Origin of the sequence: Aquisphaera insulae (assembly GCF_011064615.1) — a bacterium.
Lineage (GTDB): Bacteria > Planctomycetota > Planctomycetia > Isosphaerales > Isosphaeraceae > Aquisphaera > Aquisphaera insulae.
On record NZ_JAALJH010000002.1, the window covers coordinates 57,672 to 115,342 of the forward strand.

The following is a 57,671-nucleotide window of genomic DNA, read 5'->3' on the forward strand; positions in this document are numbered from 1 at the left end:
GAGGATCTCGGTGGGGCGGAACCGGCTGCTCACCGTGGTCAGGTCGGGACCGAGGCCCGCCCCCTGGTCGCCCAGCTTGTGGCAGTCCAGGCAGCGGGCCTTGAGGATGATCTGCCGGCCCCGATCCGCGGATGCCGTCTTCATTACGGGCGCCTGGAGGACGTTGTCGATCAGGTTCGTCAGGTCGTAGGACTGAACGCCAGCCGTCTCGGCGCCGAGAGCCGGGCCGCCGGGGAACTTCTTGCGGTAGACGTCCTCCCAGGCGGACAGGGCGGCCTCGAAGGGGGTGGCGTCCGGCTTCGCCGGGACACCCGTCCAGCGAGACGCCAGCTCATCGAGCACCTGGCGGCTCGAGGGGCCGGTTCGCTTCGCCAGGCCGAGCAGGTGGGCGAGCCCTTCGGGCCCCTGCGGGCTCTCCTTGATCTTCTTCAGGGCGCCCAGAGCAAGGCTGGTCGTGTTGCCGTCGCGCGAGGCGAGGGCCGAGGCGAGGATCGGCAGATCGGCCGCCGACGGATGCCCCACCAGCGCCCGCACGATCGAGTCCCGACGAGCCGGCTCGGCGACGTAGGTCTCGCGGAGGGCCACCCGGGCCGCGGGCAGGCTGCTGCGGCCGAGCTTCTCCAGGATCAGGGACCGCAGGTCGTTCCCCTGGCTCCCCGGGACCGGAGTGGTCCGGAGCTTGCCGTCGAGGGCGATGAGGGCTGGGATTCGCGCGGGGTCGCGATCGAGTTCGAGCTCCCGGATCAGGACCCGGGTCGGGAAAGGATACCTGTCCCCCTCCACGATCAGGGCCTCTCGCTCGCCCGGTTCAAGGCGGTCCACGAGCTCCTGGATCATGTCGTCGAGATAGCCGAGGAAGCTGTACCCCCCCTCCCAGCGCGACGCGGTCTCGTACCAGGCCCAGAGCCGGCGCCTGGACTCGGGGGTCCAGCCGCGCTTCATCGCCCGGAGGCAGTAGGCGTCATGGATCTGGGTGGCATGGTCGGCGACATCGGCCTGGTGATCGAGGATCATCGAGACCGCTCGGGGATCGTCCAGGAAGGCGAGCAGCCGGGCGAGCTCGCGATTCTCCGGCGATTGCTCCCGCGGACGGAACATCGTCACCAGCAGGTCGGCGAGCTCGCCGGAGCCTGCCAGCTCCAACTTGCCGGGGCCCTGGAGATACGTCAGGCCGATTAGCCTGAGTACGTCGAGCTTCACCGACGGCTCGGCGTTCCGCTTCAGGAGGGCGACCTCGCGGCGGAGCAGGTCCTCCTGGGCCGCCTGGTCGAGGCTCGTCGTCCGCACGATGGCGAGTAACGCCTCCACGGCGGCCCGAGGGTCGGCGATGGCGATCAGCTCCTCACGGTGCGCGGCCGGCCCGGCGTGCTCGATGGCCGTCCTCGCGGCAAACCGCACAAGCCGATCTGGATCCGAGAGCAGGGGGATCAGCTCCGGGACCGGGATCTTCGCCGCCTCGGCCTGCATGAGCGACTCGCACGCATGCCGGCGGACGGCCGCCTCGGGGTCCTTGAGGCAGAGGGTCAGCTCGTCCCGGACGGCGGGGTAGCTCGCGAAGCGGTCGAGCAGCGAAATGGCCCGGCCGCGGACTTCCGGCATCGGATCACTCGCGAGCGACGTGAGGAGGTGCCTGTCGGCCGATCGTCCCCCCTCGAAGAGCAGGTCCAGGGCTCGCACTCGGTCCCCGGGCGGACGCTTGCCCTCTGCGCCGCGGGCGATCGCCTGGATCTCGGCGTCGAACCTCGAGGGGTCGCGGCCCCTCAGGGTCTCGACCTTCTTTCGGGAGAAGCTGGAGAGCGGGCTGTCGATGGCGATCGCCTGATCCCAGGCCGTTGTCAGGGTCGCGGCCTTGTGGCCCTCGCCCTTGACGCCGACGCGGAAGAGGCCCCCCTGGGTGCCGCGGCCTCCCGTGGTGAAGTAGACCGCGCCGTCGGGTCCGACCTCGATGTCCGTGCAATTGAGCGGCTGGCCCGTCACCAGGTCGCTGGACGAGGCCCGGTAGCCGGCGCCTTCACGATCGAGCTTGACGGCGAGGATCCGACCCTGGGACCAGTCGCAAATCAGGAACTGGTCGCGGTAGTCGGCCGGCAGCAGGCCGGCCTGGTAGAAGGTCACCCCCGTGGGCGATCCGCGGCCGACGTCGAGGATGGCCGGCAGGCTGTCGAAGTGGGAGGCGGGCCACTTGCCGGAGCCGTTTCGCCAGCCGAACTCCGCGCCGATGGGGCAATGGCAGACGCGGACGGGCCGATACCAGGGGAGGCCGACGTCCCACTCCATGTCGCTGTCGAAGGTGAAGATCTCGCCGGCGGCGTTGAAGGCGAAGTCGTATTCGTTGCGGAAGCCGGCGACGACCCGCTTCCACGACCTGCCCATGTCGTCGCTGCGGTAGATCTCGCCGCCCGGGGCCATGACGCCCGCCGCGTGGCCACGCGGGTCGTCGTAGTGCGGCAGCAGCTCGCCCTCGTAGGCGACGTTCACCGGGCTGGACGCGTCGATCGGCGGCTTCAGGTGAGCATGATTGCCGTTGTTGTAATAAAGGCGGCCGTCGGGGCCCAGGGTCACGGCGTGCGGCCCGTGCTCGCCCATCCCCCCGGCCGTGTCGCGGATGAGGTCGGTCGCCTCGAAGATCCCGTCGCGATCGGGGTCCGTGAGCCGGTAGAGCCCGGCTCCCTTCGGCCCCTGCCCGACGGCAAACAGGGCATCGCCGATGAATGAGAGACCCTGGCAGTTCTTCATGGTTGGGGTGATGTCCACCCGGCGCTCGTACTTCCCGTCGTGGTCGTCGTCGTGCAGGCGGGCGATCGGGCCCATCTCGATCGAGACGCACGGGAGCCCCTCGGGATCGAAGGTGAAGGCGACCACGGAGCCCGTGACAGTCGGCTGTGCGACGGTGTTGATGGTGAATCCGGCGGGGACGCGGAATCGCTCCGAGGCGACTGCCAGGCGGGTGGGCTCTCCCCAGGGGGGGATGCCCAGGGCCCCGAGGTCTCGGGCCCGCGACCACGGCCGGTCGTCGAAGTCGACCCCCTTCCAGTCGTCGCCGTCGGGGACCTTGTCGGTCGACTTCCACGAGGAGTCGGACTGGACCGGCACCCCCTGGCCCAGGGGCAGGACGCCGCCGCGGATGAGGAAGCCGGCCGCGCCCTCGGACTCGTTCGTGGCCTTCGCCGCCAGGACGTGGGTGCCGGTCGCGAGCTTCGCCTCCACGGCCTGGACCGTCTTCCAGTCGCTCCCCTCGGCCACGAGCTTGCCGTCGAGGTAGAGCGCGAAGGCGTTGTCCGCGGTCACGTCCACGGCCAGCGTCGAGGGCTCCTTCACGCGGAGGACCTTGCGGAGATAGATCGACCCCGCCGGGAAGCCGCCCCCGGGGGCCTTGCCGTGCCAGATCCATCGCGGCGCGCCCGCCTCGCGCTGGGCCGCTCCGACGCGGGGCATCAGGGCGACGGCCAGGCCGAGCGCGCCGATCGCCATCGCGAGCGCTCGCCGCGGACGGCGTCGGGATGGTCGGGCCTCATGGTCGCGAGGGGCGTCGATCATGCGCAGTCTCTCCCGGTGCATGGCGTGGCGATCTCTCGGTTCCGTTCACTGGGCGGGCTTGTTCCGGGCGGCCTTCTCGTCGATCCCGCTGATGCCGAAGCGTCGAGCGAGCTCGTCCTCCACGTCGTCCCAGCCAAGGTCGCGATGGGCGAGCATCACGAGGGAGTGGAAGACGAGATCCGCGACCTCCTTGACCAGGTGGACGCGGCCCTCCTCGCCGGGCTCGTCGCCGGCCTCGACGACCTCCGCCGCCTCCTCGGTGATCTTGGCGCCGATCTTCGGGACGCCCCCCCGCAGGAGGCCGGCGACGTACGACTTCTCCGTCTCGGTCCTCGTCTTGCGGTCCTGAATCACCGCCATCAGGTCCGTCATCAGGGACGACCGCGTCATCTCGCCGGAACCTCCGCGACCTCGGCGATCATTCCCGGAAGTCCCGATGAGCCCGGGACGGGATGATCTGGATCGGTTAGAATGGGTCCAAGATTACCCGCCCGACGCAGGCAAGGGAACAGCCCTCGCGAGGGCGTCCCGGCAATTCTCGCGAGGCCCCCATGCAGCCCGGCGACACCGAGACGGAACTGGGCGTCCCCATCCCCGGCCGGATCCTTGAGGAAGCTGATTGGGCGCGGACCGCCGTGAAGCGGCTGCCCGCACCGGGGCCGCTCGACTGGTCCGCGATCTTCGGACGGTCCGCCCCCCTGGTCCTGGACCTCGGCTGCGGCAACGGCCGGTTCACGCTGGGCAGCGCGATCGCCCGCCCGGAGATGGACCACTTCGCGATCGACGTCCTCCCGGTGGTGATCCGCTACGCGACCCGTCGGGCCAACCAGCGCGGGCTGCACCACGTCCGGTTCGCGGTCAAGGACGCGCAGACGTTCCTCCGCACCTACGTCGGCGACGGCGCCGCGTCCGAGATGCACCTGTACCATCCCCAGCCCTATCACGACCCCCGCCAGGCCCATAAACGGGTGCTCACGCCGGCCTTCGTGAGCGACGTCCATCGCGGCCTCTCGGCCGGCGGCCTGTTCGTCGTCCAGACTGACAACCCGGACTACTGGCACTACATGACCCGGATCCTGCCGTATTTCTTCGTGTTCGAGGAGCACGAGGGGACCTGGCCGGATGCCCCCGAGGGGCGATCTCGCCGCGAGATCGTCGCCCGTCAGCGCGGCCTGCACATCTTCCGCGGCGCCGGCGTCCGCCGCGATGATCTCGACCTCCGCGAGGCGCTCGATCTGGCCGCATCGCTGCCACCGCCGAGGTTCCGGAGCCACGGGCCCTGGATCGAGCTCGATCGGTGGGAGGAGAGCCATCGCTGAGGATCGGATCGCCCCGCGGGACGACGACTCAGTGCTCGATCTCCAGGCGGTTCCGGTACGTCCCCGCCGCGTGCCCCACGCAATCCCAGCCCCGGCCCACCGAGGTCGCCGCCAGCGTCACGAAGATCGAGGCCGGAGAGTTGGGCTCCGTCGATTGCAGGCTGAACTCGATCGCGTTGGCCGGCGCACCCCAGCCCGCGGTCGGGGAGGGCGTCACGTCGAGCTGGGCCGACCAGTCGCGGAGCGTCAGCCGGCCTGCGGCCCGATCCTCGTCGTGGAGCGTGATCGTGAGAGGATCGCCCGGCTCGAGCCGGCCTTCGGCCAGCGTTCGGAACGGGCCCTTCTCGCCGCTGGAGGCCTCGACCACCGCGAACCGCCGGGTCGCGTCCACGAACGCGAATCGGAGCGGCCGCCCGGAGGGATAGCCGAAGGGGAGGACCTCGACCCGGACGCCCTGACAGGGTGAGAACTCCAGGAAGAGGCGGCGGTGCCCCCGCACCTCCACGCCGCAGAACGAGTTCAGGTGGGAATCCACGGGGCGGTCGATCGTCGTCGCCGCGTCGATCCGGGCCTGCCCTTCCGCCGGCCCGACGGCGACCTCCAGCCGGGCTGAGCCGAGCCCCGGGAATCGGTAGCGAAGGTCCCGAGTGCCGTCCGGTCTCTCGCTCATGCCCTCGAATCGCGGCTCAGGACCCTCGCGGTCGCTCTCGCGATTGAAGACAACCCAGCAACCATCCGGCGAGACGCTGAGGAACCGCAGGAGCGGCTGGACCTCGACCTTCAGCGCCCCGAACTGTGCGAGGATGGAGCCCTCCGAGGCGTAGACCGACGTCCCCGGGGCGACGCGAATCAGGCCGGACGCCTGCCGCGAGGAGCCCCACGGCGGGGCGGACTCGGCGAGCCCGGCTGCCGCCTCGAGCGGACGCGTCCCGGGCGGTCCGGGTCGGATCGACCAGGGGATGGCCGCGCCGACGAGGGCCCACGCCAGGGCGCTTAGGATCGCGAGCCGCCGCAACTTCCGTCCCTCGGCCGAGGCCGCGAGGAGAGAGAACGCCACGCCCAGGGCCGCCGCGATCAGCATCGGCGCCAGCCAGAGCACGCGAAAGGTCACCGGGAAGGAGGCTCTCGCGGAGATCGCGCCGGCCGCCCACGCGGCCGGGTAGGCCGGTAGAAGCCGAAGCAGCAGGTCCCTCCGTTCCCGATGCAGGGCGACGAGGCCGGCGAGGCTCCAGCCGAGCCCGAAGATCGGGACGACTCGGTCGAACCAGAATCGGGGATGACCGACCGGGAACCCGCCGGCCCTCAGCCACCACCACGAACCGGCCGCCATGACGTGCGCCACGAGCGCCGCGAGCCAGAAGGTCCCCTCCAGTCGCGCCCTCAGGGCTCTGTTCATCACGACCGCTCCCGGGTTCCGCGTGCGACGGATCTCCGGGGCCAATCCTACCATGCTCCGCGCATGGCCGAGGCCATCGACACGCTCCGATGAGAGGTGCGGATGGCCCCGATGCCGGCCGGTCTTGTGTCGGCGTCAAGCCGCCTGGCGGATCAATACTGGTCGGCGCTGATGACCTCGCCGGCGCTCCGGGTGATCAGTTGTGCGAAGGTCTGGATGGCGATCGACTGCTTGATGAAGCGGACCGAGCCGTCGCCCAGCAGGAAGTTGGCGCCGCCGGGGTGGAAGGCGAAGGCCTCGCTCGTCCCCTCAGAGCCATAGTAGGGATACGGGAAGGTCTGCCCGCCGATGTCGTCGCCGTTGGTGCAGTTCAGCGGGCAACGGCCGGGGATCACCGAGCCGTCGTCGCTGGAACCATCGATGCTGAAGTCGCTCGCGGGGCGGGCCCAGCCGCCGGCGTTGAGACGGTGGTTGAGCAGGTCGGAGGAGAATTGCCTGCCACCCCTGCGGATCACGTATGGACGCCCGGCGGACTCGGCGAAGGCAACGGTGTTCGAGAGGCCGTCGGTCACGTTCGCGATCTTCGACTTGATGTTCTTCGGGAGCATGCCCGTCCACGCGCCGACGGTGGTGGTGTCGCCGGCCGCCACTGGCAGATTGAGGCCGGTCGCGCCCAGCCGCTGGTCGATGCCGATCGTTGGCGAGTAGTCCGTCGGGGCGTTCACGTTCGCGGCCCAGGTCATCGGCGGATTCGGATCGCCGTCGAGGACGTCCTGGTAGGCCGAGGAGGGGCAAAGCAACGTATTGATCTTGCCGAGCACGGACGTGGAGTTGGCCGGGCCGCTCCAGTTAAACGACTGGTTGTAGGCGTTGAAGACGTTGTTCTGCTCCAGGTAGGGGAGCATGAACGTCAGGGCCGCGATCCGGGGGAGCGAGGTGGCGCCGGCCGGCCGGGTGCTCGAGGGGAGCTGGTTGTTCACGTCGTGGAAGTTGTGGACTGCGATGCCGAGTTGCTTCAGGTTGTTGACGCACTGCGCCCGGCGAGCGGCCTCTCGGGCCGACTGGACCGCCGGCAGGAGCAGCGAGATCAGGACGGCGATGATGGCAATGACGACGAGCAGCTCGATGAGCGTGAAACCCCGGCGGCGTACCGAAATCATGAGATCCTCCTAGACAGGAATGTTTCGCGGACGGTTCATCGTCCCCGTTGTTCGCTTATTGCTTGATTTCCAGGGGCGGCAGCTCGTTCGGCTTCGCCTCCACCGTGATCTTCCAGGGGGAGCTTTCCTTCTTCCCGTATTCGCCGGAGATGGCGTTCGGGCCCGTCACGTAGTCGTTCCCCTTCTTGAGCACCTTGTTCCACTGGATGGTGGCGACGTACTGGCCCGCGGGGGCGCCGTCGTCCGCGTCGTAGGTCGTCAGGCTGAAGGAGCCGTCCTTGCGAACCTTGCCCGAGGGCGAATGCTCCGTGCTCCCCTTGCTGCCGGTCGGATTGAGGACCACCAGCGCCCCTTCGGGCACCTCGCCTCCCACGGTGACCTTGCCCGTCACCGGGTAAACCGCCACCCGGCCTTCATTCGCGGAACACCCCGTCAGCACGAGGGCCGTTAACAACAGGCCGGCTTTCCAGCCCACCCTCGCGGAACGACCCGACGCTTCGCCCGAACGACCGTATCGCTCGATGCCCCTCTCGCTAATGGCTGAATCCGCCATGAAACCAATCCCCTCGGCGTGCCTCGACGACCCTCACCAGCCCCTTCGTCTGGCCGGTTTACCTCTTGGCCGGGCTTTCCTGTCCCGGCCCCGCTCGTACTCCGAAAGCAGAGGTCCACGAGCGTTGAGGTGTTATACTTGCCATTCCTATCGACTTGGTCAAGATCGATCTCTAGTAAATCGATCGGAATTTCCGGAAGGTCGCGTCGCTCAGGAAGAGCTTTCTGGATTTAGCCGTGTGAATGGCTGTTATGATTCATAAGTCCTTTTGGAACTGATGTTTGAGGGTCGCATGGTTGGCCCGATCGCCGTTTCTTAACAATGTGGATGCATGTGTGTTTGTTGCTGGTGCGAGTCCGTGAAACGAGCGGGTCGGCGGCCTTATCTTTAATCTTTTTATATGAATATATTTAAAACAATTTGGTCTATGCTGCGATTCGGCTCAGGGCACGACGAAGGTTCCGACGGCGCCGGCAGGGAGGGATGTGTTGATGGATCGTCGCCCCTCATGGACCTGGAAGGAGGACGTGGATTTGCCGTCATTGAGGATGATGACGATCCGGCGGCCGTCCGGAGATCGGAAGGCGACATTGGGCAGGCCCGGAGGCTCGTTGCTGTGGACCCGGACGGAGCCGGGGCGGACGAACTTGGAGGCGTGGGCCACGGTGTAGTACGCCGGATTTCGGGTCACGGTGTTGCCGTCGATGGTGATGGCACCCAGGCATCGCGTGCAGCCGCCGGGCGTGTGCGGCCGGTAGCGGGGGTCGGCGGCGAGGTTCCACTGGAGCATGGTCCGGCTCCAGTTCCGCGTCGCGCCGATGGTCAATTCGCGGGTGTGCCAGGCGAGGTCTCCGGCGAGGTCGCCGGGCCCGCCGACCCATTGTTCCGTGAAGTAGAGATTCTTGTCCGGATGGGCCTCGTGGACGCGTGACATCGCCGCGATCTTGCCGGCGTAGAGGTGGAACGCGGAGCCGTCGATGTATCGTCGCGCCTCAGGATCGGCGAGGATCGCGAGAGGGTATTCCGGCCTGTCGCAATTGTGGTCGTAGACGACGATCTTCGTGTCGATGCCCGACTTGCGGAAGGCCGGGCCGAGGTGGTCGCGGACGAACGCGGCCTGTTCCTCCGCCTTCATCAGCAGGCTGGGGTTGTTCCCCGGGTGGAGCGGCTCGTTCTGGACGGTGATCGCGTCGATCCGGATCCCCTCCGCCCGCATGGCGAGGATGTACTTCACGAGATACGCGGCGTAGGCGCCGCGGAACTCCGGCCTGAGGCTGCCGCCCATGGTCTTCCCGTTGGACTTCATCCAGGCCGGCGGGGACCACGGCGAGCCCATCAGCTTGATCTCCGGAGCGATCTCGAGGATCTCCTTCAGGGTCGGGATCACGTCCAGGCGGTCGGGGCCGAGGTCGAATCGCTTCAGCTCGGGATCGGCATCTCCCGCGGGGGCGTCGTCGTAGGAGAAGACCCGGTCGTTCAGGTCCGAGGCCCCGATCGAGAGCCTGAGGTAGCTGATGCCGAGCCCCACGCCCTCGGTGGAGAACAGCTCCTTCAGGAGGGCCGCGCGGGCCGTCGGCGACATCCGCCGCATGAGGCCCGCGCTCCCCCCGGTGAGCGTGTACCCGAAGCCGTCGATGGTCTGATACGTCCTGGCCGGGTCGACCTGAATGATCGGCCCCGGGCCGGGGGCCGTCGCCGCGTCGGCCCCGAGAGGACGCCTCTCGAACCGCGCGGTCCCGGCCGGGTCGGTGAGCCAGAGCTCCACCTGGGCCGGGGCCGCGGTGTGCGGCAGGACGCCCAGGAGGATCGCCATCGTCGGGAGCCATCGGCGAGTCCGGCCGCGGCGATGGCCGCCGTTCGCAACGTCGATCCGACGAAGCAGCATGTTGCAGGTCCTCTGCGGTGGTCGGGAAGGGCAATCAGGAAGCCAGTTCGGTCTCCCGCGGCTGGCCTCGGAGGTCGTCGAGCCGCTGCTGCATCATCGTCAGGTGCATCCGGAGCTGGTAGAACTCCTCCATGTAGCTGAGGGGGACGTCCACCCAGACGACCTTGTGCTCGATGTTGCGGAGCCTCTGGATTTCGCGGTCGAGATCGAGGCCGCCGAGCCCGGAGGCCAGCTTCTGATCGATCTCTCGGAGGACCGAATACCAGCGGTAGATCTTCCGCCGGATCCGCCAGCGGATCAGCGGCGGCGCGGCGCGGAGCATGGGCATGAGCAGCATCACGAGCGGGATCAGCATCAGCTTGGCCCGATCGGCGAGCGAGGCCAGCCAGAACGGGAGCAGGCGTTGGAGGAAGGGCTGGCCCGAGAGGTAGTAGCGGTGAGCATCCTCGCTCAGCGGGAGGTCGCAGTAGGCCTCCGAGGGGAATTCCTGGGGCTCGGACAGCACGGAGCCGCCGCCATGGATCCGGGTCGCGACGGTCAGGAGCACCGGCACCAGCGCGGGGCTGAAGTCCTTGCGGACGGCCAGCATCGCCGTGGGGGCGAGCAGGGAGACGTCCCGCGCGGGGAGGTTCCTGCCCAGGTCCACGACGCCCGCCGGCAGGGTCACCGGGGAGAGGAACCGGAACCGCCGGCGATAGGCCTCCTGCTGGGCGAAGCTCAGGAGCTTCACCCCCGGCGTCCCCAGGAGCTGGCGGATGTAATCGGCCTCGAAGGCGGAGACGAAGAAGGCGGCGTCGAGCTCTCCCTTCGCCAGGGCCGCGGCGGCGTCCGCGGCGTTCTGGTGGGAGAGCCTGGTGCCCGTGGTCCCGGGCGACGCCCCCGCGTCGACGAGCCCATTCTCCGCGAGCAAACGGATCGCGACGGCCTGGGTGCCGCTCCCCTCGGGGCCGACGCCGATCCGACGGCCCGCGAGCTGGCCCGGGCGGTCGCAGGCCTCCTCGCCGCGATAGAAGACCCACAGGGGTTCCCGGTAGAGGCTCCCCAGCGTCAGCAGCTTCTCGGCCTGGGCCGCATCCGCCAGGCCGCTCTGGAGGATGGCCAGCGAGACGTCTGACCCCTCGTCGGAGAGGAGCGAGAGGTTCTCGACGGACCCGGCGGTCTCGCGAATTTCGACCTCCAGGCCCTGCCGCCGGAGCTCCTCCGCGTACCGCCCGGCGAACCGGTAGTAGGCGCCGGTCCGCGCACCCGTCGCGAAGACGAGACGGCGCGGGGGCGGCGGCTCAACGAACATCAGGTAGGAGGCCGCGAGCACCGCCAGGCAGAGTCCGGCGATCCAGATCCATGCGGCCGTCGATCGGCCGATTCGCCGCCGCCGGCGCGGTGGCGAGTGCACCGGCTCCCGTCGGCTCAGGTCCGCGTCGCTCATCGTCGCTCTCACATCTTGGCGGATTCGCACCGGGAATTCGAACGGGACGATCACCATCTTACACGGAAGGGGGCGGGCCGCAGCATCGGAGCGACGAGGGGCATGCATCGGGGCGATTCGACCGTCCGCGGGATCTTTGGAGAAAAGCTCAAGGGAAAATCCCGGTGGGCCGATGAACTGACCTGGTACTCCTTGTTCACTCCTAGTAAAAGGGGCTCACCGCGGTGGACGCGATCCCCTCAGGGACCCGTGTACCCCGGACAAGATGTCCGGGGGAGACGAGCTTCAGGGACGTCGCGAGCACCGCGGGACCGTCGGCCCCTCGCATCCGGGTCGCGGGCGATGGCTCGATCTCGGGCCGTTCGCACGCAACCTTCGGGGCGTGGCCCGGCGGGACGCGGCCGGTCATGAGGACGGGTCGCGGGGTCTCGGTCGCGAGGCTTGTAGCCCAAGGAAGGGCCGGGCGACACTCCCGGCAGCTCGTCACACATCCCGCTTCACATCGGCTTCTTTCGGCAACGACGTCTCCCACGCCCGGCGCGGATCGTTCGCGGTATGTCTCGTGGGGCATTGCACCCGCGCATCGCGACGACCAGGCCACCCGGCGCGGATCGCGACCTGAAGCCCATCCGCTGCGGCTCCTCGAAGGAGGCGACTCCTGGCGAGGATCCAAGCTGCTCCTGGACGGGGGCGGCGCCCCGGCGCCGTCTCGCGGAGAGTCCCGAGGGAAAGGAGTCCTGCCGGCATGAGTCTCGCCACCCTCCTGGTCGTCCTGGCCGCCGCCACCGCCTCGGCCTCACCGGCGAAGGAGCCCGTGCTCCTGGACTTCCACGCCGAGTGGTGCCCGCCGTGCCGCCAGATGCGCCCGGCCGTCGCCCAGCTCAAGAGTGAGGGCTACCCGGTCAAGTCCGTCGACATCGACCAGGCCCCCGACCTGGCGAAGAAATATGGCGTGGAGGCCGTCCCCACGTTCATCGTCGTCGATCCCGCCGGCCGCGAGCTCGACCGGTCCTCCGGCAGCCAGCCGGCCGCCCAGCTCGCGAAGCTCTACAACGAGGCCCGGACCAAGGCGCGGCCGCCGGCCGGATCCCGGGCCCACGCCCAGGGGGACGACGAGGACGGCGAGGAGGCGTCGGCGGACGAAGACGCGGACGCCGCGGCCGAGGGTCGCCGCGCCCGCACGGAAAGCGAAGAGGTCGCCGACCGCGCCGCCACGTTCAAGAACCCGAAGCCGTGGGAGACCGTCGTCCGGATCCGGGTCGAATCCAAGGGCTCGATCGGCTTCGGCTCGGGGACGATCATCTCGAGCACGCCGGAAGAGTCGATCATCCTGACCTGTGCCCATATCTTCAAGCTGGAAGGCCAGCGACAGCAGGCGCCGCCCGACCGTTTCCCCCGGCCGATCTACGTGGACCTCTTCGACGGCAAGCTCCACGGCGAGGAGCCCGCCTCGGTCCACTTCGTGGAGCGGGTGAAGGGCAAGGCGATCGACTACGACTTCGACCTGGACGTCGGCCTGATCCGGATCCGCCCCGGCCGCAGGCTCCCCGCCTCGCGCGTGGTCCCGGCCTACTGGAAGCCGCTGGCCCGCATGGGGATGATCACGGTCGGCTGCTCCGAGGGCAATGACGCGACCGCCTGGTCGACGGTCATCGTCAACCCCCAGATGCGCGGGCTCTCCGGCCACCAGGCCTACGAGGCGCTCGAGTGCACTCGGGCCCCGAAACAGGGCCGGTCCGGCGGTGGTATCTACACCTCCAACGGCTACATCGCGGGCGTCTGCAATTTCGCGGAGCCGCGCGGCGACCACGGCCTCTACGCCACGCCGAACTCGATCTATTCGATCCTCGACCGCAACAACCTGATGGCACTCTATGCCCCGGTCGGTAGCCGCTCCGGCGCCCTGCTGGCGAGCCGCGGGGGCAAGTCGCGGGCGCCGGCCAACGGCGAGGGAGCCCCGGTCACCATCGCGCGGGCGCAGTCCCCCGACGGCCAGGAGGAGCACCGCGTCCCCGATCCCGAGCAGCTCAAGATCAAGGTCCCGGGGAGCCGTCGCGGCGGCGACGGCAAGCAATCCGCCACCCGGGTGGCCTGGAGCCCCGGCGATGCCGCGAAGGCCCCCATCGCCAAATTGGCCGCGCCCGAGCCCATGGACGCAGACGCACCCCAGCAGGCCGAGATCAACATCGACCCTGCCGCCGATTCCTCCCGCGACGGCCATGTCGCCTCCGAGGAGCCGGCCCAGGACTCGAAGGTCAATACGGAAGACGTGCCCGCCCCCGCTTCCAAGGCGCCGGCATCCGCTGGCGGCTCGAAGTCGGGCTGGCGACCGTCGCGCGAGGTGGAACGGGCGTCGTCCGCGCATCCCTCGAACTGAGAATCCCTCGGTTCGGCAGCCCGTTGATGGCCTCGGGTCCAGCCCATAGAATCGGGCCCGTTCGAAGGTCTCTCCACGCCTTCCGCCCGCGCGGGCGGCCTCGCCCGCGGAGGCACCCGCCCTCCCATGCACCGAGGAGCCACCCATGTTCGCCCACCGGTACAGCCTCCGGTCCATCGTCCTTCTGGTCGCGGTCGCCGGCGGCATCCCCTGCCTGGCCGGGGATGAGCCCGCGGCGGAGAAGAGCCTGCTGGAGAAGGATCCCCAGGGCTGGATCGACATGCTCTCCGGCGCGGGGCCCGATCTCGACGGCTGGGTCCGGGCGCCCATCCCCGGGACGGCGGAGCTGACCGAGAAATCGCCCTGGTCATATGACAAGGCGACTTCGAGCCTGGTTTGCGAGGCCGGCGGCCACGAGTGGCTCCGCCTCGATCAGGTCCTCACCGATTACGTCCTCCACGTCGAGTGGCGGTTCACGAAGGTGCCCGGCAAGAAGGGCTACAATTCCGGCGTCTTCGTCCGGTCCTCGTCCGACGGCAAGATGTGGCATCAGGCCCAGTGCGGCGATGCCTCCGGCGGATACCTCTTCGGCGAGACGATGGCGAACTACTCGACCAAGCCCTTCGACCTGAGCAAGGAAATCAAGGGCCAGCGGGTCAGGCCGGCCGGCGAGTGGAACACCTACGAGCTTTCGTGCAAGGGCCGCGAGGTCTCGCTCTGGGTCAATGGCGCCGTGACCTGCGTCATGAAGCCGTGCCCCGTCCCTCGCGGCTACATCGGCGTCGAGTCCGAGGGCTATCGGATCGAGTTCCGGAACATCAAGGTGAAGATGCTCTGAATCGCGGCGTCACGATTCGGCCCGAGGGCGACTCTCCTCGGAGCTTTCGCCGCGCCGGGCCGAATCCAGGCTGATACCCAGCCCCTCCGCGGCCACCCGAAGCCGTTCCAGGTCGTCGTCGGCGACGATCAGGGCGCACGGCCCAAGCCGCTCGCCCACGAGGCCTCTGGTGGCCGGGTGCTGCGCCAGGCCATCGGCCACGGCCGCCGTGGGGGTGGTCAACACGAGAAGGCGTTGGGCACGAAGCTCGACCGGCCCCTGGTCGGGGAAGGCGGACCGGAGCAGCATCCCGATGGCCGGCGATGGCGGCCCGCCGGTCCGGTTGATGAACCAGTCCGCGACCTGGGGGGGCGTGATGCCCATCGCGGCGGCCCTCGCGAGCGAGGCCGGATTCACGACGTACCGGCGGTTGAGCGCCGAAGCCACCGAGCCCGAGCCAGCGGTCCGGGAGGCGGGCAGCTCGTCGGCGATCCGCCGCAGCTCCGCGTCCACCAGCAAGTCGGATCGGCTGGCGTCGAGGGAGAGCGTGACGCCGTCGTCCTCCACGGAGACGCAGCGCTCGGGGGGGAGCCGGTAGTCCCGGATGCCTCCGGTCCGGATCCGATCGGTCGGGATCCGCGAGGCGTCTTCCGCGAGCAGGAACCGGTCCCCGACCGGCAGGAAGACCTCGGGTCGGTCGCCCTCCCACGAGCGGCCGGCGCTGTCGCGTTCCTCACGCGAGGGGAACTCGATGAGCGTCGCGGCGGCGTAGAAGGTCACGCGGTCGCGATGGCTGGCCCAACGGCCGATGGCGTCCGGCACGAGTGAGGGCAATGCCCGCTGGCTGTGCGAGGCCAGCAGTTCCACCATCCGAGGGGCGGTCAGGCCCGACTCGAGGCCGAAGATCACCGACTCCTGGGTGAGCTTCAGCTCGAGTGCCGCGGCGATCCTGGACCACCACGCGACCTGGCTGAGCCGCCCGACGAGGCGGGGTGTCAGGCCCTGCCGGTAGGCGATGATCTCCAGGTTCGGCTGGACGAAGAGGAAGTGCTCGATCGTGGGACGAGGGGGCGGCGGCGGGCCCAGGGTCAGCACGTACCGCCCCAGGGGCGTGAGCTGCACGAGCGTCCGTCCGGTCCCCATCTCCTCCGCCGCTCGGACCATGCCCACGGCGAATCCGGAGCCCAGCAGGACGGTCCGCAGGGCCTGATTCCCGCGGCCGCTTCGACGCGCCGAGCCGGTGCCCTTGCGTCTCGGTGCCGCCTCGCTCCTCGGGACGGCGGGCAGTCCCGCGGTCGCGGCGAAGGAAGTCCGGTCCCACGCTGGGGCGAGCGTCCGGAGGTGCTCGGCCAGGTCGTCGAGGGCGACCCACTGGCCCTCGTCCAGCGTGGCCAGCCAGAGCAAGATGGCCGGGCGGAGATAGACGAGGGGAATCCCGTTCGAGGGCGACTCGGCGGCCGGCTCGTGCTCGTTCCAGGTCCTCAGGCCGATCCATCCCGTCGCCATCATCGATGGCAGGTGGACCGCGTTCTCGGCCCAGAACTCCGCCCCGGCCGCCACCAGTCGATCGTCGCCGGCGTCCTCCAGGACCAGCCCAACCCGCCGGGCTAGCGCCAGCCAGAACATGGGGAGCGACGGGACCGACTCGAGGGCATCGCTGATGTCGTCGGCGAGGACCGGGTCGCTTTCGAGCCGCTCCATGTCACGCTTGTAGAGGATGCCCTGCTGGGTCTGGCGGAGGGGCTCCGCGCCGAGCCGCTGCCAGAGCGCCCCCAGCCGAATCGCCGGCTCCAGGGTGTCGGACTCGCGGACCTGCACGGCCGGATTCTCGACGGCCGGCAGCGTCCCGTCGGGGAGCGTCATCCGCACGGCCCCGGGGGCCGCGGGGTGGACGCGGACGATCAGCCCTGGCGGCGGCGCCAGGTCCAGCCGGCCGGACGCGATCGCATCGGAAGCGGTCTCCGCCGGGCCGTCGATCGCGATGATCCCGACATCCAGCAGGCACTGGATGGCCGGCATGGGATCGACGCCCAGACACCGCAGCGCGTGGGCGAGCCCCGAGACGGGCCAGACCGTGGTCTCGGTCATCGCCATGAGGGACAGGACGATTCGCCCCGGGCGATCGATCGGCCCCAGGACCTTGCCGATCTCCCTTGGCGCATCGAGGTTGGCCGTCCAGTCCGATGCCATGCTGGCCGCGAACCGCGAGGGTTCCAGGCCGGCGCCGCGGAGCAGGGCCGCGAGCCGCGCCGGCTCGTAGCGGGCCAGGGCGTCTCGGAAAGCGAGCCGGGCGTCGGCCGGCTCCGCGGGCGCGTCCGACGGGTTGCTGGCGGTGGTTGCGGACGTGCTCGCGGATGGCTCGGTTCTCGGGCCGGGGAGGGACGCCATGGGTCGCTTTTCCGCTCCGGGGGCGAAGGTTGGTGGAGTGCCGTCGCGGCACGCTCAGCGGACGACGCGAGGCGTGTGGCCCATCCGACGCAGCTCGTCGAGGGCGTCGTCGGCGTCGTCGGGCTTGACCAGCAGGAGCGTGTCGGTGAGTCGGGACAGGACCATCCGCGCCAGCGATTTCCGCGACATGAGCTCCTCGGCGATGATTGGGTCGTTGGTGCGGATCAGGGTCACGTTCCTGTGCAGCTTCACCGGCACGCGGGAGGAGGCACGACTCATGGCGGCCCTTCCGATCGCCGCCGCGAGGCGGCCGGGGATGAGGACGAGAGGGAGAGCGGGCGAGACACCGGGCGGCTCATCCGGCCTTCTCGGCGGACGCCGACGGCTTCGCCGGCATTAGGTCGGATTCATCGAGGATCTCATAGCTGTAACCCTGCTCGGTCAGGAAGAGCTGGCGATGGTGGGAGAAATCCATCTCGCGGGTATCTCGCGTCACCAGGGTGTAGAAGCAGGCTCCTTTCTCACCCTCCTTGGGCCGGAGGATCCGGCCCAGGCGCTGGGCCTCTTCCTGGCGGCTTCCGAAGGTGCCGGAGACCTGGATCATCACGTTGGCGTCGGGAAGGTCGATGGCGAAATTCCCGACCTTGGACAGGACCAGGCGGCGGAGGGCGCCGGTGCGGAAGCGGCCGTAAAGGTCCTCTCGCTCGGCGTTCGAGGTCGCCCCCGTGATCAGCGGCAGGCGGAACCGCTCGGCGATCCGCCGGAGCTGCTTGAGATACTGGCCGATGATCAGGACGCGGTCCTCCGGGCCGTCGTGGCGATCCAGGAGGAGCTCGACGAGGTCCTCCTTGACGGGATTCTCGCTCGCCAGCCGGAACTTGTCCCGCCACTCCGCGACGGCGTACTCCATCCGCGAGGCCGGAGGCAGGCCCATCCGGATCTCGTGGCACTGGGCCTCCGCGATCCAGCCCTTGGACTCGAGCACGCGCCAGGGGACGTCGTACTTCTTGGGGCCGATGAGGCTGAAGACGTCCTCCTCGCGGTGGTCCTCGCGGACGAGAGTCGCCGTCAGGCCGAGCCGCCGCCGCGCCTGGATGTCGGCCGTGATCCGGAAGACCGGGGCCGGCAGGAGGTGGACCTCGTCGTAGATGATCAGCCCCCAGTTCCGCTGGCCGAAGAGGCCGAAATGGGGGAAGTCGCCGTCCTTCTTGGGCCGGTAGGTGACGATCTGGTAGGTGGCCAGGGTGACCGGACCGATCTCCTTGGAGTCGCCCGTGTAGAGGGTGACCTTGTCCTCGGTGAGGTCGGTCTTGTCCAGGATCTCGCGCCGCCATTGCTCGACGGAGGTCGTGCTCGTGGTCAGGACGAGGGTCTCCGCCTTGACCGCCGCCAGCGCCGCCAGGCCGACGATGGTCTTGCCGGCTCCGCAGGGGAGGACGATGACGCCCGAGCCCCCTTTCACGTCGCCGCCGGCGTGGAAGGCCTCGACCGCGCCTCGCTGGTAGTCGCGGACGTGGAACGGATGGCCGGACTTGGCCGCGGCCCGCAGGTTGACCGGGAGGGCCGCGCCGGGGGTGTAGCCCGCGACGTCCTCCGCCGGGTAGCCGACCGCGATCAAGGCCTGCTTGAGCACCCCGCGGTGGGCGTCGTCGATCGCGAACGTGGTGGCGTCGATCCGCTCTCCCAGGTAGTCGCGGACCCCGCGCTGGCGGGACAGCTCCTCGAGCAGCGGCTGGTCATTGGTCACCAGCCGCAGCTTGCCGTCGTCGGCACGCTCGAGCCGGACCCGACCGTAGCGGCTGACCAGGTCCTTGAGGTCGGCCGAGAGGTTCGCCGGCAGCGGGAACTTGGAGTACGTCTCCAGCCCGGCGACCATCTCGTCCGCCGTCATCCCGGCCGCCGCCGCGTTCCAGAGCGAGAGCGGGGAGAGTCGGTACGTGTGGATGTGCTCGGGGCTCTTCTCGAGCTCGGCGAACGGCGCGATCGTGTCGCGGGCCTCGGCGTGCAGCGGATTGTCAACCTCCAGGAGGATCGTCTTGTCCCCCTGGACGATGAGCGGATTGGCGGGGTTGTACTGCATGGGCTCCTTGCCGGCTCTCGGGCGAAGCGGATCGACCGGGCTCGATCGCCCTCGTCGAGGATCGGGATCCCGGTCGGGATTTCGCGAACGCTCCATGTTAGACGCATGGCCGGTGAGGAGGCAAGCTCGGGTGCCCCCAGTCTCAAGGCGAACACCGGGCGGCCCGCCTCGCAACCGGGAGTTTGCTCAGCCGAACGACCGGTCGCCGATTCCCCGCCGACGGCGCTGCTAACCCCAACCGGCGAGGGCCATGGCGGCGAAGAGCGAGAGCGTGCCCGGTTCCGGAACGGGGGCGGGATCGGGAATCGGGCTGGTGCCCGTGTTCGTTCCGGATCCTCCGCTCGTTCCGGTTCCCGCGTTCGGCTCCGCCGTAGGCTGCAATGATCAGCTTGGGATCGAGAAAGTGGCCATCGATGATGGTCGTGTTGCCGGCGGCTTCGAGCGAATAACCCGTCGTGCCGCCGCCGCCGGTTCCGCCGACAAAGGTCCCATCCGTGATGTTGATCGTCGACAGGTAGGGAACTCCCTCAACCTGCCAGGCGGGTCCCTGGATACCGTTGCCGGCCCGTCCGGGGGAGAGGAGCCGTCAAGGTCGACGCCCGGCGTTCTTCCCACACATCGCTTCCCAGCCCCTTCTTCGCTCGCCCCTCGTCCCTCGCCCCTCACCCCTTGTTTTCAACCGCCTTCTGAATCGCCTTCCAGCCGAGCAGCCCGCACTTCATGCGGGTGGGGGATAGCGGCACGCCCAGGAGCTTCACCACGTCGGCGGGGGTGATGGCGCGGACCTCTTCGAGGGTGGCGCCCTCGCAGCGGTCGGCGAGCAGGGAGGTGGCGGCCTGGCTGATGACGCAGCCGGAACCCTCGAAGCGGACCTGGTCGACCCGGCCGTCGTCGGCGAGGCTCATCTCGATGTGGACCTTGTCGCCGCAGAGGGGATTGTCCATGTCGCAGCAGAGCTGGGGCGCATCGAGCCGGCCGCGGTGGGACGACCCGTAATAGTGGTCCAGGATCTCCTCGCGGTACAGGGGGTCGTCGTCCATCGAAAACTCCGTCGGGTCGATCATCGCGTCGGGTCGCGTCACTGGGCGGGGCTGGCCAGGCGGGCAGGCGAGGTCGCGGGGCGTGAGACGCGCCGGCGGAAGAGGGCCTGGATCGACTCCAGGGCCTCTCCCAGGCGGTCGATCTCCGCCATCGTATTGTAAAGGGAGAAGCTCGCCCGCGCGGAGGCCGGAATCTTCAGCCGCGTGTGCAGGGGCATCGTGCAGTGGTGCCCCGCCCGGATCGCGATCCCGTGGCGATCGAGCAACTGGGCGAGGTCGTGCGGGTGGGCCTCCTCCATCGTGAAGCTGGCGATCGGCCCCTTCTTCGAGAGGTCCTCCGGGCCGACGATCCGCAGCCCCGGGATCCGGCCGAGGACCGCGTGGGCGTGCTCCAGGAGCGCCCGCTCGTGGGCCGCGACCTGCTCCGCCGGGAAGGCCGCCAGGTATCGAAGCGCGGCACCCAGCGCGATGGCCTCGCCGATGGGGGGAGTGCCGGCCTCGAACTTCCAGGGGATTTCGTTCCATTCCGAGGAGTCTCGAGTCACCCGAACGACCATCGATCCGCCCGTCAGAAAAGGGGGCATCGCCTCGAGCAGCTCGCGCTTCGCGTAGAGGACGCCCACGCCGGTCGGGCCGAGGATCTTGTGCCCGGAGAAGGCCAGGAAGTCCGGGTCGAGCTTGCGGACGTCGATGTCACCGTGGGGCAGGCCCTGGGCCGCGTCGATCAGGACACGGATCCCCTTGCGGCGAGCCAGGTCCATGATGTCGGCCAGCGGCGGCAGCGTGCCGGTCACGTTGGACATGGCGGTGACCGCGATCAGCCGGACGCGATCGGTCAGCGCCGCCTCGATGGCGGACATCTCCAGCCGAGCGTCGTCGGTCAGCTCGGCGAACCGCAGGTCCAGGCCCTTCTCCTTCGCCACCACCTGCCAGGGGACGAGGTTGGAATGGTGCTCCAGCTCGCTGACGAGGATCGCGTCGCCGGGCTCGAGCATCGAGCGGGCCCAGCTCATCGCCACCGCGTTGATCGATTCCGTGGTTCCCCGCGTGAAAATCACCTGCGCGGAGTCCTCGACGCCGAGAAAGGACGCGACCGCCTCTCGGGCGTCCTCGAACGCCTCGGTGGCCCGTTCGCTGAGGACGTGCAGCCCGCGATGGACGTTCGCCGGATAGTCGGCCGTGTAGGCGTCCAGGGCCGCGACCACCGGGGACGGCTTCAGGCTCGTGGCCGCCGAGTCGAGATAGATGAGCGGTTTGCCGGGATGGACCTCCTGATGAAGGGGCGGGAAGTCGGCCCGGACGGCTTCCACCTCGAAGGGCCTGGGGCTCTTGCCCACGCCGCCGTGCTCGAAATTCAACGCAGTGTCTCCTCCAGGGGCCTGTTCGGTCTATGCCGCCATTCTACCCGAATCGTCCACGATCACGGCGGGCCTCGGCGTCATGTCGTTCCCCGGCCCGGGATTCCCCGATCGGTCCGGTGATTTCGGCGGAATTGGCTGTTTCGGACTCGATTTTCTGATATAACTGTTTTGTCGGAAACGACCAGATCGCCGTCGATCTTCACGTGAACCCCGCAGAGCTCGATTGAGATTAGTGACGGCTCGTCGCGAGGTCGTCGACTCGCTCCTCGATCTGGATAAGGTCCAACTGTGGAATGGTTGCATAGTTAAGAGCTATAGCTGGAGTTCAAGGCGATGTTAGGCGTCGAGGTCGGTCCCGTCGTGGCTTCGTCGGATGAGGCGAGAGAGAAGATCTATGGGATCCTGGAAGTCTCGCTGACGCATCCCGACGGTGGGTCCTGGGGGCAACTCGTCCTGCCGGATGCTCAGAGGCGGGCCATCGCCGCGTCGGACTGGATCCGAGGGCTCGCGATGAGCGGGTCCTACGAGCGGCATGAAGGAGAGGGGCCGGCGCGAGACCTGGACCTGCGGGCGCTGATGGTCGATCTCTGCCAGCCTCTGGGGCAGCTCAAGCTGAGTTATGAGCGGGTCATCTGCATGAAGAAGCCTCGGCCCGGGTGCTCGCCGTTTGCGCTCGATCATCGGAAGGGGATGACGGAGAAGCGGATCGAGAGGACGTTGGAGGAGCTCAAGGGGCTCTATCGCGACTTCGAGGATTTCGACGCGTCGGAGGGGAGGCGGCGGGCGGACCATGTCGCGTGCGAGATGGGCTTCATGCGATGCCTGATCGAGCGGGGGCGAATGGCGTCGGTGCTGAGGCCGATCGACGGTCATGCCGCGGAGGAGTCGGCGCGTTGTGGTCTTGCCCAGCGGGACTTCTTCGGCAATCATCTGACAGGCTGGCTGGTCGACTTCGCGGCCGGCCTTCAGAGGAACGCTCGCAGCGGGTACTTCGAGACGCTCGGCCGATTCCTGGCGGCGTGGGCCCCGTTCGAGCGGCATTATCTGGGGATCCCGGCGGAGGCCGGCGCGGTTGCCCCTCGCGGCAAGCGCCGGCGGGTCTCCCTGGCGTCCTGAGGGCCTCGGCCCGGCGTCCGGATGGAAGTAGGCCGGAGAGAGCCGGCGAGTCGAGCCCGACAAGGAGGTCGGTAGGATGGATTTCGGTCTCTCCGAATCGCAGCAGCGCTGGTACGACGATGCCGTCCGCTTCGGCCGCGAGGAGCTCAACGACCCCGACACGATCGCCCGCGAGCAGAGGGGCGAGTTCTGGCGCGAAGGGTACGAGCGCTGCGGACGGTTCGGGGTCCTTGGCCTGCCGGTGCCGACGGAATATGGCGGCAAGGGGACGGACATCCCGACGGCCGTCTCCGCGATGGAGGGCCTGGGCTACTCGTGCGTGGACACGGGCCTGATCTTCGCGCTCAATGCCTCGCTCTGGACGATCACGATGCCGATCCTCACGTTCGGCACCGACGCCCAGAAGGCCCGCTATCTGCCCCCGCTCTGCGACGGCCGGAGCTTCGGCGCCAATGGGGCGAGCGAGCCGGAGGCGGGCTCCGATATCTTCAGCATGACGACGAAGGCGGAGAAGAAGGGTGATCGCTGGCTCCTGAACGGCCGCAAGGTCTGGATCACGGGAGGGCCGATCGCCGACATCTTCCTGATCTTCGCGACCACCGATCCGACCAAGGGCGTGCTCGGGATCACGGGCTTCCTGATCGAGGCCGGGACGCCCGGCTTCCGGGTCGTCCGCGAGATCCCCAAGCTCGGGATGCGGAGCGCCCCCATGGGCGAGCTCGTCTTCGAGGACTGCGAGCTCCCCGCCGAGAGCCTGCTCGGCCGAGAGGGGCGCGGATCCCGGATCTTCAACGCCGCGCTCGAGTGGGAGCGGGGGGCGATCCTGGCGAGCGTCATCGGCACGATGCAGCGCCAGCTCGACCGCTGCATCAAGCGGGCGCGGGCGCGGAAGCAGTTCGGCCAGTCGATCGGCAAGTTCCAGTCGGTCAGCAACCGGATCGTGGACATGATGACCCGCCTGGAGACGGCCCGCTGGATGGTCCACCGGTACGCCTGGCTGAAGCAGCAGAACAGGGACGCATCGATCGCGTCGTCGATGGCGAAGCTCCACGTCTCGGAGTGTTTCGTCCAGAATAGCCTGGATGCCATCCGCCTCTTCGGGGCCTCCGGCTATACTGTGGAGGAGGGCCTGGAGCGCGACGTCCGCGACAGCGTGGGCGGCGTGCTCTTCTCCGGGACCAACGACATCCAGCGGAACATCATCGCCCAGCACCTGCGGCTCTGATCGCGGCCGCCCGGCCGATCGCGCCGTCGCGGCCCCCGGGAAAGGAAGAGCGGTGTGAATGAGCCCTGACGGAACAGCGCCCGCGGGCGGCCCGGCCGCGAAGGCCTGGCGGCAAGTGACGTCGCTCTGGCTCTGGCCCTGGCACTGGCCCGGCCGCGAGGCCCGCCGGTCGCTGCCGAGGCCCCGCCTGGCGGACATCCCCGCGCGCACCACGACCTCGTTCTGGAGGCGCGAGGCGGGGCGGCGAATCCTGCTGGGCTTCTCCATGGTCCTTGTGGTCATGTCATACGGCGTCACCGGCTACATGGCCATGGGCTGGACGTTCATGGACGCCTTCTATCAGGTGTTCATCACGATCTCGGCCGTCGGCCTGACCGAGGTCCATCCGCTCGATTCGACGATCCTGCGCCTTCATACCATGGCGACGATCGCCATGGGCCTGTTCGCGGTCGGCTACACCGTCGGCGGTTTCATCTCGCTGCTCACCGAGGGGGAGTTCCAGAAGTACCTGGGACAGCAACGCATCATGAAGGCCATCGCCAACCTCAAGGGACATACGATCGTCGCCGGCTACGGCCGCGTGGGGGCGATGGTCTGCGAGGGGCTCGTCGGCGCGGAGATGCCGTTCGTCGTGATCGAGCAGGACCCGGCCCGCGCCGCGGAGATCCAGGCCCGCGGCTTCTCCTACCTGATCGGCGACGCCACCGATGAGGGGAGCCTCCGCGACGCCGGCGTCGGCCGGGCGGCGGTGCTCGTCACGACCATGCCCAACGACGCGGCCAACGTCTTCATCACGCTGACGGCCCGCCAGCTCTGCCCGGCCATCGACATCATCGCCCGGGCCGAGCAGCCCAGCACCCAGAAGAAGCTCCGCCAGGCGGGGGCCAATCACGTGATCATGCCGGCGATGATCGGCGCGACCCGGATCGTCTCGCTGCTCACCAACCCCACGGCCGTGGAGTTCGTGGAACTCGTCACCCAGCGGTCGAGCCTGCACATCGAGATGGACGACATCCCGATCAAGGCCGACAGCCCACTCGCCGGCCGGACGCTCCGGGATTCCGACATTGGCCGCCTCACGGGCGTCATCGTCATCGCCGTCAAGGGGAAGGACGGCACGGTCGTCTTCCCGCCCGCCGGTGAGGAAGTGATCGATGCCGGCGACAGCCTTGTCATCCTTGGCAGGCAGTCGAACCTGGACCAGTTCCGGAGGAAGTTCATGGTGTGAGGCGCAAGCGAAGAGGGGCGGAACCATCCGCCCCTCTTGTCGGCCTCGATCAGGCTGGCGATCAGGATCTCGGAGCGATCACCGCTTGGAGAACTGGAAGCTCTTGCGGGCCTTCTTGTGGCCGTACTTCTTACGCTCGACCATTCGGGCGTCGCGGGTGAGGTAATTGCCGTCGCGGAGGGCGTCCATCAGGTCGGGACGGAACTCCTTGAGGGCGCGGGCGAGGCCCTGCATCACGGCGCCGGACTGGCTGGGCTTGCTGCTGCCGGTGACCTTGACGATGACGTCGACGCGGTCCGCCATCTCCGTGGCCTTGAGCGGGGCACGGATGTCGGTCTGCTGGACCTCAAGGGGGAAGTAGGTGTTGGCATCCTGGCCGTTCACCTGGAACTGGCCGGTGCCCTCGCAAATGCGAACCCGGGCGACCGCCGTCTTCCGCCGGCCGGTGCCCCAGATGAAGGTCTTCTTCTCGGTCGCGACTGCCATGGTCCGTGGGTCTCGAATTTCAGGGGGAGCCGGTGTGTCGTATCATCCTGTGTCTTGATTCGTTCCGCGCGGCGGATGCGCGGCGAGGGCCGCGAGATCGGCCGTTCAGCCCTCGTGAGAGGGGGCCGCGGATTCGTCCGAGGCCGGGGCCTCGAGCTGAGGCTCGGCCGCGGGGGCCTCGAGCTGGGGCTCGGGCTCATGCGCGACGGAGGGAGCGACCGAAGCCTCGGTCTTCGACTCCGCCTTCTTCGCCTTCCGCGAACCGGGCTCCGCAACCGGCGGGGCGAACAGGGCACCCGTGGAGGCGGGACGGCCCGTCAGGGGTTCCAGCGGGATCGGCTGCTGGGCCTGGTGGGTGTGGTCGGACCCGACCACAAGCTTCAGCTTGGCCATCATGTGGCGGCCGAGCTTGTTCTTGGGCATCATCCGCTGGATGGCCAGCTCGAGGATCCGCTCGGGCCGACGCTTCAGGAGCTTCCAAGCGGCCTCTTCACGCTGCCCGCCCGGGTATCCAGAATAGCGCTGGTAGGTCTTCTCGGTCCACTTGTTGCCGGAGAAGACGACCTTTTCCACGTTCGTGACGATGACGTAATCGCCCGTGTCGATGTGGGGGGTGTAGGTGGGCCGGTGCTTCCCCATCAAAATGGGGGCGATCTGGGCGGCGAGACGACCGACGACCTGGTTGGACGCGTCGATCACGAACCACTGCCGGGCCAGCTCACCGGTCTTGGCTTGGAAACAGTTCATTGGAGAAGTACGCCTGACTCTTGGTTACGGAACCACTTGCATCGCCGTCGCGGTGGAAAAGTACCATCCTAACGTGCCGGCCGCCGCCGTCAAGGGCGATACGACCGGCCGGGCCCATGAAATGACGGCGACGATCGGTCCTCTCGCCCGGGATCGATGGGGTACAATCGATCACGTCGTGGGCAAGGGTGATCCTGATCCGGGGAGACTCTCTCATGGGCGGTTCGATGGCGAGGTTGCGGTATGTTGGCCTGCTGCGGGGCGTGAACCTGGGGAAACGCCAGATGAGGATGGAGCGTCTCCGAGAGGTCGTCGCGGGGCTTGGATATACCGGGGTCACGACTTACATCGCCAGCGGGAATGTCCTCCTGGATGCCCCCGCCCGGGAAGACCCGGCGGGCCTGGAGCGGCGGATTGAGTCGGCTCTGCAAGAGGCGTTCGGCTTCCCGGTCGACACGATGCTTCGGACCTGCGAGCAGATGGCCGCGGCGGTTGCCTTTCAACCATTCGACGCGGCCGACATGGACGATCCCGAGAAGACCATTCATGTCGGGTTCCTGAGGACGGAGCTCGATCCGGTGGTTGAGGGACGGCTGCTCGCGTTTCGCACCGAAAAGGATGAGTTCCGGGTGCTGGGACGAGAGTTCTTCTGGCTCTGTCGCGGCAGGACCCTGGATTCCCTGGTCAAGTGGCCGAAGATCGAGAAGGCGGTCGGGATGGCCTCCACGATGCGGAACATCAAGACCGTGAGGAAGCTGGCGGAGCTGTGTGCCACGGGGCCGTAGTCTACGCGCCCAGGCTCGCCTCGATGGCCCGGAGGGCGGCCTCGATGGCGTCGGGGATCTTCGCGGGGTCCTTGCCGCCGGCCTGGGCCAGGTCCGGGCGGCCGCCCCCCCCGCCGCCGACGACCGGAGCGACCTGCTTCAGCCAGTTGCCGGCGTGGAGGCCCTTCTCGACGAGGTCCTTCGACAGCCCGGCGACGAGGTTCACCTTCCCCTCGGCCTCGGCGAGCAGGAGCACGGCCAGGCCGTCCTTCACCTTGCGGCGGAGGCCGTCGATCAGGACCCGCATCTCGTCGGGGGACACGCCGGAGACGGAGCGGACGACGACCGTGGCGGACCCCAGCGGCCGGGCCTGGGCCACGAGCTCGTCCACGGAGACCTTCTCCGCCGACGGCTCGGCCTTGCGCTGGGAAGCCTGCTTCTTGAGGGTCTTGATCTCCTCGAGGAGAGCCGCGATCCGGACGCCGACCTGGGCCTGGGGGACCCGCAGCGCCGCGGCGGCCTGGGCGAGCACATCCTCCTCCTGGTTGACGTAGTCGAGGGCCGCCTGGCCGGTCAGGGCGGTGATCCGGCGGGTGCCGGCGGCGACGGACTCCTCGCCGAGGATCTTGAAGAGGCCCACCTGGCCGACGTTGTCGAGGTGGGTGCCGCCGCAGAGCTCTCTCGAGAAGTCTCCCATCTGGACGACGCGGACGACGTCCGGGTATTTCTCGCCGAAGAGGGCCATGGCGCCCAGGGACTTCGCCTCGGCGATCGGCATCCGCGTCCAGTTCACGGCCGAGCCGGTCATGACCAGTCGGTTCACCGTGGTCTCGATCTTCTCCAGCCGCTCCGCCCCGACGGCGTCCGGATTGCCGAAGTCGAACCGGAGCCGGTCCGGCTCCACCTTGCTGCCGGCCTGCTGGGCGTGCTTGCCGAGGTGCTCGTGGAGCGCCCGGTGCAGCAGGTGCGTCGCCGAGTGGGCCCGGCGGATCGCCTGCCGGCGGGCCGCATCCACGGCCGCCGTCGCCGTCGCGTTGAGGGCGATCTCCCCCTTCGCGACCCGTCCGACATGGAGGATGAAGTCGCGATCCTTCTTCGTATCCTCGACCGTAAACTCGAACCCGGCGCCCCGGATCACGCCCGTGTCGCCGACCTGGCCGCCGGACTCGGCGTAGAAGGGGCTGCGATCGAGGATCAGGGCGATCGGCGGCCCGCCCGGCGTCGCGCGGGCCGATTGCGCCAGGGCATTCTGCTCGAGGATGCCGATGACCTTCCCCTCGGCCTCGGTCGTCTCGTAGCCGAGAAACTCCGAGCCGCCGTGATAGGCTTCCTTGAGGGTGTCGAGCGGGCTGAGGGCGAAGACGTCGGCGGCCTCCGTGGTCCCGCGGGAGATCTTCGCGAAGTCATCCTGGGACTTCCGGAACCCGTCCATGTCCACGCGGAGGTTCTGGTCGGTCGCCAGGCTCTCGGTGACCTCCACGGGGATGCCGTAGGTCGAGTGGAGGTCGAAGGCATCGGCTCCGGAGATCACGTCGGAGCCGGCGGCCTTGGTCCGGCGGAAGGTCTCGCCCAGGCGGCCGATGCCGTTCTCCAGGTTGCGGAGGAATCGCTCCTCTTCCTCGCGGATCACATTCTGGATGCGGGGGACGCTGTCCCTCAGCTCGGGATAGCCGGCGTGCATGGCCTCGGCGATCACGGGCGGGAGCTTGTGGAGGAACGGCTCGCGCTGGCCCATCTGGTAGGCGTCGAGCACGGCCCGGCGGAGGAGGCGGCGGATGACGTAGCCCTGCTTCTCAGGGCCCGGCTGGACGTTCTCGTGGATGCAGAACGTGAGGGCCCTGGCGTGGTCGGCGGCCCGGCGGATCCGGACGCCGTCGAGCGAGTCCTTGACCTTGGGGTAGTCGATCCCGAGGGCATCGGCCGCGGTCGCGACCATCGGCTTGAAGATGTCGATCTCGAAGTTCGACGACACCCCCTGGAGCGCGGCGGCTGCGCGTTCGAGGCCCATGCCGGTGTCGATGTTCTTCTGCGGGAGCGGCTCGAGCTGGCCGGGGCCCACGCGGTTGAACTGGGTGAAGACCAGGTTCCAGATCTCGACTTCCTCGATGCCGTCGCCGTGGTAGAAGATCTCCGAGCAAGGGCCGCAGACGCCGTTGGGTCCGTGGGTCGGGGCGCCGGCCGGCCAGAAGTTGTCGTCCTCGCCCATCCTCTTGATCCGGTCGGCCGGGACGCCGACCTCTTTATGCCAGATGTCGAACGCCTCGTCGTCGTCCAGGTAGACGGTGAACGTCAGCCGCTCGCGGGGGATGGACAGCGTCTTCGTGAGGAACTCCCAGGCCCAGTGGATGGCGTCGCGCTTGAAGTAGTCGCCGAAGCTGAAGTTGCCCAGCATCTCGAAGAAGGTCATGTGCCGGGGGGTCTTGCCGACGTTCTCGATGTCCCCGGTCCGGATGCACTTCTGGCAGGTGGTGGCCTTCTTGAACGAGGGGTCGCCCAGGCCCATGAACTCGCGCTTGAACTGGTTCATCCCGGCCGGCGTGAACAGGACCGTGGGGTCGTCCCGCGGCACGAGGACGTCGCTGGGGCGGCGGACGCAGCCCTTGGAGGCGAAGAAGTCGAGATAGGCTTCGCGGAGTTCGTCGGTTTTCATGGAAACAGCGGCACCAATCGTCGGGTTTACGCGAGTAACGGCGAGGCTCGAGGGCGCGCACAGGGACTCTCGGAGGACGGAACGCCTCGCCGACCATTGTCACGGAGGGTCCACGGTCCGACAAGGTCCGTCCCGGCCTGCCCGACCGATTCCGGCCCTGATCATTCGGGCACTCGGACCGGACCGGCCTCGGTGACCAGGGTGACATCCCCCTTGAGGTTGGCGACGGCCCGGTCGAACTGAGCGGGGGTCGTGACCGGGGTCTCGTTCACGAGGCGGATGACCTGCTGCTTCTTGAGCCCGGCGCGGGAGGCCGGCGAACCATCTTCGATCTCGGCGACGACGACGCCGGTGACGGGGGGTTCGGCGAACGGGAGCCGGTTGACCAGGACGGTGCTCTGGAAGTCGACCCGGAGGCCTCGCCAGGCGGGCGGGCGGGTCGTCGCGATGGCCTCCGGATCGATGGGGAACTTGGCCAGGACGATCGTCTTCACGAGCTCCGCGTCATTGCGGCGGATCTTGAGGCGGACCGAGTCCCCCGGGCCCCGGGCGTTGATGGCCAGGATCAGGTCGTCGAAGTCATGGATCGGCTCGTCATCCACGGCGAGGATCTCGTCGTTCGCCTGGAGGTCACCCTGGCCGGCGGGGGAATTGGGCGAGACCCGCTCCACCCGATTGGTCAGGTTCGGCGGCGGGATGATCCCGAGCAGCCCATATTCGATCTCCCGGCCCTGCTTGAGGATCTCCACGGCGTGACGGCCCACGCGGTCCATGGGCATCGCGTAGCCCGCCATGTTGTCGAAGCCGGCCGGGCTGGCGGCCATGGTTGTCAGCCCCACGAGCTCCCCTTTGAGGTTGACCACGGCGCCGCCGCTCATGCCCAGGTTCAGTTTGCTGTCGAGCTGGAGCAGCATCGGGGAATTGAGCAAGCTGGATCGCTTCGGCGTGTTGGAGAGGTCATCCACGTCACGATCGAGCTGCCTCGCGACGTTGGACAGGATTCCGACGCTCGCCGAGGGCTTCCCGTCCCTGCGGGCCGCGTTGAATGAGTTCCCCAGGGAGACCAGGAAGCATCCCTTGCGGAGCTTCGCGGCGTCTCCCAGTCGAATCGGCTGGAGCTGGGGGGGCGGGATTCCCGGGATGTTCATGGGGGCGATGACCGCCAGGTCGCTGCGCGGATCCGCGGCGATGATCTCCGCGTCGAACTGTTGCCGTCCGGCCGCGCGGACGAGGAGCCGACCCGCCCCGCGGACGACGTGGTAGGCGGTAAGGATCTGCCCCTTGTCCCCGACCACGACGCCCGACCCGAAGTCGAACGAAATCAGCTCTCCCTGGCCCAGGTCGAGCGGGCTCCGCCGCCGGAGGAGTGTCGGGTTCTCCCGATTGAAAGAGCGGGGCCGGCCGCGGATCGCGAGGTCCTCCGGCCGCTCCGCCTTCTCGCGTGAGATCGCCACGACGGACGGCTCTGCCCTGGCGATAGCATCGACGACCGCGTTCTCCAGCGCGCTGACCGGGTCGACAGCCGCTGGCGCTGCCCCGGGCGGATCGTCGGCGGCGACGTCGGAGCCGGCGAGCATTGTGCAGCAGGCCAGGGCGAGCAGCAGCGTCATCGGTGGGTCCTCGGGCTCTCGGGCGGGTCGATTCGCCTCGCCCTTCATCATTTCCGGGCCGACGGCCCGGGGCAACCCGAATCGGTCGAGTGGGCCGGCCCGATGGCCAGAGAGAGACGGTCCTTGGGATCCAGTGATCCTGGTCGTCACGCGGCGAGCGAGAGATCGAACGCGTTGGTTGATGCAATTCCTGATCCGCCCTGAATTTGTGCCTTGTCTGGGGCGGTTCGGAGGAAGGGGCCGGCGGTCGAGAACGAGGAGTGCGGGGTGTCGGGGGGCATGAACACGGCACCCTCAGGGCTTTCCCTCGCCCGGCCTCCATCTCGGCTCGATTCGTCCGCTGATTCAGCCCGTCTGAATATGGCGGTCGTCATGCCGCTTGTAACTGGCCATGTGATCACAATCGGAGAAATTCCTTGTAATCCTATGGGTAAAGTGGGTATTGGCATTGACGGGCGAATTCGACATCGGCAAGAATGGCCCTCCGTAGAGGAGAAGCTTGTATAGCTTCTGTGATGTTGATATCTCTATTTCGCATGGGATGTCTCATGCGCAAACCAAAAGATGTGTAGGAGTCCTCCGTATGCGCTTATTGCGTCGTTTCCTCGGTGGGGGCCGGATCGAATTGGGCCGCCAACCTCTCCGCCGTCGCGCGGGGTTCACGCTGATCGAGCTCCTGGTGGTCATCGCCATCATCGCGGTCCTGATCGGGCTCTTGCTGCCGGCGGTGCAGTCGGCGCGCGAGGCCGCACGGCGGATCCACTGCGTGAATAATCTGAAGCAGCTCGGGCTCGCGCTGCACAACTACCACTCCGCGATCGGCTCGTTCCCCATCGCCCAGTCCTGGGCGAAGACCACGCCGGGTGCCAGCTACGGGGGCAACCCTTGGAGTGCGCACGCGCAGGTGCTCAGCTACCTGGAGCAGTCGACGATCTACAACGCGGTCAATTTCAGCTTCGCTCCGGCCCAGGCGCTGAATCAGGCCTACTACACCAACTCGACGGTACTTTACGCGCCCTTGAACGTGTTTATTTGCCCATCGGACGGCATCTCTCCGACGACCCTGTCCGAGCTGAGGATGGACTTCAACTGCAACTACTCGGGCAGCACGGGTACGACCGTCGAAGCCATCGGGAATCACTTCCTGACCGTGTCGATCCAGGATTCGACGGGGATCTTCGGCTTCGACAACCCGATCCTCCACGGCTCCCGGGTCTACAACGTGGCGAGCGTGACCGACGGCACATCGAATACCATCGCCTACTCCGAGCACCTGGTGGGGACCGGGCCGACCATCACCGACACTCGCCGCGCGAGCTGGGGAGGGGTGCCCGAGGTCACCGCCGTGGTCTCGCTCGACGCCAGGTCCCAATACCCGCAGGTCTCACAGGCCCTCGCGGCGTGCGCCGCCTATGCCCGGGCCAATGCAAGGACGACCGATACGACGGTGGGGGCCAGCTACAGCGGAGCGACCTGGATGGCCGGCTACCTGGGCACATCGCTCTTCAACACGATCACGCCGCCCAATAGCACGCAATACGCCTTCAATTCTTGCCAGGGCGATCCCTTGGTGACGGTGTGGGGGCTCTCGGGGTTCGTCAACTCGACCAGTAACCATCCGGCGGGAGCCAACTTCACCTTCGCCGACGGCAGCGTCCGCTTCATCAAGAGCACCATCGACCTTCGGACCTACTGGGCGCTCGGCACCAGGGCAGGGGGCGAGGTCATCAGCTCCGATGCCTACTGAAAGCCGCTTCAAGGGCAGGAGAGGAGGACAGCCCCGCCGGCCTTTGTTGTCAATACGCTCGATGTGCACCGGCCACGAGAGGAATCCCGGCCGATGAGTGCCTTCTCGTGAAACACCCGGTCCGGAATTCGGCCGCTCATGCCACCCTCGGGTGGCATTGACCCCGCGAGCTGACGGGCTCGCGTGGGATGGCCTCCGGCTGCCTCATCCGGGGCGAGGGCCGGCCGAGCATGGCCGGCGTCGGCTGTCCCGGATCGGGGTCGTATTTCCCGCCGAATGCCCCAGGAGTCTCCCTCAATGCGAAGTTGCTGGCCCATCCTCTTCCTGACATGCCTCACGACCGGACCGCTGTTCGCCGCGGAGCAGCGGCCGAACGTCCTGTTCATCGTCTCCGACGACCTCAACAACCTCCTCGGCACGTACGGCGACCCGCTCGCGAAGACGCCGAACCTCGACAAGCTTGCGTCCCGTGGCGTGCGGTTCGACCGCGCCTACTGCTCGTTCCCCCTGTGCGGGCCGAGCCGGAATTCGTTCCTCACGGGGCTCTACCCCAACAGCACGGGCATCCTGTCCAACGGGCAGGTCTTCCGGCAGACGATCCCCTCGCATCGAAGCTTGCCCCAGGCGTTCCGCAATGCGGGGTATTTCGCCGGGCGGATCGGCAAGCTCTACCACTACAACGTGCCGACGTCGGTCGGCACGAACGGCCACGATGACCCGGGGAGCTGGGAGCTGGAGCTCAATCCGGCGGGCGTCGACCGACTGGTGGAAGAACCGCAGATCTTCTCCGTGACGCCCGGCCAGTTCGGGGCGTCGCTCAGTTGGTACGCCTCGCCGAAGGGGGACCGTGACCACACCGACGGCCTCATGGCCGACGACGCCGAATGGGTCCTCGAACGCTTCGCCAGGAGGAAGGATCGTCCGTTCTTCCTCGCCGTGGGCTTCTTCCGACCGCATACGCCCTATGTCGCGCCCAAGCCGTACTTCGACCTCCATCCCGAGTCGACGATGCCCGTCATCCAGGGCGTGGAGGAGGACCTGGTCGACATCCCCATCCCCGCTCGTCCCGTCGCCAGGCGGGATAACCGTGTCCTCGACGACGCGAAGCGGCGCCAGGCACGTCAGGCCTACAATGCCAGTATCAGTTTCATGGACGCCCAGGTCGGTCGCGTGGTCGACGCGCTGGACCGACTCGGGCTGTCCGAGAACACGATCATCGTGTTCATCAGCGACCACGGCTATCACGTCGGCGAGCACGGGCTCTGGCAGAAAATGAGCCTCTTCGAGGAGAGTGCCCGCGTGCCGCTCCTGATTGTCGCGCCGGGATTGCCGACCAAGGGCCGGGTGGCCAAGACCCCGGTCTCCCTGGTCGACCTTTATCCGACCCTCGCCGAGCTGAGTGGCGTTGAACGTCCCACCAACCTTCAGGGCCAGAGCCTCGTGCCGATTCTCAAGGACCCCGACGCCGTGGGCCGCGGCTGGGCGATCACGCAGGTCACGCGCGGCGGGGCCGGGTTCGGCCCGCGACCGGGCGGGGGCCAGGGCACCGGCGGAGGCGCGGGCGGGGGCCAGGGCACCGGCGGAGGCGCGGGCGGAGGCCAGGGCACCGGAAGAGGCGCGGGCGGAGGCCAGGGCACCGGGGGAGGCGCGGCTGGGGGCCAGGGAGCCGCCGGAGGCACGGCCCCAACCCCCCGCTTCTTCGGTTACAGCATCCGGACGCCCCGCTGGCGCTACACCGAATGGGACGAGGGGCGCAAGGGCCGCGAGTTGTACGACCACGACGTCGATCCACGCGAGCTGACGAATCTCGCCGAGAAGTCGGAGCACGCGAGTACGGTCGAGGCGCTCTCGCAGCAGCTTCACGCCGCCGTGAAGACGACGTTCCCCCCGGACGGCCACACGCCCGAAATTCGGCCCGGTCCCTTGTGGTCGCCGAACCTGACGAATCCCTGAACCGGCCTGCGGGAGGAGGAGCGAGCCGCCCGAGTTGAGATGTCGAGGTCCCCGGGGGATCGGAGAAGTCCCCCGGGGCTTCCGCGCGGACGGATAGCGGGGCATCCCAGGATGGGCCCCATCTCAAATCGTAACCTGCCTTCTTGTGGTGTTCAGACTCAGACCGCGATGGTCCCGGCGATGAATCGGATGCGGGTCTTGCGAGCGGCCGGGGTGGAGGCGGAGCCGACCCCGGGGATCGCCCCGGCCCCGGGATGGGCCGTCTGGTCGACTCTCCTCGAATTGGGGGAAGCCCACGCCGCGGGGCCTCGCCTGTCGGCGTCCTCGATCCGCCCCGGGGCCGTGAGCCCCAGGGCCCGTGATTCCCATCGGCTTGATCAGGGCTTCTTCGTCGTCGCCTCCGAGGATGGGGGCGGAGCGAAGACGTTCTCACGCTCGAGGGGAAGCTGGAAGCCATCCGCCACCCGCGTCATGTAGTGACAGCGGCTGGCCCACCAGATGACGTCGAGCGTCCGGTATCGCCCGAAGTGGGCGAGCAGGCGGGCGCGGTCCGGATCGTCGATCGTCCACGGCTGCTTCGAGAATTTCTTCGCGAAGAAGAATGCGGCACGATCCGACGGGGTTAGCGATGTCCAGTCCTTGGACGCGAGGAGACGGGTCCGATCTTCGAGAGCTTTCTGGTCCAGGCCCGCGACCGCGAGCAGCATTTCGCAGTGGCCCATTCAGTAGAAACAATGGATCGTCCGGGTGACGATCCAGAAGAGGCTCTCCTCGAAGACGCGGTCCTGCCTCGCCTCCTCGCGGAAGGCCGTCGTGCAGGCGCTCCAGGCCGCCGCCAGCTCCGGCTGGTAGGTGCCGCACACCAGCGACCACTTGATCCGGACCGGGGCCTTGGGTTTCGGGGCCCACTCCGGCAGCTTCGCGAGATACTCCTGGTACGTCGGCACGCGGATCCGCCCCGGCGCGGCCTTCTGGTCCGCGAGCCCCTTCTTCAGGGCCTCGAAGTCGAACTCCGTCCATGACGGATCATCGACCGTCGTCGGCTCGTCCGGTCCCTTCAGGTCGGCCGGCTTCTCGCGGGGCGGGACTTCCGGCTTCGACGTCTTCTCGAACGTCGCCTCGACGGGCGGCATCGGCCCCCCTTCGTCCGGAGGCACCCCCAGGCCGAGGATCAGCCGGTCCTGGAAGTTCGCCGCGGCCAGGAGCAGTATCATCGCGGCGAGCTTCTCGTCGCCGTAGGCCGCCTTGATGTGCTCCACCTGGGTATCCGTGACGAGCGACGCATCGACCGTCATCTGGCGAGCGAAGCGCAGCGCGTCACGCTCCTTCCGGGGCCATCCGTTCGGCCCGTCCTCCAGCGCGGCGATTTCAGGCTCGGAGACGCCTGCGCGGCGTAGGTCGGCCTCGGCCGTATCGCGGGTATACCCGCAGTGATTGGAATCGGCGGCGACCCATCGCATCTTGCCCCGGAGCGACGCTCCCAGCGGGCTCATCGTCCGGTGACGCCGGTCCAGGTCGAGCATCGCGGCCGTCGTCCGCGGGAGCCCCAGGGCCGTCGCCCTCGCCCAGCTCGGCAGCCTCGAGCCGCCCCCGGAGATCGCCTTCGGCAAGTGCGCCCAGGCCTCCTCGGTCGAGGCGAGAGGCCATCGGCCTGGTGGATCGGCATGCAACCGGATCGGGACCGCGAACACCGCCGTCGCGAACAACGCGGCGGACCACACCAGGCGTCTCATGGGATGCCTCCTCGGCCGTGGAATTGTCAGCGGGTCCCAGTATACGGCGGTTTCCTTCGCACGGGACCTTTTCGGTTCAATCGGCGGAATCGCGCGACGGTCGGGGGTGCAAGCGATCCGTTGACGGCATCCTGGAGAGAAGGTCGGGGAACATCGCCACGTCCTACTTGCCGAGGAACCCGCGCGACTTCAGCCAGGCCGCGCAGAGGTCCGGCCAGGCCTGGAAGGTGGGCTCGCCCTTGACGCCGAACTCCGGCGCGCCCTTGCCCAGGCCCAGGCCGTGCTGGCCCTTCTCGAAGACGTGGAGCTCGAAGGGGACCTTGTGCTTCCGCAGGGCCATGGCGAAGGCCAGGCTGTTCTCGACGGGGACCGCGGTGTCCGCCTGGGTGTGGGCCAGGAACGTGGGGGGCGTCTTGGCGTTGACCTGGGTCTCATTCGAGAGCAAGTCCAGGTCTTCGGGCTTCGGGCTCTTGCCCAGCAGGTTCTCCACCGAGCCGCGGTGGGTGATGTCGGCGTTCATGTTGATGACCGGGTAGACGAGGATGGCCACGTCGGGCCGCTCCGTGAAGCCGTTGATGGCGTCACCGGGGACCGGATTGGCCTCGCGATAGTGCGTGGCCAAACTCGAGGCGAGATGGCCCCCGGCGGAGAATCCGATCACCCCGACTCGACCGGGGTCGAGGCCCCATTCCTTCGACCTCAGGCGGATGGTTCGGATGGCCCGGCGGGCATCATCGAGCGGCGCCGGGTGGTGGTACTTCGGCGCGAGGCGAGACTTGAGGACGACGCCGGCAATCCCGATCGAGTTGAGCCAGGCCGCGACCTGCTTCCCCTCGTGGTCGGTGGCGAGGAACCCGTAACCACCTCCCGGGCAGATGAGCATCGCCGCGCCGGTGGCCTTCTCCTGGGGGGCGAGGTAGACCGTGATCGTCGGGACGTCGCCCGCGTGGTTGGCGTCGCCGGTTTCCAGCGGGGCGCCGCTCTTCGCGGCCGGCCAGAGAGGATAGGTGGGGGCCTCCTGCGCGAAACCGGTCCCGGCGATCGGGAGGAGGGCGGCGGCGACGGCGACGCTGACGGTGAGGCCGAGAGGGCGGAGCATGATGAGAAATCCCCGGGGTGAAAGGGAGCGCCTGGGCCGTCCAATCTCGCGGACCCGAGGGCGCGTGTCAAAGGTGGGGCCGTCGCGAGGTGCCGGAATCCGGTATCCGGCGCGGTCGTTCGGTCCGGCATGGAAGTGAGCGGCGGCCGGTAATCCCCGCGAGTCGAGGAATCCCGCGCCTGTTGACAGCCCGATTCGCGCTCCAGATAGTGGAAATCGTGGGCGCGGGTCGGGCCTCGTGGAGAGCTTCCGGCGAAAATCGTCGCGAGCCTGCGGGGGCAGTCGTCACGACGGCACGACGCGCCGTAGGCTTGAGAATGGACCGCCGCGGCTTGGCCGCGGCCTGGCGGCATGGCCCTCAGATCGGCCGGAATCCTCGGGAGCTTCCTTCCATGCGGCAGTCTTGGGACCTTCGCCCGGCCGGGGCGAGGGATCGGGCGTGGTTCCTGTTCCTGACGTTCGCGTGCGTCGGGTTGTGGCTCGCGGCCTGGCATGACGCACCGGCGACCGCCCAGGAGCCGGCCAAGGAAGCGGCCAAGGAGGCCCCTCCCGCGGCGAAGGCGGAGGAGCCCGCGAAGCAGGCCGCGCCCGCCGAGGCGACCAAGGACGGGGCGGCCGCCCCGGCCCCGGCGCCGTCGCTCGCGGAGGATGGCACCAAGCCGCCGGCGCGCGAGAACATGCTCCAGTGGGCAATCCGCGCCTCCGGGCCGATCGGGCTCTTCCTACTGTGCCTGTCCGTCTACTTCACCGCCCTGGTGATCCGCCTCTTCATGGAGTTTCGCGTCAGCGAGGCCGTCCCCGCGCCGCTCGTGGAGAAGCTCGAGGCGGCCATCCGGGACAAGAAGTTCCAGGAGGCCTACGACGTCTGCAAGGACAACGACTCGTTCCTGGCCAGGCTGGTGCGGACGGGGATCGCCAACCTCCCCAACGGCCGGCAAGAGGCCAAGGACGCGATGCTCGCCCTCAGCGACGAGATCGTCACGACCTACGAGATGAAGATCAGTTACCTGGCGACCATCGGCACCCTCGGGCCGATGATCGGCCTGGTCGGCACGGTCTGGGGCATGATCATGAGCTTCCAGACGATCGCATCGGCCGGCGGCGAGCAGCCCAGGCCCGAGAAGGTGGCCGAGGGGATCTCCACCGCGCTCTTCATCACGCTGGAGGGGATCTCCCTCTCGGTGCCGGCGATCTTCTTCTTCGCCTTCTTCCGCAACCGCCTGGCCCAGATGGCGATGGAGGCGAACCGGGTGGCCGACCGGACCATCAGCTCGCTGGTCGCCGCGGCCAAGACCACCAAGCCGGCGGCCTGATCCGATCCGCATGGGCCGGGATGCGTAAGGACAGGACAGGGGTCCTCTGGAGTCGCCGCGATGTCCGGATCGGTCTCGAACAATCAGACCCACGCCGAGCCCAACCTGACGCCGTTGCTCGACGTGGTCTTCCAGTTGATCACCTTCTTCATGCTCGTGATCAACTTCACGTCGGACAACTACGACCAGCGAATCCACCTCCCGCTGGCCGGTTCGGCGCGGCCGGTGGAGGATTCGCAGCGGGTCTCGGAGGACCGCGTCGTTCTGAACATCGACAGGGACGGGCACCTGCTCGTCGGCGGCCAGATCCAGACGCTCAACGAGGCGATCGCCACCATCAAGCACCAGGCGGACCTCGTCCGGTTGAATCTCAAGGCCGTCGGCATCAAGTACGACCAGGGGCTGCCGTCGACGATCATCTTCCGGGCCGACAAGGACGCCACCTTCTCGAACGTGAACAGCCTGCTGACCGCCTGCCAGAACCAGGGTTTCCGCAAGTTTGCCTTGAAGGCCATGAAGAGCTGAGCTGATCTGATCTGACCTGAGCGGGTGCCGCTCGGGCACGGGGGACGTTCCGGATGAGCCGCCGCGCGAAGAGACCGAAGGTCGACGAGCCGAACGTGCCGATCGCACCCATGCTCGACATGGCGTTCCAGCTCCTCACGTTCTTCGTGCTCACCTACCGCGCCGCGCCGCAGGAGGGGCAGTTCGTGATGAGCCTGCTGCCGGCCTCGCCGGCGACGGCCATGGCCGCGGCCCCGGCCGCGGCGGAGACGAACCCGGCCTCGAGCGACCTCCCCGTCTCGCTGCGGACCTTGCCCACGACGCTTCGCGCCGGCGACGGCGGACGGCTCGCCCAGATCGTCGTCGAGTCCGCGGAGATCCCCAGCGACAACAAGGAGGCCCTCACCCAGGCCCTCCTGAAATACCTGGAGGATCCGGACCTCCCCTTCGATCAGACCCTGATCCGGGTCGATCCCAACCTCAAATACTCGGAGCTGATGACGGTGATCGACGCCTTCGCCGCGGCGTTCGAGAAGGCGAAGAAGGATCCCAAGCTCAGCTTCGTGGAGCTGAACCCGAACGAGGGGGGATGAGCGCGTGGGGGACGACGACCGCCGCGGGTTCTTCCGCGGCGCGGAGCTGAGCCGGTTCCTCGTCCTGGCCGCCATCATGGTCATCGGCTGGGTCGCCGTCTGGCAATACGTCCAGGCCCGCCCCCAGGCCGACGAGCCGACTCCGAGGGCCGGCGGCCGGCCGGAGCCCGTGGTCGCGGACAGGGCCCCGGAATTCGAGACGGTCTCCGACCGCACGCCGCTGGGCTTCCGCGACAACGCGGCCTATAGCTACCTGCTGGAGAAGGCCCGCGACGTCTCCGCGGCCGATCTCGCCGGGCGGGCTCGACGTGATATCCTGTTGACCCACCTCTGGGAACGCCCGGAGCTCTACCGGGGCGTCCCCATCCACATCCTGGGCACGGCCCGGCGGACGCTCCGGTACGAGAGCAAGCTGAGCAGGACGGGGTGGCTCTACGAGACCTGGATCGTCACGCCCGACGAGCGCAAGGTGCCGTACTGCTGCGTCTCCGAGGAGGTCCCCGACCGGTTCCCGCTGGGGGCGAACGTGGCGGAAACGGTCGTTTTCAACGGCTACTTCCTCAAGATCATGAAATACGAGGCGGCCGACACCGCACGAGGATCTCCGCTGCTCGTCGGCAAGGTCGGCTGGGAGGCACCCCCGGGCGCGGCCGGCGGCGAGCCGGTGGCGCCGCCGGTCCCCGGCGGGTCCATGTCGCCACGCATCTTCTGGTCCCTGGTCGTCCTGGGCGTGATCTTCCTCCTCAGCTTCAGCCGCTGGATCAGCCAGATCCGGGCCCTCCTGGGATCCTCCCGCCCCAGCTCCACCCCGGCGCCGCGTCCCACGGAGGAAATCCATCCCGCAGACCTGGCGTCCTGGGTCGACGACCAGGCGAGGGCCGAGGTCGAACGCCGAGGCGACGACCCGGACTGATCCACCCCGGGGCGGGGACTTCGTTCCCACCATGGCGCAAGCGGCCGCGCGATGATCCGGACCGGCGACACCGGGCCGGACGTATCTCGGAGGATCCGAAATCCGTTCCGGTCGGCGTTCGCCTCGCGGGGGGGAGTCCGCCGCGGAATCGATCTTCGGGGCGGCCCTCGATTTTCGCCCTCTGGCACGGCTCTTGCTTTATCAATATCCCGTTCCGCCGGCATCCGCCGCCCGAGCAGGAGAGTCGCGAATCGGATCGCGGCGGGGCATCGGATGATCGGAGGCATGTTCATCTCTGGTGAACGCGATCAATCGTGTTGATCGCGCCAGGACGCCGCATGAGGGGCGCCGAGCCCATCGGCTCGCGTGCACCTCCTGCCGAGGAGACGAGACCATGGCGATCAACGTGCAGGGCCTTCAGGGGCAGTGGAATCAATTGAAGGGCGAGATCAAGAAGCAGTGGGGCCAGCTCACTGACGACGACCTCCACTGGGGGAATGGCAACATCGATCAACTGGTCGGCCGCATCCAGCAGCGGACGGGCGATACCCGCGAGAACATCGAGAAGTTCATCGATCACCTGACCAGCAAGGGGTCATCGACCGTCTCCAAGGCGGTGGAGCAGGTCGGGTCTTACGCCCAGGACATGTCCCACCGGCTCCGCGACCACTACGGGGACATCTCGGAGCAGGCTCGCGAAGGTTACAACCAGGCTCGCGACTACGTGGGACGAAACCCGGTCGGCTGGGTCGCGGTGGCCTTCGGCGTCGGACTGGTGGCCGGCTTGCTCATGGGGGGCACCGTGGGCTACCAGCATCAGCCGGCCCGGAATCGCTTCTGGAGTTGAGCGGTAGCGCCCGGCCGGGTCGGCTCCCCCGACTCGGCCTCTCGATCAACCACCCTTCTCCCCCGGACAGGCCGGTCGGGCCCTTGATTCCTACCCCGAAGCTTCCAGCGTGGCCCGGCCGGTCTTGTATATACAGAGTTTGATTTGATGGGCGCTCCGGCCTCTGTCATTCGGAGACAACGATCATGTTGCGCCTGGCTATCCTGTTCGCGGTCATCGCCATGATCGCCGCGGCCCTGGGCTTCTACGGGCTGAGCGATGTGTCCGCCAACTTCGCCAAGTTCTTCGCCCTGATCTTCGCGGTCCTCTTCATCGTGGCCGTGATCGCCGGCGCCAGGATTTTCGGCGGCGCTTCCACGGTATGAGGCCACCCGCGGGGCCGAAGCGAGATCGCGGGGGTATATCGGGCCAGCTCGGGATCGATGAGCACGCTCGTCGATCGCGGGCCGGCCCGTTTCTGTTCGCCCACTGATCGATGCAAGTCGATGAAGGCGCGGGATTTCCTCCGGCTCGCAAACGATCTGGGCAAGGTCGAGGAGTTCTGCTAAAGTTCCGCCCGAACCTTGCCGGGCCGTCTCCATGGCCGTTTCAGGAACTGGACGGCCGGGAGCCCGGCGTCGGCGAGGACCCCGATGGGACGCGGTGGTCCGCCGCGGTTGAACCCGTCCCGAGGTCGATGATCCGTCAAGGAAGGGGATCGTCCATGAACAAGCCGATCGCAGCTCTCGCCGTCCTCGGCACGATGGCGGCAACTCCCGCGTGGGCCCAGCCGGGCAGTCCCGCCGGTCCGGCCCCTCGGGCCGCGGACGTGGCGCAGGGACACATCTTCCCCAACGCCTCGATGCTCCCCGAGCCGGCCAAGGAAGACGAACTCAAGGCTCATGCCGTCCCGCTCCCGGACGACCCGATCGAGCCCTGGCTCCTCACGAAGGAAGCGGGCCCGTTCATGGTCCTCGCCAAGACGTTCCGGGGGCCGGACTCGGAGCGGATGGCCTTGGCGTTGGCGAAAGAACTGAAGATGCGGCACAACCTGCCCGCGTATGTGCTCCGCACCAAGGATTTCCCCGGCAAGAGCAACATCCGGGGCATCCCTCCGACCGCCGACCCCGCCGTCGTGCAGGCCAACGTGAAGTCGCCGGAGAAGTACCGGACCTACGACGAGGCCGCGGTCCTCGTCGGCAACATGAAGACCGAGAAGGACTCCGTCGCGCTCTTGCATCAGGTGAAGAAAATCAAGCCCGACTGCCTCAATTCCATGCCCAAGTTCTACACCTGGCGGGAAGGGCTGAGCACGGCGATCCGGACGACAAATCCCTACGTCCCGGCCCAGCACCTCTACCAGCACAAGCACGACGAGCTCGTGGTGAAGATGAACAGAGGCCCGCGGAGCGTGGCCAACTGCCCCGGCCATTACACGCTCCAGGTTGCCCAGTTCTCCGGCCGCTCGACCTTCAACATCAACGACAAGTCGTTCAAGGACGAGTGGTTCAAGAACCCGCTCAACAAGAGCCCTCTGGCCACGGCTCACGATGACGCGGAGCAGCTCGCCGACAAGCTGGCGAAGGATCCCGACATCCAGAAGCTGCGTCAGCCCGTCTTCGTCTACCATGACCGGACGTCCAGCCGGGTCTTCATCGGCGCCTTCCAGCAGCAGATGGACCCCCAGGCGGTGGACGTCCGCGACGAGCTATTGAAGTTGGCGGTCCCGATCCTGAACGAGAAGCGGTCGACGGGCGGCATGGACAAGCTGATCGTGCCGGCGGGCGTCCTGACCGACGTGGATCAGATCCGGAAGTCCCTCGAGGGCTGATCGATTACCGCGGCGGCGCGGAGCCCTTCCCGCGTTGGACGTTCTCGGCGACAATGACAGGCCGTCCCCGCGGGTTGACCCCGGCGGGAGACGGCCGCGTTCATTCTCCACCCGCGCCGCCGGACACCACGATACGCCCATGAGCCAAGCAGACGCCTCGCCGCTGATCCTCGTCCTCGGCTCGCGGAATCGCAAGAAGTGCGCGGAGATGGCGGATCTGATCCGGCCGGCCTGGGAGCCCGCGGGCGTCCTCGGTCGCCTCGAGATCCGCTCGCTCGATGACTACCCACAGGCCCCCGAGGTGGACGAGTCCGCGGACACGTTCGGCGGCAATGCCCGGAAGAAGGCCTCGGAAACGGCCGCGGCCCTCGGCCTCTGGGTCCTCGCGGACGACTCGGGCCTGGCCGTCGATGCGCTCGAGGGGGGGCCCGGTGTCCTGTCGGCTCGCTTCGCCGGGGAGCCCTGCGACGACGCGGCCAACAACCGGAAGCTCCTGGAGTCCCTGGGCGACGTCCCGGACGACCGTCGCGGCGCGGCCTTCCGCTGCGCCCTGGCCGTGGCCGACCCCGGCGGGACGATCCGCCTCGAGGCCGAGGCGGCCTGCCGCGGGCGGATCGTCCGCGAGCTCCGCGGGCCCGGCGGATTCGGCTACGATCCCCTCTTCTTGATCCCCGAGTACCACAGGACCTTCGGCGAGCTCAGCCCCCTGGTCAAGCACCAGCTCAGCCACCGCTCGCGGGCGTTCGCCCGACTCCGCCCGGCGCTCCGGTCGCTCCTCGGGACCCCCTCGATCGAGTGAATGAGAACGTGACCGGAAGCGACGCTTGTTGGACGGCGGATCATTGCTTATTCTTGCTACGTGCTTGACAAGAAGGATCCACCGCCATTACTTGGTATTCCACCGATGGTCCGGGAAGTGACGATGACCTCTCCTTTCTTGTCGTCTCCGCCCCTTCCGGTGCGATGACCTGAATTCTTCGCGGCCCGCGATTGTCGTCCGTTCCAAGGCCCTCCCGTCCCGATCGCCCAGGCTTGCACGATCTCTCGGTGGACTCGCCGCTTCGCGGCGTGCGTGTCGTCCGATGTCGCGCCGGTCCCCTCTCGATCCGGGATCGGAGTCCGCCTCTTGAATCTCGATGTCTAAATAATCTTATGCCAGGACGCCGCCTCATCGGGGGCCTGCGATCGTCGTGCGCGCCTCGCCGGCGGCGCGTCCCAGGCATGCCGGAGGATGCTCCATGTTCACGTCGGGCAATCGATCGATCCGGTTGCGATCCGCCCTCGCCATGGTCGTCGCGTGCGGCTCGGCGGGCGGCTGCCAGGAAGAGACCTACAAGGTCGGCCGCGGGGAGCAGGCCGAGGCGGCCAAACCCGCCGACCCCAAGGCCGCGGATCGCATCGAGAAGGCCAGCAAGGCCGAGGAGAAGATCTTCGCGAAGAGTGCCAAGCTTCGCTGATCTCGCCCCGGGAGGGCCCGTTCAAGTCCCTTGCGTCACCGTCGAGTCCTTCGTCCCAGGTTTTTCGGAGGCGATCTCATGAATTCCCGTCGTACCCGCTCCGGCTTCACGCTCATCGAATTGCTCGTGGTCATCGCCATCATCGCCGTGCTCATCGCGCTCCTGCTCCCGGCGGTCCAGTCCGCGCGCGAGGCCGCTCGCCGCGCCCAGTGCACCAACAATCTCAAGCAGCTCGGCCTCGCCGTGCACAACTACGTCAGCTCCAACGAGACCTTCCCCATGGGGGTGATCCGCCAGCGCGGCAACGACGGATCCGGCTACCCCTACACGTCGGGGAGCGTGTTCGTGAACATCTCCGGCTTCTTCGAGCAGGGGATCATCTACAACAACGTGAACTTCAACCTCAACATGTACGACGCCGCCAACACCACGATCTCCGGGATCGGCGTCTCCAGCCTCTGGTGCCCGAGCGACGGGACGATCAGCGAGGCCCACCAGTACAGCGCCGCCGACGGCGCGGCGCTCGAGGCGGTCCCCCTCAAGATGTACTACACCAGCTACGCCGGCTGCACGGGGACGTGGTTCCTCTCGCCGCGGTATGACCTGACGCAATCCCAGTTCACCACGGCGGCGAACCAGCAGAACGGGACGGTCCTCTACATCGGCTACGCCAACCCGGAGACCACGCCTTCGGGCACGATCTCCGGCTACAGCCGGAAGCCCGCGCGGCTGGCCTCGGTCACCGACGGGACCAGCAACACGCTCCTCTTCGGCGAGCATGCCCACGGGAAGTACAGCCCCGACGACCAGACGAGCTGGAACTGGTGGACGTCCGGGAACACCGGCGATACCCTCTTCTCCACCATGTTCCCGATCAACCCGTTCAACAAGGTCCAGAACGTGGCCTTCGACAAGTACCACGGCTACTCGGACACCTATACCGGGTCCGCCTCGAGCTTCCATCCCGGAGGCGCGAACTTCGCCTTCGCGGATGGGTCGGTCCGGTTCCTCAAGGACTCGATCAATAGCTGGCCGCTCGACCAGTCCACCGGCTACCCGAAGGGGGTGAACCCGGATTCGTCGAGCTGCTACTGCTGGACGACCGCCACCGGGACGCAGAACGGCGTCTATCAGGCCCTGTCCACGATCAGCGGCGGCGAGGTCATCAGCGCCGACCAGTACTGAGGCACGCGGGCGGGCCGCCGCGCTTGACTCGATGCGAGCGCGACGGCCCCTCGGCCCGGATTCATGGCCGAGCGTTGAATCGTCACTCCGGCCGTGCTGAAATGGTCCTCGAAAGAGAGGGCTTTCCATGCTCCGGATGTTGGTCTTCATGCTCGCCGCCTGGGCCGAAACGCAGTCGGGTTCGATACCCGTCGTGGTCGAGGACTTCGAGAACCCCCGCACGCCGCGATCGGTGTGGGTCGTCAACATCCCGAATGAGAATGCCTCGGTCCGGTTGACCGGGGAGAATCCTCACGACGGGAAGTCCTGCCTGGAGCTGCGCTACAAGTTCGTGGCGTCGGGCGGCTTCCAGTATCTCGGGATCCCGAACAAGGTCGAGATCCTGGCCCCGATCCATCGACTCCGCTACCTGATCCACGGCGACTCGTCCGGTTGCTCCTACGGCGTCCAGGTGACCGACGCCCACGGCGAGACGCACCAGTACAGCGGGAACACCGGGCAGGGTGGGATCCTCGACTTCCGCGGCTGGCGGGAGGTCGTCGTCCCCATCGACGAGGGGCACGAGACGTGGGGCGGCGACAAGGACGGCAAGCTCGACTACCCGATCACGGGCGTCACGTTCACCGTCGGCCAGCCGAAGACGGGGGAGAAGGCATCGGCCGCCGAGGGAATCCTTCGTTTCGACACGCTGAGCGCGGACTCGGACCGGGGCGAGGCGGAGACGCTCGGCAGCAAGGTTGCGGTCATCTCGCCCGGGTATGGATCGGACGTGAAGGGGGACACGAAGATCGTCGTGTCCGCGCCGGGTTTCGCGAACCTGACCGCCCGGTGCTGGAAGGGGGGCCCCGGGCCGGGGAGCGATTCGGCCGTCGCCACGATCCGGTTGGACGGGGACGGGGGCGGCTCGTTCCTCTTCCCGGCCGATGAATACCCCCACGGCCCGATCACGGTGCGGATCCACGGCGAGGCCGGCTCGCTGAAGGACAACTGCTACCTTCAGCTCTACAACAGGGGGGGCATCTCCTGGCGCGAGGGGATTCCGACGGCACCGCCGCCGGCGGCGGAGGGGATGCGGCTCATCTTCGCGGACGACTTCCGCGGCAAGCTCTCGATCTCCGGGACCGACACGAAGGCCACCTACTACGACCACAAGCCCCCCAACGGCTCCCAGGACTTCAGCGTCCACGTCTTCTCCGACTTCCAATCCCCGAAGAACCCGTTCCACCAGGTGGACGACTACTTGAGGATCCGGGCCGACGACCGCACCCACGCCTCGGGCCTGCTCTCCTCGATCAAGAACGACGGCAGCGGCATCAAGGCTCGCGTCCCCTGCTACTTCGAGGCTCGCCTGATCGGCCCCAACGCCACCGGCACCTGGCCTGCCTTCTGGCTGATGACCGACTACATGACCGACTCCAAGACCAAGGGTGGAGACAAGGCCCCGGTCGACGAGCTCGACATCCTGGAAGCCTACGGCGGCGAGGGCCACGGCTCCCCCAACGCCTTCGACTCCTACATGGTCACCCCTCATTGCTGGAACCAGGGTGAGGAAGGGAAGGCCATGGAGAAGAAAGCCTTCGAGGGCCTCCTTAATCCGATCAAGATGGGGAAGTTCGGAATCAGGTCCGCCTGGTTCGAGACCTTCCACATCTACGGCTGCAAGATCACCGAGACGGACACGATCTACTACTGCGACGACGTCGAGGTCGGTCGCCATCCCACGTTCCCGGTGAGCAAGGCGAACCCGCATTTCTTCCTGATCAACCTGGCCACCGGCGGCGGCTGGCCCGTGGATCTCTCGCGCTACAACGGCATCGCGGACATGTACGTCGATTACGTGAGGGTCTACGGACATTGAGGAGATGTCCGAGAGTCAGCCGGGAAAATCGCGCGCGAACCTGGATGTCAGCTCGGGCGACTTGCGCTCGGCCATGATTTCCGCGAGTCGGTCTCGCAGGCGTGAGTCGTGGGCCTGAATCTTGAGGGCCGCCAGCGCCAGGCTCGCGACCTGGGGCGGTTCCTCGGCCACGACCCGGAGGAGGAAATCGGTCGGCGCGGGGAGCCGGAGCATCCCCATGGCGAGGAGCACGGCTTCCTTGAGGGGCAGGGGGAGGATGGGCCGCTCCCAGCATTCCCGGAGGGCGTCGAACGCCTCGGGCCGCCGCGATCGAGCGAGCGCCATGGCGGCGGCCTCGCCGGTGGGGACGTCGTTCGAGCGGAGCCGTTCGCGGGCGAGCTCGAGGCCCGCGGGCAAGTCGGCGGCGAGCATCCCGGAGAGGCAATCGGAGAGCACTTCGGGCTCGCGGTCGCCGAGTCGGATCTTCAATCGAAGCAGCAGCGCCGCGGCCTGGGAACCGACGGCACCCAGGGCCTGAGCGGCCGCACCGCGGACCTCCTTCTCGGGGTCGACCAGGGCCTCGACCAGGATCGTCATGAGGTCCAGCGGGTTGACCCGCGTGAGGGCCAGGAGAGCCGCGGCGCGGAGCGGGGCGGCCGTGTCCTCGGTCCCGCCCCAGACGGGCTCTTGTTGGACGTGGGTTGCGGACTTGCGGAAGGTCTCCTCCGCGTCGTGCTCCATGCCGTCGAGCGCCTTAACGATCGCAAGCTTGGCCCGGCAGAGCTTATCGGTCCGGACCGGATCGACGAGGAATCGGGCGAAGGCCGCTTCCAAGGGCGCGGCCAGTTCCGCCAGCCCGCGTTCGCCGGCGATCTCCGCGGCCGTCGCGGCAATCAGGTTGGAGCGGTCCGCGATCGCCGTCTTCAGGCTCGCGGTGAGCTCCGGCGATGGCTCACGGTTGCGAAGGAGGCGGATTTCCGCGAGGCGTTCTTCCAGCGACGGTCGTTTGGCCATCAGCTCGGCTCGGGACGGGTGGCGGGCCCTCGTGATGCCCGATGATACCGCGCGGTGGTGGAGGGAGTCCGCGCCGGAACTCGGGCTCATCAAGGGATGGCCGGCCCATAAGGGTCCATGAGCTCGCCGTGATTGAGAACGTAGTAACGCTGGGTGGTCGAGTCCAGGACGATGTCGCCGTCTCCCAGGCCAAGGGCCTCGTAGTCGAATGGGTTGGCTCCGAGCGGGTGATTCAGCTCGCAACGATCGAGCGTCGCCGTCTTCCGGTCCGCCACCGTCCCATCCGGATTGATCGACGCGAAGCGATAGGAGGCGGGTATGTAGACGCCATCAACCGGCTTCCAGGTCCACTGGGTGATGCTCCCGGGCGGACCGTCGGGGCGGTCCCATGAGAAGAACCGGATGACCGGATTGTAGCCCGCCTCCGGACTCCAGACGGACGTGAGGTAGCCGCTCTTTCCTCCGTTCGGTCCGTCCACGCGCACCTGGACCCAGTACCATGAGCCGCTCGGAGACTCTGCCTGACTGAGGGTCAACTGGCGAGCCATTTCCGCAGCTCGTCCCGATCCGCGCTGGCCTTTCAGGGCTGAAGCATAGTCCTCCAGCTCGTCCCAGGCCATGACGGGCCCGCCGATCGTAAAGACGTTGGCGGGGTCGGAATCGGCGACGCGATGCCGTTCCTCAGGCGCGAACTTTGTCGCCCAACGCGGTTTGCGCTTCGGGAGGCGAGGTGGCACCGGGGTGATGGGTCGGTCCTGGGCGCTGACGTCGAAGACCAAGATCTGCGAGGGCGTCACGATCGAGCGGAGGTCGCCGATCGCGACGTTCATGAACTCGATCGGCTCCCCGGAGCTGGCGACCCGGAACTGGGAACGGGTGGTTTCCTTGTCCTGATAGGTGCTCTTAGCCGCGGTGTCGACCGCGAAGTCGACCTTGAAATCGGACTCGGAGAGCACGGGGACGGATTTGAGCCGGACCATCAGCGCGGGGGGGATGCTGGTTCCTTTCAGAAGCGAGCTGGCCTGGAAAACGTAGGCTCCTTTCCACGTCCGGATGGCGTCGCGGTTGGCCTTCGTTTTCGCGATCAGCATCTCAAGCACGCGGATACTCTCGGCGGGCGGGACGGGGGACCACGTCAGGTCCTTCCGCACCGCGGACCTTTCCCGAAGAGCCGGGTAGGTGTCGAGCTTCTTCGGGGCAGGCGCCCCGGCGGGCTCGGGGGTGGGATTCGCGGGCGTCTGCGGCCCTGATGCTGCCGAGGAAGCGAGCAGGACCAGGACTCCGTTGGTGAGCAGGGCCGCGGCGATCATCGTCATGGCGGACGACTTCAGGCTGGTCTGGATCATGGCGCGGCGAACTCCCGAGGTCCAAAGGGCGACGTTCGCGGGGATGAGAGAGGCCTCCTGCTGCCCGAGTGACGTGGCGATCGCCGATCGGATGACGGCTCGCGCCAGGGTTGGAGGCACGGCGGTCAGGGCGGGGCGGGCCGTTTCATCAATCGCGAGTAGCCCGGCCGACATGGCCAGTCCGCGACGGTTCAACCCCTGCCGGAGCCGCGCCCGTCCCCGTGCGAGCCGGGAGAGGATCGTGCCCAGGGGGCAGCCCAGCCGCCGGGCCGCGGCCTCCGTGCTGAGGCCCTGGAGGTGGCAGAGCACGACCGGCTCGCGGAATCTCCGGGGCAGGCACTCCAACTCGTGGTGGTGGAGCGCCTCTCCGATCTCCGGGACCTTGTTGTCGTCGATCCTGGTCAAATTCCGGGTCGCTCGCTGGGCTCGATTCCGTTCGTGGAAGCGTCGGCGGGCGGCGTCGGCCCGCGCCCGGTGCGAGACGCGGAGGGCGACCCCGTGCAACCAACTCGCCAGTGAGTCGCGCTTGCGGACCGCATCGGAGCTGCGGGCCAGGACCAGGAACGTGGCCTGAAAAGCATCGTCGGCGTCATCCGGGTCGTTGAGGATCTGGCGACAAAGCCGCAGGACCATCGGCCCGTGCCGTTCAACCAGAGTCGCGAAACCAAACTCTCGGGCCTCCTTGCCGCCGGTGAGGTAGAGTTCCACGAGCTGCGCATCGGACCGGTCGCCCACCCTGCCGATGCTGAAGAGGGTGGGTAAAGGCCCCGGTGTAATCTCCCCCGCCGTCTCGTCGGACATGGCTCCGGCCCCTTTCGAGAAATCCGACCGGTAGTGCCTTGAGCCTGGCGGATTATTCCCGATTTCTGGAGAGGCTGGTCGGGAACGGTCGGCAGGCGCGTCTTTTCTCCGTCGGCATCGATCCTAGAATAGGAGCGAGACGGGGGCGAAGGATGGATAGGCCGCGACGTCGCCTCCCCGAATGGAGCCTCGCTTGAGAGTGGACGCCGGATCAGCTCCGCTGCACGACCCCGACCTGGATTTCCCCCGCCGCGCGCCGGCGACGATCCCCGCGGAGCATCTCCGCGTGCATCAGCGGCTGGTGGTCGATCCGCTGCTGTCAATCCTCGGTTGCGTGGTTGCCGGGTTACTCATTCGGCATGCGCTGGAGACTCGCAACCTGCCGCTCTTCGTGGCCGCGGTCGGTCTGCTGGCCGTGTCCCTGCCGCTCTTCCGATTCCATTGCCGGGACTGCGGTGTCGCGGGCTGGTTCCTTAAGGCTAGGTTCCATGCCTGCGAGTCAATCGTCCATCGGTATCGTCTCGGAGAGCCGGGGCACGCCCTGGTGGGCGTCGGAACTCAATTGTTTATTTGGATTTACGCGTTGATCACGCTGGTCGTCGTGGCTTCGATCTTTGCCCTGGGGCGGCTTTGAAGGCCGGTTCGACGGAGGAGGCCGTGAGTGGGCTTCGATTCCGGTTGAAAAGCATCCTGTTCGCCGGCCTGGGCTTTGGTATAAAATACCCCATCGCAAAGACAATCGGTCTATGGCACGCCTGGGGCGGGTGGATCTCCGGAATCGCGGGACCTCTCCGGGCTGAGGATCGCATGAGTCGGCCCGCCCCCACGGCCGCCCATCGTGTCGAGGGAGCTTCTCCCCGTCCTCCCTCGACCGGCTCAGGCTCATCGCAAGAATCCGAGACGGCCGGGATCGACGACGAGCCCCGTCGTTCGAGCACCCCCTCCACCTGGAGACGAGTTCTCATGGCGCAAGCGCAGACGGAAGCGAAACCGATCGTCAACCGGACCCAGGCCCAGGTCTGGCTCCGGCAGATGCTGCTGATCCGCCGGTTCGAGGAACGGGCGGAGATGCTCTATCAGAAGGGGAACAAGATCGGCGGCTTCTTCCACCAGTATAGCGGCCAGGAGCCGGTGGCGGTGGGGTCGATCGGGGTCCTCCGCGAGGACGACTACGTCATCACGGCCTACCGCGACCACGGCCATGCCCTGGCGCGGGGGATGTCGGCCCGGGAGGGGATGGCCGAGCTCCTGGGGAAGGCGACGGGCTGCTCCAAGGGCAAGGGGGGCTCGATGCACTTCTTCGACGCGGAGAAGGGCTTCCTGGGCGGCCACGCCATCGTCGGCAGCCACATCGCCCTGGCGGCCGGCGTGGCCTTCGCCATGAAGTACCGCGGCGAGGACCGGGTCTGCATCTGCTACTTCGGCGACGGCGCCATCAACCAGGGCTCGGTCCACGAGGCCCTGAACATGGCCGCGCTCTGGAAGCTGCCGGTCATCTACGTCGTCGAGAACAACATGTACGCCATGGGGACCTCGCTGGAGCGTTCCACGGCCGTGCTGGACCTGCGGCTCCGGGGGGCGACCGCGTACGGCATCCCCGGGTTCACGATCAACGGCAACGACATCGAGCTGATGGCCAAGACCACCCGCGAGGCCGCCGCCAGGGCCCGCGCCGGCGAGGGGCCGACGTTCATCGAGGCCCAGACCTATCGCTACAAGGGGCACTCGATCAGCGACCCGGGCAAGTATCGCCACCGGGACGAGCTGGATAACGCCGTCAAGAACGACCCGATCGTCGTCTACGAGAACATCCTCAAGCAGCGCGGGTGGATCGACGACGAGGCCATCGAGAAGATGCGCCAGGACGTGAAGGCGGAGGTGGAAGAGGCGATCGAGTTCGCCGAGCAGAGCGAGCAGCCGCCCCTCTCCGCCCTCTACGAAGACATCACGGTGGCGACCTTCATCCCCCAGGAGTGATCATGTCGACGTTTTCGTACCGGGAAGCCCTCAACCAGGCGATGACCGAGGAGATGGACCGCGACGACCGCGTCTTCCTCATGGGCGAGGAGGTCGCGCAGTACGACGGCGCCTACAAGGTCAGCCAGGGGATGCTCAAGCGGTTCGGGGCCCGACGGGTGATCGACACGCCGATCTCCGAGGAAGGCTTCGCCGGGATGGGCATCGGCGCCGCGATGGTGGGCCTGCGGCCGATCATCGAGTTCATGACGTTCAGCTTCAGCCTCGTGGCGATCGACCAGATCGTCAACAACGCGGCCAACATGCGGTACATGAGCGGCGGCCAGTTCGCGGTCCCCATCGTCTTCCGCGGCAGCTCCGGCATGGCCGGCTGCCTGGCCGCCACGCATTCGCACCGGCTCGAGGCCTGGTACGCCCAGATCCCCGGGCTCATCGTCCTGATGCCCGCCACCCCGGCCGATGCCAAGGGCCTGCTCAAGACCGCGATCCGCTCCGACGACCCGGTCGTCTTCATCGAGCACGAGGTCCTCTACCACGAGCGCGGCGAGATCCCCGAAGGTGAGCACCTCGTCCCGATCGGCAAGGCCGAGATCAAGCGGCCCGGCAAGGACGTCACCCTGATCACCTACTCGCGATCCCTCAAGGTGACCATGCAGGCCGCGGAGAAGCTCGCCGAGGACGGGGTGGACGCCGAGGTCATCGACCTCCGCTCGATCCGCCCGCTCGACATCGACACGCTGCTGGCCTCGGTCCTCAAGACGCACCGGGCGGTGATCGTCGAGGAGGACTGGCCGTACTGCGGGCTCGGCGCCGGGATCTCCGACCGGATCACCCGGACCATCTTCGACGAGCTCGACGCGCCGATCCTGCGGGTCGCGTCCAAGGACGCCCCGATCCCCTACAACCGCGCGATGGAGCAGTCGATGCTCCCCTCGGTCCCCCGGATCGTGGACGCCGTCAACAGCGTGCTCTATCGCGAGGTCTGAACGAGGATCGAAGTCAACGCACCACGGCCTGAGTTCCCCTCTCCCTTCCAGGTCAACGGGTCGCGCCGCGATGGCCGGCCCGTCCAGCGCTCCACGGAGAAGACACGTGCCGATCGAAGTGACGATGCCGAAGCTCAGCCCCACCATGGAGACCGGCGTCATCGCCCAGTGGCTGGTCAAGGTCGGGGACACGATCAAGGAAGGGGACGTCCTGGCCGACATCGAGACCGACAAGGCCACGATGCAGATGAAGTCGTATGAGGACGGGACGATCGTCCGGATCGACCGGCCGGCCGGCGACGAGGTGGCGCTGGGCGATCGCGTCATGGTCCTGGCGAAACCCGGCGAGGATCCGAAGGACGTCGAGGCCAAGCTCGGCGCCGGGGGCGGCGGTGAGAAGAAGGCCGCTAAGTCGGCCGAGGCCGCGTCCGCCCCGTCGGGCAACGGCCAGCAGGCCGCCGAGGAAGACGAGGCCGAGGACGATGTCGAGGAGGCCGCGTCCAACGGCGAGGCCGGGCGGGTGAAGGCCACCCCGCTGGCCCGGAAGATCGCCGCGGCCTCGCGGGTGGACCTGTCCCGGGTCCGCGGAAGCGGGCCGTCCGGCCGGATCGTCCGCCGCGACGTCGAGGATTTCCTCGCCGGCAAGCCCGCCGTCGCGAAGTCGGCCTCGGGCGGAAGCAAGGCCGCGCCGGCGCCTGCCGCCGCGAAGGCCCCGGCCGCGCCGGCCCCGGCGGGGGCCAGGGCTGCCGCCCCCGCGGACGAACGCATCCCCCACAGCCGGATGCGGAAGACGATCGCCCAGCGGATGGTCCAGTCCAAGCAGTCCGTCCCGGAGATCCACGTCACGGTGGACATCCGCGTGGACCGGATCGTCGCCATCCGCGAGGAGCTCAACAAGGCCCTGGCGGCGGAGAAGCTCAAGCTCTCGCTCGGCGACTTCGTCACCAAGGCCGTTGCCATGGCCCTGCGGAAGCACCCGGGCCTGAACGCGACCTTCGAGGAGGACGCCATCGTCCGCAAGGGGGCCGTGAACATCGGGTTCGCCGTCGCGCTCGACGCCGGCCTGATCGTCCCGGTCCTCCAGAACGTGGACACCCTGGGCCTGGCCGATATCCGCCGCCAGAGCGAGGCCCTGGTCGCCGCCGCCCGCGGCAACAACCTCTCCACCGATCAGCTCACCGGAGCCTCGTTCACGATCAGCAACCTGGGGATGTACGGAGTCCGCCAGTTCGACGCCATCATCAACCTCCCCGAGGTCGCGATCCTCGCCGTCGCCGCGGCGGAGAAGCGGCCGGTCGTGGAGGGGGACAAGCTCGTCCCCGGCACCGTGCTCACCGTGACCCTGAGCGCCGATCACCGCGCCGTCGACGGCGCGATGGCGGCCGATTTCCTCCGCACCCTGAAGCGGCTGCTTGAAGAGCCGGCTATGATGCTGCTGTAAGGCGAGCGGACAACCGCGGCCCGAAACCGGCTTCCCTCCCGGGAGGGCGAGGCTCCTGCAGAGCCCCGCGCACGTCCGCCAGGGAAGTCCACTCGCCGCCGACGTCATTCGGGAGGGCGAGGCTCCTGCCGAGCCCCGCACGCGGCTCGGCAGGAGCCTCGCCCTCCGGGTGGATGAGCATCCGATCGACATCAAGTAGGACAACATGGCATACGATTACGACATCCTGGTGATCGGCGGCGGGCCCGCCGGTTACGCGGGCGCCATCCGCGCCGCTCAGCTCAAGAAGCGGGTCCTCTGCGTCGAGCGTGACAAGCTCGGCGGCATCTGCCTGAACTGGGGCTGCATCCCCACCAAGGCCTTGCTCTCGAACGCCCACCTCGTGGAGCTGATCAGCGGCCACGGCAAGAAGCTCGGTTTCACCGGCCAGGGCTCCTGGGACTTCTCCCAGATGATCGGCCGCAGCCGGCAGGTCGCGGGGCAGCTCAACAAGGGGATCGAGGGGCTGTTCAAGAAATACAAGGTCGCCTCGAAGTTCGGCGTGGCGAAGATCGTCGGCCCGCACGAGGTCCAGGTCGGCAATGAGAAGGTCACCGCCGAGTCGATCGTGATCGCCACGGGCGTGCATCCGCGATCGCTCCCCGGCGCGGACTTCGACGGCAAGACCGTCATCACCTCCAAGGAGGCGATGTCGCTCGAGAAGCAGCCCAAGTCGATCCTGATCATCGGCGCCGGGCCGATCGGCCTGGAGTTCGGCTACTTCTACAACACGATCGGAACGAAGGTCACCGTCGTGGAGATGCTCGACCGGATCGTCCCGGGCGAGGACGAGGAGGTCTCCCAGGCCCTCCGCAAGAGCCTCGAGGGCAAGGGCATCAAGATCCTCACCGGCTCGAAGACGACGAAGGTGGAGAAGACGGCCGCCGGCGTCAAGGCCGAGGTCGAGACCCCGGCCGGCAAGCAGACGATCGACGCCGACCTCATGCTCGTCGCCATCGGCGTGCTGGGCAACATCGACGGCCTCTTCGCCGACAATGTGAAGGTGGAGATCTTCAAGAATCACATCAAGGTCGACCCCAAGAAGGGATATGTCACCAACATCCCCAGCATCTACGCGGTCGGCGACGTGATCGGCCCCCCCTGGCTGGCCCACGTCGCCCACCACGAGGCGGTCTGCTGCATCGAGAAGATCTGCGGCGTCTCGAATCGGACGGTCGACTACACGACCATCCCCGGCTGCACCTACACCGAGCCGGGCGTCGGTAGCGTCGGCCTGACCGAGAAGGCCGCACGCGAGGCCGGTCACGAGATCCGCGTCGGCAAGTTCCCGTTCCAGTACAGCGGGCGGGCCCTGGCGGCCGACGAGACCGAGGGCTTCGTGAAGCTGATCTTCGACGCCAAGTACGGCGAGCTCCTCGGTGCCCACCTGATCGGCGCCATGGCCACCGAGATGATCAGCGAGCTGGTCGTGGCCAAGAAGCTCGAGGCGACCGAGGAGGAGATCATGCACATCATGCACCCGCACCCGACCTTCTCCGAGTCCATCATGGAAGCGGCGGGGCAGGGCCTGGGTGAGTCGGTGCACATCTGACGATAGCCCGCGACCGAGCGAGGCGAGGCGGTCAGCGGATCGCCTCGCCCCCTGGTGCCGCGGCGATCTCGGGCTCCATCCGATCCTCGATGGGCGGGGAGTGCATCACGCGCACTCGGAAGGTTGGACGAAAGTTCCACCCCGAGACGTCGCGGAAGGTCACGGCCACGCACTCGTCTCCCGCCCCCGTCTCGAACAGCGTGCGGACGCTCGCCAGGTGCCGCGGCACGTGGCTGATGAGGAATCCTCCGTCGGCGTTGCGCCAGACGGTGCGGACGATGGCCTTCGACCCGTCCCCGAACTCCAGTCGGGCCCGAGGCGGCTCGACCCGATACAGGAAGGCCATCAGTCGGCCCCAG

46 protein-coding genes and 1 pseudogene (2 of these 47 cut by a window edge) are annotated in these 57,671 nt (G+C 68.0%); 25 read left to right on the forward strand and 22 right to left on the reverse strand.

All coding sequences use genetic code 11. From position 1 onward, the window contains the following. Together G6O54_RS01415 and G6O54_RS01420 are read right to left on the reverse strand one after the other, a co-directional pair. Positions 1-3,471: the 5' portion of a HEAT repeat domain-containing protein gene (locus tag G6O54_RS01415; RefSeq protein ID WP_165219435.1), read on the reverse strand. The gene continues 309 nt to the left of window position 1, outside the view; the window shows 3,471 of its 3,780 coding nt (coding positions 1-3,471); the start codon lies at positions 3,469-3,471; its stop codon lies beyond the left edge, outside the window. A 111-nt stretch (positions 3,472-3,582) separates the two neighbouring features. Next, complete coding sequence (locus tag G6O54_RS01420) at positions 3,583-3,927, reverse strand: phosphoribosyl-ATP diphosphatase (protein WP_165219437.1); 345 nt, start codon at positions 3,925-3,927, stop codon at positions 3,583-3,585. 161 nt (positions 3,928-4,088) lie between these two features. On the opposite strand from G6O54_RS01420, the gene trmB reads away from it, so the two are divergent. Then, positions 4,089-4,856: a tRNA (guanine(46)-N(7))-methyltransferase TrmB gene (trmB, locus tag G6O54_RS01425; RefSeq protein ID WP_165219439.1), complete on the forward strand. Its 768-nt coding sequence runs from the start codon at positions 4,089-4,091 to the stop codon at positions 4,854-4,856. 28 nt (positions 4,857-4,884) lie between these two features. Here trmB and G6O54_RS01430 read toward each other — a convergent pair whose 3' ends face one another. The 5 genes from G6O54_RS01430 to G6O54_RS01450 all read right to left on the reverse strand — a co-directional run bounded on the left by G6O54_RS01430 (position 4,885) and on the right by G6O54_RS01450 (position 11,276). Continuing rightward, entirely contained in the window at positions 4,885-6,252 is a 1,368-nt protein-coding gene (locus G6O54_RS01430) for a hypothetical protein (protein WP_165219440.1), read from the reverse strand. 152 nt (positions 6,253-6,404) lie between these two features. Then, entirely contained in the window at positions 6,405-7,412 is a 1,008-nt protein-coding gene (locus G6O54_RS01435) for a DUF1559 domain-containing protein (protein WP_165219441.1), read from the reverse strand. Positions 7,413-7,467: 55 nt separating this feature from the next. Next, positions 7,468-7,818: a hypothetical protein gene (locus G6O54_RS01440; protein WP_165219442.1), complete on the reverse strand. Its 351-nt coding sequence runs from the start codon at positions 7,816-7,818 to the stop codon at positions 7,468-7,470. A 589-nt stretch (positions 7,819-8,407) separates the two neighbouring features. After that, positions 8,408-9,850 (reverse strand): glycoside hydrolase family 30 protein, encoded by a 1,443-nt coding sequence (locus G6O54_RS01445; protein WP_165219443.1) that lies wholly within the window; start codon positions 9,848-9,850, stop codon positions 8,408-8,410. A gap of 34 nt (positions 9,851-9,884) precedes the next feature. Then, complete coding sequence (locus G6O54_RS01450; RefSeq protein ID WP_165219444.1) at positions 9,885-11,276, reverse strand: TAXI family TRAP transporter solute-binding subunit; 1,392 nt, start codon at positions 11,274-11,276, stop codon at positions 9,885-9,887. Between the two features lie 745 nt (positions 11,277-12,021). On the opposite strand from G6O54_RS01450, the gene G6O54_RS01455 reads away from it, so the two are divergent. Both G6O54_RS01455 and G6O54_RS01460 read left to right on the forward strand, forming a co-directional pair. Continuing rightward, complete coding sequence (locus G6O54_RS01455) at positions 12,022-13,653, forward strand: thioredoxin domain-containing protein (RefSeq protein ID WP_165219445.1); 1,632 nt, start codon at positions 12,022-12,024, stop codon at positions 13,651-13,653. Between the two features lie 145 nt (positions 13,654-13,798). Beyond that, entirely contained in the window at positions 13,799-14,491 is a 693-nt protein-coding gene (locus G6O54_RS01460) for a 3-keto-disaccharide hydrolase (RefSeq protein ID WP_165219446.1), read from the forward strand. Between the two features lie 9 nt (positions 14,492-14,500). On the opposite strand, the gene G6O54_RS01465 is transcribed toward G6O54_RS01460, so the two are convergent. The 5 genes from G6O54_RS01465 to G6O54_RS01485 all read right to left on the reverse strand — a co-directional run bounded on the left by G6O54_RS01465 (position 14,501) and on the right by G6O54_RS01485 (position 21,336). Next, a complete protein-coding gene (locus G6O54_RS01465; RefSeq protein WP_165219447.1) occupies positions 14,501-16,858 on the reverse strand; it encodes a hypothetical protein in 2,358 nt (785 codons plus the stop codon). A gap of 54 nt (positions 16,859-16,912) precedes the next feature. Next, positions 16,913-17,137 (reverse strand): hypothetical protein, encoded by a 225-nt coding sequence (locus G6O54_RS01470; RefSeq protein WP_165219448.1) that lies wholly within the window; start codon positions 17,135-17,137, stop codon positions 16,913-16,915. A gap of 76 nt (positions 17,138-17,213) precedes the next feature. Then, positions 17,214-18,938, reverse strand: a complete 1,725-nt coding sequence (locus G6O54_RS01475) for a DNA repair helicase XPB (RefSeq protein WP_165219450.1) — start codon at positions 18,936-18,938, stop codon at positions 17,214-17,216. Between the two features lie 662 nt (positions 18,939-19,600). Continuing rightward, complete coding sequence (locus G6O54_RS01480; RefSeq protein ID WP_165219452.1) at positions 19,601-19,978, reverse strand: iron-sulfur cluster assembly scaffold protein; 378 nt, start codon at positions 19,976-19,978, stop codon at positions 19,601-19,603. 38 nt (positions 19,979-20,016) lie between these two features. Further along, positions 20,017-21,336, reverse strand: coding sequence for an aminotransferase class V-fold PLP-dependent enzyme (locus G6O54_RS01485; protein WP_205678643.1), 1,320 nt, complete (start codon positions 21,334-21,336; stop codon positions 20,017-20,019). A 363-nt stretch (positions 21,337-21,699) separates the two neighbouring features. On the opposite strand from G6O54_RS01485, the gene G6O54_RS01490 reads away from it, so the two are divergent. The 3 genes from G6O54_RS01490 to G6O54_RS01500 all read left to right on the forward strand — a co-directional run bounded on the left by G6O54_RS01490 (position 21,700) and on the right by G6O54_RS01500 (position 24,908). Further along, positions 21,700-22,455, forward strand: a complete 756-nt coding sequence (locus G6O54_RS01490) for a TorD/DmsD family molecular chaperone (RefSeq protein ID WP_165219454.1) — start codon at positions 21,700-21,702, stop codon at positions 22,453-22,455. A 76-nt stretch (positions 22,456-22,531) separates the two neighbouring features. Further along, a complete protein-coding gene (locus G6O54_RS01495) occupies positions 22,532-23,680 on the forward strand; it encodes an acyl-CoA dehydrogenase family protein (protein ID WP_165219456.1) in 1,149 nt (382 codons plus the stop codon). 58 nt (positions 23,681-23,738) lie between these two features. Further along, positions 23,739-24,908 (forward strand): potassium channel family protein, encoded by a 1,170-nt coding sequence (locus G6O54_RS01500; protein ID WP_165219458.1) that lies wholly within the window; start codon positions 23,739-23,741, stop codon positions 24,906-24,908. 78 nt (positions 24,909-24,986) lie between these two features. On the opposite strand, the gene rpsI is transcribed toward G6O54_RS01500, so the two are convergent. Then, a complete protein-coding gene (gene rpsI / locus G6O54_RS01505; RefSeq protein WP_165219460.1) occupies positions 24,987-25,394 on the reverse strand; it encodes a 30S ribosomal protein S9 in 408 nt (135 codons plus the stop codon). Positions 25,395-25,718: 324 nt separating this feature from the next. Continuing rightward, a pseudogene (gene rplM, locus G6O54_RS01510) lies at positions 25,719-26,141 on the reverse strand (50S ribosomal protein L13); the annotation flags it as partial. A gap of 215 nt (positions 26,142-26,356) precedes the next feature. Here rplM and G6O54_RS01515 point away from each other — a divergent pair. Further along, positions 26,357-26,926 (forward strand): DUF1697 domain-containing protein, encoded by a 570-nt coding sequence (locus G6O54_RS01515; protein WP_165219464.1) that lies wholly within the window; start codon positions 26,357-26,359, stop codon positions 26,924-26,926. A 1-nt stretch (position 26,927) separates the two neighbouring features. Here G6O54_RS01515 and alaS read toward each other — a convergent pair whose 3' ends face one another. Both alaS and G6O54_RS01525 read right to left on the reverse strand, forming a co-directional pair. Continuing rightward, entirely contained in the window at positions 26,928-29,555 is a 2,628-nt protein-coding gene (gene alaS / locus G6O54_RS01520; RefSeq protein ID WP_165219465.1) for an alanine--tRNA ligase, read from the reverse strand. Positions 29,556-29,716: 161 nt separating this feature from the next. Next, positions 29,717-31,165: a trypsin-like peptidase domain-containing protein gene (locus G6O54_RS01525; RefSeq protein ID WP_165219466.1), complete on the reverse strand. Its 1,449-nt coding sequence runs from the start codon at positions 31,163-31,165 to the stop codon at positions 29,717-29,719. A 625-nt stretch (positions 31,166-31,790) separates the two neighbouring features. Here G6O54_RS01525 and G6O54_RS01530 point away from each other — a divergent pair. Together G6O54_RS01530 and G6O54_RS01535 are read left to right on the forward strand one after the other, a co-directional pair. After that, positions 31,791-32,912 (forward strand): DUF1559 domain-containing protein, encoded by a 1,122-nt coding sequence (locus tag G6O54_RS01530; protein WP_250846665.1) that lies wholly within the window; start codon positions 31,791-31,793, stop codon positions 32,910-32,912. A 297-nt stretch (positions 32,913-33,209) separates the two neighbouring features. Beyond that, a complete protein-coding gene (locus G6O54_RS01535) occupies positions 33,210-34,865 on the forward strand; it encodes a sulfatase (protein ID WP_205678644.1) in 1,656 nt (551 codons plus the stop codon). Between the two features lie 377 nt (positions 34,866-35,242). Here G6O54_RS01535 and G6O54_RS01545 read toward each other — a convergent pair whose 3' ends face one another. From G6O54_RS01545 to G6O54_RS01555, 3 genes are all read right to left on the reverse strand, one after another. Then, positions 35,243-35,572 carry a carboxymuconolactone decarboxylase family protein gene (locus G6O54_RS01545; protein WP_165219468.1) on the reverse strand — a complete coding sequence of 110 codons (330 nt, stop codon included), beginning with the start codon at positions 35,570-35,572 and terminating at the stop codon, positions 35,243-35,245. Positions 35,573-35,587: 15 nt separating this feature from the next. Continuing rightward, positions 35,588-36,598 carry a carboxymuconolactone decarboxylase family protein gene (locus G6O54_RS01550; RefSeq protein WP_165219469.1) on the reverse strand — a complete coding sequence of 337 codons (1,011 nt, stop codon included), beginning with the start codon at positions 36,596-36,598 and terminating at the stop codon, positions 35,588-35,590. 163 nt (positions 36,599-36,761) lie between these two features. After that, the gene (locus tag G6O54_RS01555; RefSeq protein ID WP_165219470.1) at positions 36,762-37,697 is read right to left on the reverse strand and encodes an alpha/beta hydrolase; all 936 of its coding nucleotides are present in this window, start codon (positions 37,695-37,697) and stop codon (positions 36,762-36,764) included. 392 nt (positions 37,698-38,089) lie between these two features. Here G6O54_RS01555 and G6O54_RS01560 point away from each other — a divergent pair, with 392 nt between their 5' ends. From G6O54_RS01560 to G6O54_RS01610, 11 genes are all read left to right on the forward strand, one after another. Beyond that, positions 38,090-39,010 (forward strand): MotA/TolQ/ExbB proton channel family protein, encoded by a 921-nt coding sequence (locus tag G6O54_RS01560; protein WP_165219471.1) that lies wholly within the window; start codon positions 38,090-38,092, stop codon positions 39,008-39,010. Positions 39,011-39,070: 60 nt separating this feature from the next. Next, the gene (locus G6O54_RS01565; protein WP_165219472.1) at positions 39,071-39,535 is read left to right on the forward strand and encodes an ExbD/TolR family protein; all 465 of its coding nucleotides are present in this window, start codon (positions 39,071-39,073) and stop codon (positions 39,533-39,535) included. Positions 39,536-39,588: 53 nt separating this feature from the next. After that, the gene (locus tag G6O54_RS01570; protein ID WP_165219473.1) at positions 39,589-40,107 is read left to right on the forward strand and encodes an ExbD/TolR family protein; all 519 of its coding nucleotides are present in this window, start codon (positions 39,589-39,591) and stop codon (positions 40,105-40,107) included. 4 nt (positions 40,108-40,111) lie between these two features. After that, positions 40,112-41,020, forward strand: coding sequence for a hypothetical protein (locus G6O54_RS01575; RefSeq protein WP_165219474.1), 909 nt, complete (start codon positions 40,112-40,114; stop codon positions 41,018-41,020). A 394-nt stretch (positions 41,021-41,414) separates the two neighbouring features. Next, positions 41,415-41,867, forward strand: coding sequence for a CsbD family protein (locus G6O54_RS01580; RefSeq protein ID WP_165219475.1), 453 nt, complete (start codon positions 41,415-41,417; stop codon positions 41,865-41,867). A gap of 185 nt (positions 41,868-42,052) precedes the next feature. Then, complete coding sequence (locus G6O54_RS01585) at positions 42,053-42,232, forward strand: DUF1328 domain-containing protein (RefSeq protein WP_165219476.1); 180 nt, start codon at positions 42,053-42,055, stop codon at positions 42,230-42,232. Positions 42,233-42,570: 338 nt separating this feature from the next. Continuing rightward, positions 42,571-43,677: a hypothetical protein gene (locus tag G6O54_RS01590; RefSeq protein ID WP_165219478.1), complete on the forward strand. Its 1,107-nt coding sequence runs from the start codon at positions 42,571-42,573 to the stop codon at positions 43,675-43,677. Positions 43,678-43,816: 139 nt separating this feature from the next. Continuing rightward, on the forward strand, positions 43,817-44,476 hold the full coding sequence (locus tag G6O54_RS01595) for a non-canonical purine NTP pyrophosphatase (protein WP_165219480.1): 660 nt from the start codon (positions 43,817-43,819) through the stop codon (positions 44,474-44,476). Positions 44,477-44,915: 439 nt separating this feature from the next. Next, the gene (locus tag G6O54_RS01600) at positions 44,916-45,134 is read left to right on the forward strand and encodes a hypothetical protein (RefSeq protein ID WP_165219482.1); all 219 of its coding nucleotides are present in this window, start codon (positions 44,916-44,918) and stop codon (positions 45,132-45,134) included. A 78-nt stretch (positions 45,135-45,212) separates the two neighbouring features. Further along, a complete protein-coding gene (locus tag G6O54_RS01605; RefSeq protein ID WP_165219484.1) occupies positions 45,213-46,319 on the forward strand; it encodes a DUF1559 domain-containing protein in 1,107 nt (368 codons plus the stop codon). A gap of 127 nt (positions 46,320-46,446) precedes the next feature. Beyond that, positions 46,447-48,177 carry a family 16 glycosylhydrolase gene (locus tag G6O54_RS01610; protein WP_165219486.1) on the forward strand — a complete coding sequence of 577 codons (1,731 nt, stop codon included), beginning with the start codon at positions 46,447-46,449 and terminating at the stop codon, positions 48,175-48,177. A gap of 15 nt (positions 48,178-48,192) precedes the next feature. Here G6O54_RS01610 and G6O54_RS01615 read toward each other — a convergent pair whose 3' ends face one another. Then, on the reverse strand, positions 48,193-49,170 hold the full coding sequence (locus tag G6O54_RS01615) for a HEAT repeat domain-containing protein (RefSeq protein ID WP_165219488.1): 978 nt from the start codon (positions 49,168-49,170) through the stop codon (positions 48,193-48,195). Positions 49,171-49,259: 89 nt separating this feature from the next. Continuing rightward, on the reverse strand, positions 49,260-51,317 hold the full coding sequence (locus G6O54_RS01620; RefSeq protein ID WP_165219490.1) for an RNA polymerase sigma factor: 2,058 nt from the start codon (positions 51,315-51,317) through the stop codon (positions 49,260-49,262). Positions 51,318-51,510: 193 nt separating this feature from the next. Between G6O54_RS01620 and G6O54_RS01625 the strand changes: the two genes are divergently transcribed. From G6O54_RS01625 to lpdA, 5 genes are all read left to right on the forward strand, one after another. Further along, a complete protein-coding gene (locus G6O54_RS01625; protein ID WP_165219492.1) occupies positions 51,511-51,951 on the forward strand; it encodes a hypothetical protein in 441 nt (146 codons plus the stop codon). 329 nt (positions 51,952-52,280) lie between these two features. Next, on the forward strand, positions 52,281-53,294 hold the full coding sequence (gene pdhA, locus G6O54_RS01630) for a pyruvate dehydrogenase (acetyl-transferring) E1 component subunit alpha (RefSeq protein ID WP_165219494.1): 1,014 nt from the start codon (positions 52,281-52,283) through the stop codon (positions 53,292-53,294). A gap of 2 nt (positions 53,295-53,296) precedes the next feature. Beyond that, positions 53,297-54,280, forward strand: coding sequence for a pyruvate dehydrogenase complex E1 component subunit beta (locus G6O54_RS01635; RefSeq protein ID WP_165219496.1), 984 nt, complete (start codon positions 53,297-53,299; stop codon positions 54,278-54,280). 106 nt (positions 54,281-54,386) lie between these two features. After that, on the forward strand, positions 54,387-55,721 hold the full coding sequence (locus G6O54_RS01640; RefSeq protein WP_165219498.1) for a dihydrolipoamide acetyltransferase family protein: 1,335 nt from the start codon (positions 54,387-54,389) through the stop codon (positions 55,719-55,721). Between the two features lie 205 nt (positions 55,722-55,926). Beyond that, positions 55,927-57,312 carry a dihydrolipoyl dehydrogenase gene (gene lpdA, locus G6O54_RS01645; protein WP_165219500.1) on the forward strand — a complete coding sequence of 462 codons (1,386 nt, stop codon included), beginning with the start codon at positions 55,927-55,929 and terminating at the stop codon, positions 57,310-57,312. A gap of 31 nt (positions 57,313-57,343) precedes the next feature. Here lpdA and G6O54_RS01650 read toward each other — a convergent pair whose 3' ends face one another. Further along, positions 57,344-57,671, reverse strand: the 3' end of a protein-coding gene (locus G6O54_RS01650; RefSeq protein ID WP_165219502.1) for a hypothetical protein. The gene runs 1,622 nt beyond the window's last position; the window shows 328 of its 1,950 coding nt (coding positions 1,623-1,950); its start codon lies off the right edge, out of view; the stop codon is at positions 57,344-57,346.

What these genes read in the sequence shown, in the direction of transcription:
- G6O54_RS01565 (WP_165219472.1), top strand. Translation starts at nt 39,071, where the DNA reads ATGTCCGGATCGGTCTCGAACAATCAGACCCACGCCGAGCCCAACCTG.
- G6O54_RS01435 (WP_165219441.1), bottom strand. Translation starts at nt 7,412, where the DNA reads ATGATTTCGGTACGCCGCCGGGGTTTCACGCTCATCGAGCTGCTCGTC.
- G6O54_RS01555 (WP_165219470.1), bottom strand. Translation starts at nt 37,697, where the DNA reads ATGCTCCGCCCTCTCGGCCTCACCGTCAGCGTCGCCGTCGCCGCCGCC.
- G6O54_RS01495 (WP_165219456.1), top strand. Translation starts at nt 22,532, where the DNA reads ATGGATTTCGGTCTCTCCGAATCGCAGCAGCGCTGGTACGACGATGCC.
- G6O54_RS01535 (WP_205678644.1), top strand. Translation starts at nt 33,210, where the DNA reads ATGCGAAGTTGCTGGCCCATCCTCTTCCTGACATGCCTCACGACCGGA.
- G6O54_RS01500 (WP_165219458.1), top strand. Translation starts at nt 23,739, where the DNA reads ATGAGCCCTGACGGAACAGCGCCCGCGGGCGGCCCGGCCGCGAAGGCC.
- G6O54_RS01470 (WP_165219448.1), bottom strand. Translation starts at nt 17,137, where the DNA reads ATGAGTCGTGCCTCCTCCCGCGTGCCGGTGAAGCTGCACAGGAACGTG.
- alaS (WP_165219465.1), bottom strand. Translation starts at nt 29,555, where the DNA reads ATGAAAACCGACGAACTCCGCGAAGCCTATCTCGACTTCTTCGCCTCC.
- G6O54_RS01585 (WP_165219476.1), top strand. Translation starts at nt 42,053, where the DNA reads ATGTTGCGCCTGGCTATCCTGTTCGCGGTCATCGCCATGATCGCCGCG.
- G6O54_RS01515 (WP_165219464.1), top strand. Translation starts at nt 26,357, where the DNA reads ATGGGCGGTTCGATGGCGAGGTTGCGGTATGTTGGCCTGCTGCGGGGC.
- G6O54_RS01560 (WP_165219471.1), top strand. Translation starts at nt 38,090, where the DNA reads ATGCGGCAGTCTTGGGACCTTCGCCCGGCCGGGGCGAGGGATCGGGCG.
- G6O54_RS01525 (WP_165219466.1), bottom strand. Translation starts at nt 31,165, where the DNA reads ATGACGCTGCTGCTCGCCCTGGCCTGCTGCACAATGCTCGCCGGCTCC.
- G6O54_RS01610 (WP_165219486.1), top strand. Translation starts at nt 46,447, where the DNA reads ATGCTCCGGATGTTGGTCTTCATGCTCGCCGCCTGGGCCGAAACGCAG.
- G6O54_RS01635 (WP_165219496.1), top strand. Translation starts at nt 53,297, where the DNA reads ATGTCGACGTTTTCGTACCGGGAAGCCCTCAACCAGGCGATGACCGAG.
- G6O54_RS01430 (WP_165219440.1), bottom strand. Translation starts at nt 6,252, where the DNA reads ATGAACAGAGCCCTGAGGGCGCGACTGGAGGGGACCTTCTGGCTCGCG.
- G6O54_RS01455 (WP_165219445.1), top strand. Translation starts at nt 12,022, where the DNA reads ATGAGTCTCGCCACCCTCCTGGTCGTCCTGGCCGCCGCCACCGCCTCG.
- G6O54_RS01450 (WP_165219444.1), bottom strand. Translation starts at nt 11,276, where the DNA reads ATGAGCGACGCGGACCTGAGCCGACGGGAGCCGGTGCACTCGCCACCG.
- G6O54_RS01465 (WP_165219447.1), bottom strand. Translation starts at nt 16,858, where the DNA reads ATGGCGTCCCTCCCCGGCCCGAGAACCGAGCCATCCGCGAGCACGTCC.
- G6O54_RS01445 (WP_165219443.1), bottom strand. Translation starts at nt 9,850, where the DNA reads ATGCTGCTTCGTCGGATCGACGTTGCGAACGGCGGCCATCGCCGCGGC.
- G6O54_RS01460 (WP_165219446.1), top strand. Translation starts at nt 13,799, where the DNA reads ATGTTCGCCCACCGGTACAGCCTCCGGTCCATCGTCCTTCTGGTCGCG.
- G6O54_RS01420 (WP_165219437.1), bottom strand. Translation starts at nt 3,927, where the DNA reads ATGACGCGGTCGTCCCTGATGACGGACCTGATGGCGGTGATTCAGGAC.
- G6O54_RS01545 (WP_165219468.1), bottom strand. Translation starts at nt 35,572, where the DNA reads ATGCTGCTCGCGGTCGCGGGCCTGGACCAGAAAGCTCTCGAAGATCGG.
- rpsI (WP_165219460.1), bottom strand. Translation starts at nt 25,394, where the DNA reads ATGGCAGTCGCGACCGAGAAGAAGACCTTCATCTGGGGCACCGGCCGG.
- G6O54_RS01570 (WP_165219473.1), top strand. Translation starts at nt 39,589, where the DNA reads ATGAGCCGCCGCGCGAAGAGACCGAAGGTCGACGAGCCGAACGTGCCG.
- G6O54_RS01580 (WP_165219475.1), top strand. Translation starts at nt 41,415, where the DNA reads ATGGCGATCAACGTGCAGGGCCTTCAGGGGCAGTGGAATCAATTGAAG.
- trmB (WP_165219439.1), top strand. Translation starts at nt 4,089, where the DNA reads ATGCAGCCCGGCGACACCGAGACGGAACTGGGCGTCCCCATCCCCGGC.
- pdhA (WP_165219494.1), top strand. Translation starts at nt 52,281, where the DNA reads ATGGCGCAAGCGCAGACGGAAGCGAAACCGATCGTCAACCGGACCCAG.
- G6O54_RS01605 (WP_165219484.1), top strand. Translation starts at nt 45,213, where the DNA reads ATGAATTCCCGTCGTACCCGCTCCGGCTTCACGCTCATCGAATTGCTC.
- G6O54_RS01590 (WP_165219478.1), top strand. Translation starts at nt 42,571, where the DNA reads ATGAACAAGCCGATCGCAGCTCTCGCCGTCCTCGGCACGATGGCGGCA.
- G6O54_RS01615 (WP_165219488.1), bottom strand. Translation starts at nt 49,170, where the DNA reads ATGGCCAAACGACCGTCGCTGGAAGAACGCCTCGCGGAAATCCGCCTC.
- G6O54_RS01600 (WP_165219482.1), top strand. Translation starts at nt 44,916, where the DNA reads ATGTTCACGTCGGGCAATCGATCGATCCGGTTGCGATCCGCCCTCGCC.
- G6O54_RS01475 (WP_165219450.1), bottom strand. Translation starts at nt 18,938, where the DNA reads ATGCAGTACAACCCCGCCAATCCGCTCATCGTCCAGGGGGACAAGACG.
- G6O54_RS01595 (WP_165219480.1), top strand. Translation starts at nt 43,817, where the DNA reads ATGAGCCAAGCAGACGCCTCGCCGCTGATCCTCGTCCTCGGCTCGCGG.
- G6O54_RS01480 (WP_165219452.1), bottom strand. Translation starts at nt 19,978, where the DNA reads ATGGACGACGACCCCCTGTACCGCGAGGAGATCCTGGACCACTATTAC.
- G6O54_RS01550 (WP_165219469.1), bottom strand. Translation starts at nt 36,598, where the DNA reads ATGAGACGCCTGGTGTGGTCCGCCGCGTTGTTCGCGACGGCGGTGTTC.
- lpdA (WP_165219500.1), top strand. Translation starts at nt 55,927, where the DNA reads ATGGCATACGATTACGACATCCTGGTGATCGGCGGCGGGCCCGCCGGT.
- G6O54_RS01620 (WP_165219490.1), bottom strand. Translation starts at nt 51,317, where the DNA reads ATGTCCGACGAGACGGCGGGGGAGATTACACCGGGGCCTTTACCCACC.